Origin of the sequence: Vibrio sp. G-C-1 (assembly GCF_021728015.1) — a bacterium.
GTDB classification, from domain to species: Bacteria; Pseudomonadota; Gammaproteobacteria; order Enterobacterales; family Vibrionaceae; genus Vibrio; species Vibrio splendidus.
The window spans coordinates 1-57,671 of record NZ_JAKKCR010000003.1 but is presented as its reverse complement, the minus strand read 5'-3'; the positions used below and the strand labels follow the sequence as shown (position 1 = coordinate 57,671).

The 57,671-nt window shown below is 44.8% G+C and carries 42 protein-coding genes (1 of these 42 running past the window's edge); 29 read left to right on the top strand and 13 right to left on the bottom strand.

Features of this window, described 5'->3' with window-relative positions; all coding sequences use genetic code 11:
* Positions 1-632: the end of a GGDEF domain-containing protein gene (locus tag L3V36_RS05685; protein WP_017094635.1), read on the top strand. 949 nt of this gene lie to the left of the window's left edge; only the last 632 of its 1,581 coding nucleotides appear in the window; its start codon lies off the left edge, out of view; it ends in the stop codon at positions 630-632.
* Positions 633-695: 63 nt separating this feature from the next.
* Here the strand turns inward: L3V36_RS05685 and L3V36_RS05680 are convergent, their stop codons facing one another.
* Positions 696-1,598, bottom strand: a complete 903-nt coding sequence (locus L3V36_RS05680; RefSeq protein WP_017094636.1) for a DMT family transporter — start codon at positions 1,596-1,598, stop codon at positions 696-698.
* A gap of 250 nt (positions 1,599-1,848) precedes the next feature.
* On the opposite strand from L3V36_RS05680, the gene L3V36_RS05675 reads away from it, so the two are divergent.
* From L3V36_RS05675 to L3V36_RS05650, 6 genes are all read left to right on the top strand, one after another.
* The gene (locus tag L3V36_RS05675; protein WP_017064245.1) at positions 1,849-2,244 is read left to right on the top strand and encodes a DUF3302 domain-containing protein; all 396 of its coding nucleotides are present in this window, start codon (positions 1,849-1,851) and stop codon (positions 2,242-2,244) included.
* Positions 2,244-3,374, top strand: a complete 1,131-nt coding sequence (locus tag L3V36_RS05670; RefSeq protein ID WP_017092875.1) for an HlyD family secretion protein — start codon at positions 2,244-2,246, stop codon at positions 3,372-3,374. Before L3V36_RS05675 ends, L3V36_RS05670 begins: the two co-directional genes overlap by 1 nt.
* A 320-nt stretch (positions 3,375-3,694) precedes the next feature.
* A complete protein-coding gene (locus tag L3V36_RS05665) occupies positions 3,695-4,243 on the top strand; it encodes an ECF-type riboflavin transporter substrate-binding protein (protein ID WP_065682253.1) in 549 nt (182 codons plus the stop codon).
* 6 nt (positions 4,244-4,249) lie between these two features.
* A complete protein-coding gene (locus L3V36_RS05660) occupies positions 4,250-5,944 on the top strand; it encodes an ABC transporter ATP-binding protein (protein WP_208774620.1) in 1,695 nt (564 codons plus the stop codon).
* A complete protein-coding gene (locus tag L3V36_RS05655; protein ID WP_017086560.1) occupies positions 5,941-6,780 on the top strand; it encodes an energy-coupling factor transporter transmembrane component T in 840 nt (279 codons plus the stop codon). Before L3V36_RS05660 ends, L3V36_RS05655 begins: the two co-directional genes overlap by 4 nt.
* A 222-nt stretch (positions 6,781-7,002) precedes the next feature.
* Complete coding sequence (locus L3V36_RS05650) at positions 7,003-7,473, top strand: TetR/AcrR family transcriptional regulator (protein ID WP_017090325.1); 471 nt, start codon at positions 7,003-7,005, stop codon at positions 7,471-7,473.
* Positions 7,474-7,553: 80 nt separating this feature from the next.
* On the opposite strand, the gene glgB is transcribed toward L3V36_RS05650, so the two are convergent.
* The 3 genes from glgB to L3V36_RS05635 form a co-directional block, all read right to left on the bottom strand.
* Positions 7,554-9,734, bottom strand: coding sequence for a 1,4-alpha-glucan branching protein GlgB (gene glgB / locus L3V36_RS05645; RefSeq protein WP_102442352.1), 2,181 nt, complete (start codon positions 9,732-9,734; stop codon positions 7,554-7,556).
* Positions 9,735-9,909: 175 nt separating this feature from the next.
* Positions 9,910-12,090 (bottom strand): 4-alpha-glucanotransferase, encoded by a 2,181-nt coding sequence (gene malQ, locus L3V36_RS05640; protein ID WP_004732094.1) that lies wholly within the window; start codon positions 12,088-12,090, stop codon positions 9,910-9,912.
* Positions 12,091-12,278: 188 nt separating this feature from the next.
* A complete protein-coding gene (locus L3V36_RS05635) occupies positions 12,279-14,732 on the bottom strand; it encodes a glycogen/starch/alpha-glucan phosphorylase (RefSeq protein ID WP_017081831.1) in 2,454 nt (817 codons plus the stop codon).
* A 568-nt stretch (positions 14,733-15,300) separates the two neighbouring features.
* Between L3V36_RS05635 and malT the strand changes: the two genes are divergently transcribed.
* The 7 genes from malT to sstT all read left to right on the top strand — a co-directional run bounded on the left by malT (position 15,301) and on the right by sstT (position 24,513).
* A complete protein-coding gene (gene malT, locus L3V36_RS05630) occupies positions 15,301-18,009 on the top strand; it encodes an HTH-type transcriptional regulator MalT (protein ID WP_029405903.1) in 2,709 nt (902 codons plus the stop codon).
* Positions 18,010-18,589: 580 nt separating this feature from the next.
* Positions 18,590-19,510, top strand: coding sequence for a DUF368 domain-containing protein (locus tag L3V36_RS05625; RefSeq protein WP_004732100.1), 921 nt, complete (start codon positions 18,590-18,592; stop codon positions 19,508-19,510).
* Between the two features lie 203 nt (positions 19,511-19,713).
* Positions 19,714-20,154, top strand: coding sequence for a hypothetical protein (locus tag L3V36_RS05620; RefSeq protein ID WP_004732102.1), 441 nt, complete (start codon positions 19,714-19,716; stop codon positions 20,152-20,154).
* Positions 20,151-20,747 (top strand): SCO family protein, encoded by a 597-nt coding sequence (locus L3V36_RS05615; RefSeq protein ID WP_182796044.1) that lies wholly within the window; start codon positions 20,151-20,153, stop codon positions 20,745-20,747. Before L3V36_RS05620 ends, L3V36_RS05615 begins: the two co-directional genes overlap by 4 nt.
* Positions 20,748-20,829: 82 nt before the next feature.
* On the top strand, positions 20,830-21,288 hold the full coding sequence (locus L3V36_RS05610; protein ID WP_017061862.1) for a copper chaperone PCu(A)C: 459 nt from the start codon (positions 20,830-20,832) through the stop codon (positions 21,286-21,288).
* A 487-nt stretch (positions 21,289-21,775) separates the two neighbouring features.
* Entirely contained in the window at positions 21,776-22,840 is a 1,065-nt protein-coding gene (rsgA, locus tag L3V36_RS05605) for a ribosome small subunit-dependent GTPase A (RefSeq protein ID WP_102557264.1), read from the top strand.
* A gap of 458 nt (positions 22,841-23,298) precedes the next feature.
* Positions 23,299-24,513: a serine/threonine transporter SstT gene (sstT, locus tag L3V36_RS05600; protein ID WP_004732110.1), complete on the top strand. Its 1,215-nt coding sequence runs from the start codon at positions 23,299-23,301 to the stop codon at positions 24,511-24,513.
* Between the two features lie 184 nt (positions 24,514-24,697).
* Here the strand turns inward: sstT and L3V36_RS05595 are convergent, their stop codons facing one another.
* The 3 genes from L3V36_RS05595 to L3V36_RS05585 all read right to left on the bottom strand — a co-directional run bounded on the left by L3V36_RS05595 (position 24,698) and on the right by L3V36_RS05585 (position 28,744).
* Positions 24,698-25,942 (bottom strand): tetratricopeptide repeat protein, encoded by a 1,245-nt coding sequence (locus L3V36_RS05595; RefSeq protein WP_208774752.1) that lies wholly within the window; start codon positions 25,940-25,942, stop codon positions 24,698-24,700.
* Positions 25,943-26,258: 316 nt separating this feature from the next.
* On the bottom strand, positions 26,259-26,861 hold the full coding sequence (locus tag L3V36_RS05590; protein ID WP_108151820.1) for a response regulator: 603 nt from the start codon (positions 26,859-26,861) through the stop codon (positions 26,259-26,261).
* Positions 26,862-26,872: 11 nt separating this feature from the next.
* The gene (locus L3V36_RS05585; protein ID WP_208774618.1) at positions 26,873-28,744 is read right to left on the bottom strand and encodes a sensor histidine kinase; all 1,872 of its coding nucleotides are present in this window, start codon (positions 28,742-28,744) and stop codon (positions 26,873-26,875) included.
* Between the two features lie 257 nt (positions 28,745-29,001).
* Between L3V36_RS05585 and dsrO the strand changes: the two genes are divergently transcribed.
* From dsrO to L3V36_RS05560, 5 genes are all read left to right on the top strand, one after another.
* Positions 29,002-29,838: a sulfate reduction electron transfer complex DsrMKJOP subunit DsrO gene (gene dsrO, locus L3V36_RS05580; RefSeq protein WP_208774617.1), complete on the top strand. Its 837-nt coding sequence runs from the start codon at positions 29,002-29,004 to the stop codon at positions 29,836-29,838.
* The gene (gene nrfD, locus L3V36_RS05575) at positions 29,835-30,983 is read left to right on the top strand and encodes an NrfD/PsrC family molybdoenzyme membrane anchor subunit (RefSeq protein ID WP_208774615.1); all 1,149 of its coding nucleotides are present in this window, start codon (positions 29,835-29,837) and stop codon (positions 30,981-30,983) included. The genes dsrO and nrfD overlap by 4 nt, the downstream gene beginning before the upstream one ends.
* Positions 30,984-30,997: 14 nt before the next feature.
* A complete protein-coding gene (locus tag L3V36_RS05570) occupies positions 30,998-34,090 on the top strand; it encodes a tetrathionate reductase subunit A (RefSeq protein WP_208774613.1) in 3,093 nt (1,030 codons plus the stop codon).
* A 527-nt stretch (positions 34,091-34,617) separates the two neighbouring features.
* A complete protein-coding gene (locus L3V36_RS05565; RefSeq protein WP_017064226.1) occupies positions 34,618-35,259 on the top strand; it encodes a c-type cytochrome in 642 nt (213 codons plus the stop codon).
* Positions 35,260-35,268: 9 nt separating this feature from the next.
* Positions 35,269-36,330 carry a c-type cytochrome gene (locus tag L3V36_RS05560; RefSeq protein WP_017090337.1) on the top strand — a complete coding sequence of 354 codons (1,062 nt, stop codon included), beginning with the start codon at positions 35,269-35,271 and terminating at the stop codon, positions 36,328-36,330.
* Between the two features lie 142 nt (positions 36,331-36,472).
* On the opposite strand, the gene L3V36_RS05555 is transcribed toward L3V36_RS05560, so the two are convergent.
* Together L3V36_RS05555 and L3V36_RS05550 are read right to left on the bottom strand one after the other, a co-directional pair.
* On the bottom strand, positions 36,473-37,402 hold the full coding sequence (locus L3V36_RS05555) for a LysR family transcriptional regulator (RefSeq protein WP_017090338.1): 930 nt from the start codon (positions 37,400-37,402) through the stop codon (positions 36,473-36,475).
* A gap of 26 nt (positions 37,403-37,428) precedes the next feature.
* Positions 37,429-37,869 (bottom strand): Lrp/AsnC family transcriptional regulator, encoded by a 441-nt coding sequence (locus L3V36_RS05550; protein WP_017090339.1) that lies wholly within the window; start codon positions 37,867-37,869, stop codon positions 37,429-37,431.
* A 141-nt stretch (positions 37,870-38,010) separates the two neighbouring features.
* Here L3V36_RS05550 and L3V36_RS05545 point away from each other — a divergent pair, with 141 nt between their 5' ends.
* Positions 38,011-38,595, top strand: coding sequence for a LysE family translocator (locus L3V36_RS05545; protein WP_004732137.1), 585 nt, complete (start codon positions 38,011-38,013; stop codon positions 38,593-38,595).
* 52 nt (positions 38,596-38,647) lie between these two features.
* Here the strand turns inward: L3V36_RS05545 and L3V36_RS05540 are convergent, their stop codons facing one another.
* A complete protein-coding gene (locus L3V36_RS05540) occupies positions 38,648-39,037 on the bottom strand; it encodes a DUF1294 domain-containing protein (protein WP_102462175.1) in 390 nt (129 codons plus the stop codon).
* Between the two features lie 157 nt (positions 39,038-39,194).
* Between L3V36_RS05540 and L3V36_RS05535 the strand changes: the two genes are divergently transcribed.
* The gene (locus L3V36_RS05535) at positions 39,195-40,967 is read left to right on the top strand and encodes an alpha-amylase family protein (protein WP_208774612.1); all 1,773 of its coding nucleotides are present in this window, start codon (positions 39,195-39,197) and stop codon (positions 40,965-40,967) included.
* Positions 40,968-41,370: 403 nt separating this feature from the next.
* Positions 41,371-45,009, top strand: coding sequence for a pullulanase-type alpha-1,6-glucosidase (gene pulA / locus L3V36_RS05530; protein WP_208774750.1), 3,639 nt, complete (start codon positions 41,371-41,373; stop codon positions 45,007-45,009).
* Positions 45,010-45,622: 613 nt separating this feature from the next.
* Here the strand turns inward: pulA and L3V36_RS05525 are convergent.
* Together L3V36_RS05525 and lamB are read right to left on the bottom strand one after the other, a co-directional pair.
* On the bottom strand, positions 45,623-46,444 hold the full coding sequence (locus L3V36_RS05525) for a MalM family protein (RefSeq protein ID WP_017094802.1): 822 nt from the start codon (positions 46,442-46,444) through the stop codon (positions 45,623-45,625).
* Between the two features lie 165 nt (positions 46,445-46,609).
* Positions 46,610-47,893: a maltoporin LamB gene (gene lamB / locus L3V36_RS05520; RefSeq protein WP_017094803.1), complete on the bottom strand. Its 1,284-nt coding sequence runs from the start codon at positions 47,891-47,893 to the stop codon at positions 46,610-46,612.
* Between the two features lie 434 nt (positions 47,894-48,327).
* Between lamB and glgX the strand changes: the two genes are divergently transcribed.
* The 3 genes from glgX to L3V36_RS05505 all read left to right on the top strand — a co-directional run bounded on the left by glgX (position 48,328) and on the right by L3V36_RS05505 (position 53,148).
* A complete protein-coding gene (glgX, locus tag L3V36_RS05515) occupies positions 48,328-50,301 on the top strand; it encodes a glycogen debranching protein GlgX (protein WP_208774610.1) in 1,974 nt (657 codons plus the stop codon).
* Between the two features lie 253 nt (positions 50,302-50,554).
* Positions 50,555-52,297: a diguanylate cyclase gene (locus L3V36_RS05510; protein WP_102445446.1), complete on the top strand. Its 1,743-nt coding sequence runs from the start codon at positions 50,555-50,557 to the stop codon at positions 52,295-52,297.
* A gap of 128 nt (positions 52,298-52,425) precedes the next feature.
* Positions 52,426-53,148, top strand: a complete 723-nt coding sequence (locus tag L3V36_RS05505; protein ID WP_102448299.1) for a tRNA (adenine(22)-N(1))-methyltransferase TrmK — start codon at positions 52,426-52,428, stop codon at positions 53,146-53,148.
* A 151-nt stretch (positions 53,149-53,299) separates the two neighbouring features.
* Here L3V36_RS05505 and L3V36_RS05500 read toward each other — a convergent pair whose 3' ends face one another.
* Positions 53,300-54,244, bottom strand: coding sequence for an acyltransferase (locus L3V36_RS05500; protein ID WP_102448300.1), 945 nt, complete (start codon positions 54,242-54,244; stop codon positions 53,300-53,302).
* Between the two features lie 343 nt (positions 54,245-54,587).
* Between L3V36_RS05500 and L3V36_RS05495 the strand changes: the two genes are divergently transcribed.
* The 4 genes from L3V36_RS05495 (at position 54,588) to L3V36_RS05480 (ending at position 57,631) form a co-directional block, all read left to right on the top strand.
* Positions 54,588-55,391 (top strand): ferredoxin--NADP reductase, encoded by an 804-nt coding sequence (locus tag L3V36_RS05495; protein ID WP_004732167.1) that lies wholly within the window; start codon positions 54,588-54,590, stop codon positions 55,389-55,391.
* 65 nt (positions 55,392-55,456) lie between these two features.
* Entirely contained in the window at positions 55,457-55,789 is a 333-nt protein-coding gene (locus L3V36_RS05490) for a DUF1971 domain-containing protein (protein WP_009845875.1), read from the top strand.
* Between the two features lie 223 nt (positions 55,790-56,012).
* Entirely contained in the window at positions 56,013-57,005 is a 993-nt protein-coding gene (locus L3V36_RS05485; RefSeq protein ID WP_102462167.1) for a 2-hydroxyacid dehydrogenase, read from the top strand.
* A 116-nt stretch (positions 57,006-57,121) separates the two neighbouring features.
* Entirely contained in the window at positions 57,122-57,631 is a 510-nt protein-coding gene (locus L3V36_RS05480; RefSeq protein ID WP_102448518.1) for a helix-turn-helix domain-containing protein, read from the top strand.
* Positions 57,632-57,671 lie beyond the last annotated feature (40 nt).

Genomic DNA, 57,671 nt, shown 5'->3' with positions numbered 1-57,671 from the left:
AGCAGATCCCGATCAGCGAACTTGGTGCAAGCCAACTACGCCGCCTATCGCGTTTTGAGTTACAACTCAAACTCATTCTCTCTGAACAAGAAAATAGAGAACTCAAAGAGACGACTGAACAACACAAGAATACAGTTGCTCAACTACAACAAGATGTTTTCACCGACCCACTGACCGGGTTACACAACCGTCGATGGTTAGATGTGAAACTAAAAGACCTGCTGCTTCACGAAGCACCTTTCGCATTAATGGTTGTTGATATCGACCACTTTAAGTCTATCAATGATGAATTAAGCCACTTAGTGGGTGATAAAGCGATTGTCAGCGTTTCTCAAGAGTTACGTTCATACTTTAAGTTTAGAGGCGCGTCATGTGTCAGATTTGGCGGAGAAGAATTCCTCGTCATTCTTGAGAACACTGATCTTCCTAAAGCAGAAATGCACTCTGAAAATTATCGAGAGCGCATCTTCCAATTCGGTTGGCATGAGATACTTGGGGAGCGCGGTTTGACCGTAAGTATCGGTATCACTTTACATCGTGACGGAGAGAATACTCAGCGTACCTTCTATCGTGCCGATAAAGCGCTATACCGAGCTAAAGCCAACGGCCGTAATCAAGTGTGTACAGAGTAGTGGCATGTAGCTCTGTGACTCTATAGCTCTGTAGCTCTGTAGCTCTGTAGCCAAGCCTGCATCTTATTGATAAAAGAACAGAGATATTCCAGCAAGGGCAGCAAGCGTCCCTATGACGCTTTGCTTTGACACCTTCTCCCCTTTAATCGCATAAATCACCAAAATAAAGACCGGACTGGTCGCTATCAATGTTTGTGCAATCGCAGGGTTCGCATTCTTCAATGCAACTTGCTGAAGCCACAATGCCAAAAAGGTTCCGACAAATATCGCCCCTAACAACCAAAGCTTGTCGAGTTTAGTCATCGCCCATAAATCTCTTTTTATCGATGAATACGGCTTCTTTTCAAAAAAAGGGATAATCAGCATTACGGCAAACACACCTATCGTGAGACGAATCAGTGCACCTAATAATGGTGGGATATCACCCGCTACTAACGCGTAATGAGAAATCACCACACCGGATGCCTGACAAACACTCGCCACAAGCCCATAACCAATGCCACCCCACTGTGCTTTGTCATTCGATTCACCGCTCGCCGATTTTGATGGTTGGAAGACAACGAAGGTCACTGCTAGTGTTGTAATCACGACACCGAGCCAACTTTGCAACGTTAATGCGACACCAAGAAACATGAGTGCCAGCACACCAGAAAGAGGCGGTGCTAAAGATTCCAGTAACAGCGTCTTATTGGCACCGATTCTTTTCAACGCCGCAAAATAGGCGCTGTCTCCAATCGCAATACCAATCACACCTGAAATTGCCAATATCAGAAAATGGTTGGTGCTCAATTCAAATTCAGGCATCGGTATTAACGGCATGACCAACAGCATCATGCCAGAGGCTACTACACCCTTAACAATGTTCAATTGCATCGCAGAGAAGCGATGTCCAAATTGCCCATAGATCCATGTCGCACATGCCCACACAATTGCAGCGCCAATGGCCGCCAATTCACCTATATACATCCGTATTTATCCCTTGTGGTTATGCACGTCATTTAGAATCGTAGCTGTCATCATTTCAGCTGAAATACCAACTAGAAAGCCGAAATAGCCTCTTCAAACGCGATGAGATTTTATAAGATTCATCAATGCTTTTATTCGCATTAGAAGCGACAACACATTATTTTCAACTCGGTAAATCATTTTTATAACAATTACTTGGATGATAGCGTAGTATATTTATAACTAATATCTAACATTACAAGGATCTGTTATGTTTTTAGACTACTTTGCGCTCGGCTTACTTATTTTCGTAGCATTAGTAATCTTTTACGGCATCATCGTTATTCACGATATTCCCTATGAAATTGCGAAAGAACGCAATCACCCTCATCAAGATGCTATTCACGTCTCAGGCTGGGTTAGCCTATTCACCTTACATACTATTTGGCCATTTCTTTGGATTTGGGCAACATTATGGCGCAAAGATCGTGGTTGGGGCTTCGCTAAATTAGAAGAAGAACAACACGATATTCATCATCGCGTCGATATTCTCATCGATCAAGTGAGTACTCTTCAGGAAGAAATCGCACAGCTCAAGCAAGCAGGTGCTGAACAAAGCAGTCCAGAGAAAGAGACAAACAACGTTCAAGATCAGGAGGCTAAGTAATGGATTTACTGCTGATAATGACCTATGCGGCACTTTGTATCACCATTTTCAAGGTGTTCAATATACCGCTAAATAAATGGACAGTACCTACTGCCGTACTTGGAGGTGTGATCATAGTAGGTACCCTAATTCTACTAATGAACTACAACCATCCATTTACACAAATCGGTAACCAAGTTTACTCAACAACGCCAGTCGTTTCAGGCGTTAGGGGTAAAGTTATCGAAGTGCCAGTAGAAGCAAACAAACCTCTGAAGCAAGGGGATATTCTTTTCAAAATAGACCCAGTTCCATTCGAAGCTGAAGTCGCAAGGTTAGAAGCCAAGGTAAAAGAAGCAAGCCAAGGTGCTCTTGGAATGGAATCTGAAGTGGTTGAAGCAGAGGCTGCAAAAATCAAAGCCATCGCGGAAAGAGATAAAGCCCAACGTGAGTTTTCTCGTTACAAGCGTGGTTACGACAGTGGCGCTTTTACCGAGCAACAATTGGATACTCGCAGACAAGCTTACAAAGCATCGGAAGCGGCCGTGAAAGTTGCAGATGCAAACCTAGAACAAACAAAGATCGCCTTGGACTCTGAAATAGGTGGCGAGAATACAGCGGTTTTAAGCTTATTGGCTGAATTACGTAAAGCTCAGTTTGATTTAGAACAAACCGTGGTTCGAGCTCCCACTGACGGATACGTTACGCAACTAGCATTACGCCCGGGTGTAATGGCAGTTCCACTTCCTTTAGCTCCCGTGATGACGTTTGTTCACACAGAGGAGCAGTTCTATACCGCTGCATTTAGACAAAACTCGCTACAGCGCCTACAACCGGGTTACGAAGCTGAGTTCCTATTTAGAGCATTGCCAGGAAAAGTATTTAAAGGACGTATTGATGAAGTGATTCCAGCTATTGGTGAGAGCCAATTCCAAGCTAGAGGCGCGCTTCTAGGTACTGACGCATTGCGTACCAGTGGTCGTGTGTTTGTTAAATTGAGCATCACTGATGATCTGTCTGACTACCATTTACCTATGGGTACCGCGGTTGAAGTTGCCGTTTATTCTGACAGCTTCACTCACGTGTCTATCATGCGTAAGGTCCTTATTCGCATGAAGAGTTGGCAAAACTATCTATATCTCGACCACTAACTATATCTAGACCACTAAATGGTCATAGATATACGACGATCCCGCTTAACACATTGTTAAGACGAATGAAAAAGCCAGACCCGCTCTGGCTTTTTTGTTGCTTGATTAACCGTAAAATTGCGCTTTTTACACGATATTTAGGTGTTCAGATGGAATTTTAGACATCTAGACACTTACCTTCCCTTATGGAAGGGTTCTACTGTATAATGCGCGCCTTATTTTTTATATTTGCCCAAAAAACGTTCTCATTGAGACACATATTAATAATGGCGAATATTCGTTCTTTATCATGCTTTATCTTTCAGTATTCGAGGTTATCTATGAACTTTTCAGCTAAAACAGTGGTCGTTATCGCCATTGGCGCGGCACTGTACGGCATTGGTGGTTTACCTATGTTTGGTGTCCCAGTGTTTGCGAACACGACATTGAAACCAGCAATGGCAGTCTTAGCACTATTTTCTGTTTTGTTCGGCCCTATCGTTGGCTTCTTGGTTGGCTTTATTGGTCACTGGGTAACAGATTTATTTGCTGGTTGGGGCGTATGGTTAACTTGGGTACTAGGCTCAGGTATTGTAGGCATGGTTATCGGCTTGTTCCCTATGATGACTAAGAACCGTCTTCAACAAGGCGAACTGCCAATGAAAGATTTTGTATTGTTCGTGGTACTTGCCCTTGCAGGTAACGTTGTAGGCTACGGCTGTTCCGCGTTCCTAGACACTATCCTATACGCAGAACCGTTTACTAAAGTCTTCACTCAACTGTCTATCATCGCAGCGGGTAACACCGTTCTGATCGCTGTTGTGGGCTTCCTGATCCTAAAATCAGTCGCTAAACGCAACAGACAAAGCCGCAACCTGACTGAGGCATAAGCGATAATGACTATAGCATTTTCGAACTTCTCTTTTAGATATGAGTCGCTAGATAAACCGACGCTAAAAAATATCAATCTAAGGATAGAGAAAGGAGAGAAAATCGTCATTATTGGACCAAGTGGCAGTGGTAAATCTACCCTAGGTCAATGTCTCAATGGCCTAATACCTCATGCAATTAAAGGTGAGGTAACTGGCTCTTTAGAGATCAACGGCAAGAATATCTCTGAATTTTCGATGCACGACTATACCGAGCAGGTAGGCACAGTATTGCAAGATACTGACAGCCAATTTGTGGGTTTGAGTATCGGTGAAGATATCGCATTCGCATTAGAAAACCAGTTGATGTCGAACATTGACATGTACCCGTTAGTTAAGTCGACTGCAAAAATGGTTGACCTAGCGGACATGCTTGAGCGCTCTCCTCATGACCTATCTGGTGGTCAAAAACAGCGAGTATCGTTAGCGGGTATCTTAGTTGATGACGTTGATATCTTGCTGTTTGATGAGCCTCTGGCAAGCCTTGACCCTAAAACAGGTAAGGCAACCATTGAGATCATCGACCAACTGCATAAAGAAACCAACAAAACCATCGTGATTATCGAGCATCGCCTTGAGGATGTCCTGCATCGTGATATCGATCGTGTGATCTTAATGGAGCGCGGTGAAATCGTCGCGGATATGACTCCCGATGAAATTTTAGCGTCTAAGTTACTTGATACGCACGGTATTCGTGAGCCTCTTTACTTATCCGCGCTTAAAGCGGCGAAAGCCCCACTAACCTGCGAAGATAAGCTGTCAAACCTCAAAGCTTTGGATTACAAAAGGTTCCGCCCAGCAGTTCAAGCTTGGTTTGCTGACCGCCCTGCCCCAGCTGCAGAAAAGCAGTATCAGCCTTTACTCGAAGTTCATGGTCTGACTTATTCTTACGATGGCGAGAAGAACGCACTCGAAGATGTGAGCTTCAAGATTGGCAAAGGCGAGTTTGTTTCGATTCTGGGCAAGAACGGCTCGGGTAAATCTACCATCACCAAACTCATCATGGGTGTGATCGATGCCGATTCAGGATCTTCCTATCTAAATGGTGAAGACTTATCTGAGCTTTCTATCTTCGAAAGAAGCCAAAAGGTCGGTGTGGTAATGCAGAACCCAAATCATATGATCTCGCATCATATGATTTTTGACGAGATTGCTTTTGGTCTTCGTAACCGTGGCGTTTCAGAAGATAAGATCAAAGAAAAAGTTGAGAACGTTCTTGAGCTTTGTGGGCTGAGTAAATTCCGTCACTGGCCTATCGAAGCTTTGAGCTACGGTCAGAAAAAGCGTGTAACCATCGCTTCTATCTTAGTGTTGGAACCTGAACTCCTCATCTTGGATGAGCCGACAGCAGGTCAAGACTACCGTAACTACACATCCATGCTGGCATTCATCCAAAAGCTTAACCGCGATTTGGGTATTACTGTGGTGATCATCTCACACGACATGCATCTCGTTCTAGAGTACACCACACGTTCGATCGTAATCGCTGACAGCAAGCTTATTGCCAATGCAGCCATGACGGAAGTGTTTAGTCAGCCATCGCTTCTAGAGCGTGCAAACCTCTGTACCACCAGTATTTATGAACTCGCGACCATGATGAAAATCGACGATACCAATGCGTTTATGCAGTACTTCATCGACTACGAGAGAAGTTCTCTATGAACGCATCAAAAGTAAAATTCGGCATCAACTACATTGATACCAAATCCCCCCTGCACGCATTAAATGGCATCACGAAATTTGCACTCTTCTTAGCTTGGGTAACCGTGGTATTGACTACGTTCGACCTGAGATTGATTACGCTGCTTATTATGACTGGTTTATACCTATTAAAGCTCACCAATGTGCCTATACGCGTGTATAAGCCTTTGTTATTAGGTACGGCGAGTGTCTTAAGTCTAAATGCTTTATTCATGTTCCTGCTTGCTCCGCAGCAAGGCACTGAGCTCATCGGTAGCGAAACTGTATTACTGACATTACCGGGTAACTACTCGTTGAGCCAGGAGACTCTGTTTTACTTAGTCACGGTCACGCTCAAGTACATGAGTATGTTCCCGATAGCGTTAATATTCGTATTCACTACGCACCCGACTGAGTTTGCCGCGAGCCTCAACCGTATCGGCGTTCCGTACAAGATCGCCTATGCGGTAAGCTTGACGCTGCGTTACTTGCCAGAAGTTAAGAAGGACTTCATCAATATCATGCATGCTCAGCAAGCTCGTGGTGTAGAACTCTCGAAGAAAGCGCCCCTAATAACTCGAATCAAAAACGTGGCTAAGGTTCTAGGGCCGCTCATTTTCTCTAGCTTAGACCGCGCAGACGAGATTTCAAATGCAATGACGCTTCGCGGTTTTGGCCGACACAAGGCACGTACTTGGTATAGCTATGCGCCTTTGAAACGTATCGACTTTGTTTGTTTGAGTGTCATTGCTTTTATTGTGGTGTTGGCCATAGCGAAACGCATTCTTGAACCTGAATTGTTTTGGTATCCATTCTAAGTTTTCATTTACCACATACAAACAACGACTTAAAATTACACACCGCTCAATAGGGCGGTGTTTTTATGTGTGCCAAGATCTGATTAACAATTGAACCAATAACTCAATACTGACTATTTTTGACGATAAACTGACCGTTTACTTACGTCTTTGGTTTGAAATCTAATTTAGAAACTCTTAATATACATGTTTACAGAATGTTACACTCAATAGAGATTTGTAATGGCTCGAATTACTCAAGTACAGAAACTAGAAAATCAAAAGCACTACGACGAGATCGTACTAAACCTTTTTCTGGCTGAAGGACATGAAGCACTAACTTATGCAAGGATTGCTCAAGAAATTGGCATTAGTTTGACGACGCTTCAGGGCTATTATCCATCGACTCGCGCTATCCGATCAGCGTTACACCAACACATGCTATCAATTGTTATAGAGAATCTAGAGTTCTCGTCGGAAGAAGTATTCATTCAATCTTGGCAAAACGCTCTAGATAATGATCAATTTCGATTCGTGATCAAATTGATGTTTTTCCATGCCTCCCAGGTCAAGAGCCCTGAACAGTTTAACATCAGTTCAGATGGTCAATTCCGCGAGATAATGTTTAATAGCTTTGGGCTTGATTCCGTTCGAATCCTTGAGACTGTCGTAGGACGTTCAATGTTCTATCTCACGAACTTTAATCAGCATTAAACCAAGCGTTATAAATACAAAAATGGGAGCCTTTCGGCTCCCATTTTCTTTTTAGTTATCGCTTACTTCAACTTATAGACCTAATTTAGCTTGTAAAAAACGGTCGATAGCGGTGGTAAACGCAGCTCAATCGATGTGTCTAAGCCTTCGCTTTCTACTGATTCAACCTTAGCAACCGGCTTCACTTCAAAGCCACTGCCTGCATAATCCGCAGAGTCTGTATTCAATAACAAAGAGTACTGACCTTGTGCTGGAACACCTAAGCGGAAGTGCTCATGAGGAACGGGGGTAAAGTTTGAAACCACCAATACACGCTCGCCTGATTCACTGATACGCTCATGAGCTAAGATACTCGCTTCAGCTGAATCCTGTAGACGCCATTCGAAACCTCTAGGGTCGAAATCAAGATCATGCATTGCGGCTTCAGAACGGTACAGATTGTTCAAATCTTTCGTTAAGCGCTGAACACCTTGATGACGTTCATAATTTAGCAAGAACCATTGCAGTTGATCATCGTGGTTCCATTCCGCCGTCTGACCAAATTCAGCACCCATGAAGTTCAGCTTCTTACCCGGCTGCGCGTACATGTAACCCATGTAAGCACGTAGATTTGCCGTTTGCTGCCACTCATCACCAGGCATTTTTTCGTGAATAGATCCTTTACCATAAACCACCTCATCGTGAGATAGAGACAATACATAGTTCTCACTGTGTGCATAAACCAATGGGAAGGTAATTGTATCGTGGTGATATTTACGATTGATTGGATCTTCTTGGATGTAAGACAAACTATCGTGCATCCAACCCATGTTCCACTTAAATCCGAAGCCTAAACCACCCATAAAGGTTGGGGCTGAAACACCAGGGAAAGCCGTCGATTCTTCAGCAATCGTCATCGCATTCGGGAAGTGCTTGTAAACTTCTTCGTTCATCCACTTAAGGGTTGCGATGGCATCGTAGTTTTCGTTACCGCCGTCTGCGTTCGGAATCCATTGATCATGGCTACGCGAATAATCGAGGTACAACATCGAAGCAACCGCATCAACACGAATGCCGTCGATATGGAATTGTTCGAACCAGTACAGTGCGTTTGCAACCAAGAAACGACGCACATGCTCTTTGCCTAAATCATAAATGTACGAATTCCAATCTTGATGCCAACCACGACGTGGATCTGGATCATGGAACAAAGGTGTTCCATCAAAATTGGCTAAGCCGTGATCATCACTAGGGAAGTGCGCTGGAACCCAATCCAGAACAACACCTAAACCAGCTTGGTGACATTGATCGACGAAGAATTTGAAGTCATCAGGAGACCCAAAACGACTCGTTGGTGCGAACAAGCCTATTGGCTGATAGCCCCAAGAACCGTAAAACGGATGCTCTGAAACCGGCATCAACTCGACATGCGTGTAACCCAAGTCCGTTAAATATGGGATCAATTCAGCAGCAAGTTCACGGTAGTTTAAGAATTCCCCTTCAGCGTTACGCTTCCAAGAACCAGCGTGCAGTTCATAGAACGAAAGTGCTTCTTTACGCTTTTGCGTTACTGGGCGATTCTGCCACTGAGTATCTTGCCACTCGTAACGAGCGTGATCGTAAGTCACAGAAGAAAATGAAGGGTACTGCTCAGAGTAAAAACCCCATGGGTCAGCTTTGTGTGGTAAGCCTTCGCCATCAGGTCCTTTTAATTCAAACTTGTATTGAGCGCCTTCTTCCAGTTCAGGAATGAATAGGCCCCACATGCCATAATCTAAACGTTGCATTGGATGACGACGACCATCCCAAGCGTTGAAGTTACCCACTAAGCTTGCCGCTGTTGCATGCGGTGCATACACCAAGAAACGCGTACCTGAAATCGTCTGTCCATCACGCTCTAGCGTAATAAACTGAGCCCCCATGTGATGATACATATCTTTAGGTGTATGGAGATCTTCATAACTCGCGTACAGATCGTGGTACTGGTATGGATCATCGATGATCTGCTCGACTCCAGCCCAATCAACCGCGAGCTTGTAGTGAGTAAAACGTAAATCTCTCTCTTGCTTAAGAATGAAACCACTTTCACCCTCTCGCGCTAACTCAATACGAGGTTCCTTTCCAACAATCAACTCGACTTTATTTGCCCCAGGAATCCACACACGTAATGCACCTTGCTCAGAAGGTAGGTATGGCCCTAAAAACGCAAATGGGTCAGTGAAACAAGCCTGTGATAGTTGGGTATATATTTGTTTTTGCTTTGAAATCGAACTTAGTTCCAAAACGCTTCTCCCTAACCAAACATCCAAAAAATATAATACAAAAATGCCCGCTATTAGTGCGGGCAATATAACGACGGTTTATTCTACCAGATGAGCATTCATTATTGAGTGACCGAGGTTGTAGTTTCGTACGGCGTAAGCAAAAAACCACCTATTTTCAAGCCACTCAACGTCATTACTTAGCTGCTTTTTCTCGAACGTCAGTTAGCTTAGAAGCGATACGATTTACCCCTTCGTGAGCAAATATTTCGTCCAAGTTCATTGATAGTTTACGACGCCAGTTAGGGTATTCATCGACAGTGCCAGGGATGTTTACTGGCTTGTCCATCTCTAACCAATCTTCCAGTTGAACACTAAGAAGTGTCGAACCACCAGCCGCAACGTGCAGTTGAAGTGCTTCAGCAAGATAAGAGTCCATCGGTACTTGGCTTGCATCACGACCAACACCTTCAGGTAAGAAGCCATGCCATGCTACTGAATCTAAGATACCTTGTTTGCACTCCAGACGGTCGTCGAACAAGGTTTCTAGCTGTTCTGCATCTGGGTATAAACCAATCTCTTGACCCATTTTCAAGTCATCACAATGCCAGAAGCCGCGAAGCGTTGGCATATCATGAGTACAAAGTGCCGCCATCGATTGTGGTGCATAATGTTTCGGTGAGATAAAGCCACCGTCATCTTCTGATGTTTCGAAGAAGAATACTTTGTAAGAATGCACACCCGCATCCGCTAGGATATCGACGATTTCATCCGGCACCGTACCTAAGTCTTCACCGATAACGCTACATTGGTAACGGTGAGATTCAAGCGCCAGAATTGACAGCATGTCTTGTACTGGGTAATAGATGTACGCACCCTTGGTTGCGTTTTCACCTTTTGGAATCCACCACAAACGCAGTAGGCCTAATACGTGGTCAATACGAAGTGCACCACAGTGCTTCATATTGGCACGGAGTAGCTTGATGTATGCGTCGTAGCTCGTTTCTTGAAGCACTTCAGGATTAAGCGGTGGTAAACCCCAGTTTTGACCTAGAGGGCCAAGCACATCCGGTGGAGCACCGATGCTCGCATCCATCACTAGGTTGCCTTCATCGGCCCATGTTTCGCTGCCTGAATCCGCAACACCAACAGCTAGGTCACGGTACAAACCAACGGCCATGCCTTTCTCTTCAGCAAGAGATTGTGCATCGTTGATTTGGCAATCCGCTAACCACTGCAGGTACATGTAAAGATGAACATTCTCTAGGTTCTCTTTAATGTATTTCTGTGTCGCTGGGCTTTCGAATGTACGGTACTTCTCAGGGAATACAGGCCAGCCCCACATACCTGAATCTTCAGCATGTAACTCACCGTGCAGAGCATCAAACGCCGCTTGATGCATCAGGCTTTCACCGCCTTCTTCAACAAACGCTAAGAACGCTTGTGCACGATCGCTGTTCTTGTCTAGATGACGAGTCTTAAATTCTGCGAATAACAGAGGCAAGATGCTCATCTTAAGCTCAGACACTTCGGTGTAGTTTACCCAGTGCGCTTCACGAGCTTTTTGTAGACGCTGTTGGAATTCAGCGCTGCCTACCGTTTGTTGTGCTTCAGCACTTAATGCGAATTCAGGTACTGAGCTCACATCAATGTATAAGATGTTCAACCAACGACGTGACGACGGGCTGTATGGGCTCGCGCCTTCTGGGTTCGCTGGGAACAATGAGTGAATTGGGTTTAGGCCAACAAAATCACCACCACGAGAAGCGATATCAGCAACAAGCTGTTTAAGGTCGCCAAAATCACCAATACCCCAGTTGTGCTGAGTTCTTAGTGTGTACAGTTGAACACTTGGTCCCCAAAGCTTTTTACCTTGCTCGATTGGTGACTGCTTGAAACACGCTTTTGGCGTAATGATCAATGTCATCTCGTAAGGCTTCTTACGGCGCTTACGGCTCACAATCAGCTTGTGATAACCCCATGCCAAATCACTTGGCAATGCAAACACTAAAGGGCCACCCTCGGCACGCTCGTCACGAACGACTTGAGATTGAAGATAGCCTTCAAGTACCTCTCCTTGCTCGGTTTCTAAGCGCCAGCTGAACTCACTTTCACGAGCACTTACACCTAGATTAAGCGCCACTTCTACTGGCTCACCGTCACGCAAGACAAGAACTGGGTCTAGTACATCTTTTTTGTGTTTTCTTTCTGCAGATTTAAGCAGTGCATCATCGCTGCTTGTATCGTAGCCCAATGAAGCCAATAGAGACGTAATCGTCTCTTCTGATACTTGTGCTTCATCGCCCCACGCACTAACGTAACTGTCGGCAATGTTTGCCATTTCTGCGACTTGTTTTAATACGGTCTGTTCTTTCATCGCTCTCTCCGAAAACGTTCTGACGCTTTCTATTTTGTAGGGTTGTTAATTTAATTTTTTACTAATCAATTAGCTTGTGACAATCGGTTTGTAAGCAGCTTGTTTATAAACGACAAACCTTTAAGCCTTTCGTTTGCTCACAAGCTAATTGAGCCAAGGCAGAAACTGCCTTGGCTACTTTGGAAGTATTAACGGTTAACCGCTTCAAGTTTCCAGATGTTGTTCACGTAGTCGCGGATTGAGCGGTCTGATGTGAACTTACCAACCAATGCTGTGTTAAGAATTGCTTTCTTAGCCCAACCTGCTTGGTCTTTGTACTGCTTGCCCATGTCTTCATGTGCTTTCACATAAGATGCGAAATCAGCAAGACATAGGTACGGGTCGCCACCGTCTAGTAGGCTATCAAACGTTGCACGTAGAAGGCCTGGTTGACCTGGAGAGAACTCATCGCCAGTCAGTAGGTCCAGAGATGCTTTCAGCAGTGGGTCTGCATTGTAGTAATCGTATGGGTTGTAACCCTGAGCTTGCAATGCCACCACACCATCAACGTCTAGGCCAAAGATGTAGATGTTTTCATCGCCAACTTCTTCACGAATCTCAACGTTTGCACCATCCATCGTACCGATGGTTAGCGCGCCGTTTAGCGCCATCTTCATGTTGCCCGTACCCGATGCTTCTTTACCAGCCAGTGAGATTTGCTGAGAAACGTCTGCTGCAGGGATGATGATTTCAGCCATGCTTACACGGTAATCAGGGATGAATACCACTTTCAGCTTGTTGCCAATACGAGGGTCGTTGTTGATCTTCTCTGCAATCTTGTTAACTGCGAAGATGATCTCTTTCGCTAGGTGGTAACCCGGTGCTGCTTTCGCTGCGAAGAAACATACGCGTGGCTCACACTCGAAACCAGGTTCGTTAAGAATACGGTGGTACAGAGATAGAATGTGTAGCAAATCTAGGTGCTGACGCTTGTATTCGTGAAGACGCTTGATTTGCACGTCGAAGATAGCGTTCGTATCTAGCTCGATACCCATGTTCTCTTGAACCCAATCAGCAAGGCGCTGTTTGTTTTCTTTCTTAACAGCCATGAATTCTTTTTGGAATTTCGCGTCTGTTGCAAACTTAGCGATGCCTTCAAGCTGCTCTAGTTTTGCTGGCCACTCAGTGCCGATCTTGCCAGTAATTAGCGTAGATAGGCCTGGGTTACAGAACTTCAACCAACGACGTGGCGTGATGCCGTTCGTTACGTTAGTCAGTTTGCCAGGGAAGATTTCGTTGAACTCTGGGAACAAGTCTTTCTTAACCAGTTGAGAGTGAAGCGCAGCTACACCGTTTACTTTGTAAGAGCCAATCACACATAGGTTTGCCATGCGAACCATGCGGTGGAAACCTTCTTGGATGATAGAAAGCTTCGCTTGCTTCTCACCGTCACCAGGCCACATCTTACGAACTTCTTGCATGAAGCGGTGGTTGATTTCAAAAATGATTTCCATGTGACGTGGAAGAAGACGTTTGATCAAAGATTCAGACCAAGTCTCTAATGCTTCTGGAAGTAGTGTGTGGTTCGTGTATGCGAACGTATGAGCACTGATTTCCCAAGCTTGGTCCCAAGTTAAACCTTTTTCATCGATCAGGATGCGCATCAATTCAGGGATAGCGATCGTTGGGTGCGTATCGTTCAGTTGAATCGTTTCTTGCTTAGGCAAATCTTCTAGAGAGAAACCTGCTGCTTCGTGACGACGTAGAATATCGCGAACAGACGCTGCTGAGTGGAAGTACTGCTGCATTAGACGCAGTGTCTTACCTTTCTCGTGGTTGTCGTTCGGGTAAAGTACTTTAGTGATGTTACCTGCATCGATTAGCGAGTGTTGCGCTTCGAAGTAGTCACCGTTGTTAAAGCTTGCTAGTGAGAATGGTGCGATTGCCTGACATTCCCAAAGGCGCAGTGGGTAAACCGTGTTTGACTCGTAACCTACGATAGGTAGATCCCAAGGCATTGCTTTCACTTCCATACCCGGAACCCAAGTACGAACTTCTTTACCGTCGATGTATTCAACTTCTACATGACCGTAAAAACCAATGTGTTGTGCTAGTTCTGGACGAGCCACTTCCCATGGGTAACCTTCAACACCACGCCATGCGTCAGGTGCTTCTTGTTGACGACCATCTTGGAAAGACTGTTTGAATAGACCGTATTCGTAGTGAAGACCGTAGCCCACTGTTGGGTATTCTTGAGCGGCACAAGAATCCATGAAACAAGCGGCTAGACGACCAAGACCACCATTACCTAGTGATGGGTCGCGTTCTTCTTCTAGAAGATCAGTTAGGTTTTGACCTAGCTCTTCCATTGCATGAGTGATCTGTTCATACAGACCCATGCTGATTAGGTTATTACCTGTTAAACGACCAATCAAAAATTCTAATGAAAGGTAGTTAACGCTTTTCGCGTTCTTAATTTTTTCATCATTTTCAGTTTCTAACAGATCAAATGTTGTGAGTTCTGCTAGCGCACGCCCCATTGCTAGGTACCATGCGCGGCTATCTGCGTTTTCAATCGTTGTTGCGTAGGTTGCAGATAAATGCTTCTTAACGCTTTCTTGGAACGACACTTTATCGAAAGTTTTTTGCTGAGTTGGTTTCATTTCAGAAATCTCGCTTTTAATAGTTCTAATTCATCTGTGACATATCGTGCATGGTCACCATTAACTAAACATCCTCCCGCTAACGCGACAAACTAGGAGTAGATGGGAGGGCGTAGGGGGCGTACCGACATAGGGTTAGTGATCTGACTCTCATGTTCTGACTTCGAACAAAAACTTGGAGTGACTAAGATCACAAGCTCCCGTTCGATAACTTACCTTCGATTGATGTGACTTTTATTTAACCGGATTAAAGTCATTATCAAATTTGATATTCAGATCACGAAAATAATTTCGTCCTCTCATCTTTTGCATAGATTCACGTGTTGAAATGAAGGAAGTCACATTCACAAACCAACCCGCCATGTGAGCAAAGTCTCAAATAAAGGGCGTAGAAGCCTAAAAACATGCAGGAGTGCAAGGTTTCTGAGGAGGATCATAGTCGGTGCCGTTTTGCTTCACGTAATATGATTGAAGACTTAAGTAATTAGGCTGATGTCATTCGATTACACTCAACGATAGATTGAGGTAATCCAGAACATAAGCCACGGAATAGGTGAAAAACTTCGACATGTGGATCCCTTCGAAACTGACTCGTCCCGGCCGCTTACATAATGCAATCCTACGACCTAGGGTTCTCGATCTGCTCCAACACGCAGATTGCTATAAGCTTGTATTATTCCGCTCTCCAGCGGGGTACGGCAAAACCACAATGGCAGCACAATGGCTGGTAGATAAACCCAATGTGGGTTGGTACAGCATTGATGACAGTGACAACGATGCTTTTCGCTTTATCAACTACCTAATGCAATCACTCAATAAAGCAACTCAAAATGCCTGCCCTAATGCCCAAAAGCTGGCAGAAAAACGACAGTTTTCATCGTTGCATTCTTTGTTAAGTGAAGTGTTTGCTGAGATGTCTGAATTCCATCACGAATGTTTCCTTGTGTTGGATGACTATCACTTGGTCAACAATGACGACATCCACGAAGCAATGCGCTTCTTCCTTAAACACATGCCTGACAACCTGACGCTTGTTGTGACTAGCCGTGGGACACCACCACTTGGCACAGCAAACCTTCGTGTTCGTGATCTGATGATTGAAATTGGCAACGATTCACTGGCTTTTGATACTGAAGAGACGACGCGCTTCTTCAATCAACGTGTCGCCGATGGCGTAGATGACACCACCGCTGGCAGTATCTGTACTTATGTTGAGGGGTGGCCTTCGGCGTTACAGCTTATTGCCCTTCAAGCTCAACATCAAAAACGTACCCTTGCGCAATCTGCAGAATCGTTCTCTCACTTTAACCATGCTCACCTTTGGGATTACTTGGTTGAAGAAGTATTCGATCTACTGGATAAAGAAACCCGACAGTTCTTAATGCAGTGTTCAGTACTTGATCATTTCAATGACGAATTAGTCTGCGCGCTTACACAGCGTGAAGACGCACTGGGTATGATCGAATCACTCAACCGATTTGGCTTATTCATCTACCCGCTTGAAGGTGAAAAGAACTGGTATCGCTTCCATAACTTGTTTGGTGAATTTCTGGCGCACGAGCGTCAAGCTCGAATTCCGCAACAAGAAGCCGAGTTGCACCGAAGTGCCGCGAAAGCGTGGATCAAACAGAAAACGCCTCATCAAGCACTGCGACATGCACAACGTGCTGAAGATCCAGAGCTGATCATTCAAATTTTGACGGAACACGGTTGGCCGATGTTCAACCAGGGCGAACTTTCATCTCTAGAGATGGCGATCAAGCAACTGACTACCGATCAACTATACAGTGAGCCGAAGCTATCAATGCTGCGCGCTTGGCTGGCACAAAGTCAGCACCGTTATGATCAAGTGGGTACTTTGTTGGAAGAGGCTGAGACTCAATATCAAGCTCGAAACATTGAACTCGATACTCAGCAACAAGGCCAATACAACGCCTTGCGCGCCCAGGTTGCCATCAACAGCAATGAACCAGAAAAAGCGCTGGAACTCGCCGAGCTTTCGTTAAGTCAGTTGAACACCACCGTTTATCGTAGCCGCATTGTCGCAACCTCGGTTGTGGGCGAAGTGAATCACGTGATGGGAAACCTGAGCCGTGCGCTACCGATGATGCAGCAAACAGAGAAGCTTGCTCGCCAATATCAAGTTTATCATCAGGCTCTGTGGGCGATTCTGCAGCAAAGCGAAATCTTGATTGCTCAAGGTTATGTTCAAGCGGCATTTGAGCTACAAGACAGCGCATTCAAATTGATCGAAGAGCATCAGCTTCAATACGTTCCTCTGCATGAATTTTTGCTGCGTGTTAGAGCTCAGATCTTCTGGTGCTGGAACCGACTAGATGAAGCGGAAGAGTGTTGCTACAAGGGCTTAGATATCCTTGGTCACCACTCACCAAGTAAACACCTGCACAGTTACTCAATGCTGGCTCGTATTTCATTGAGCCGCGGCGAGATTGATAAAGCGTCGAAGTTTATCGACCAAATTCAACACCTGCTACGTCAATCAACTTACCACGTAGATTGGACCGCAAATGCTTCTTTGTCTTTGATTCTGTTCTGGCAAGTAAAAGGCAATAAAGAGGCAATCCGTGATTGGCTAAGCGTGGCGGTTCGACCTGAATCGGCGAGTAACCACTTCTGTCAGCTTCAATGGAGAAACATCGTACGTTCTCACATCATCCTCGAGCAGTATGAAGATGCGGAAGAAGCGCTGACTTTCCTTAAGAGTGAAGCGCAGCGTTCACATCTGATTACAGACACCAACCGAAACTTGATCGTTGAAGCGGTGTTGCGTACACAAATTAACGATGAAGACAGCGCACGCGTGCTACTTGAAGAAGCGCTTCATATGACCAACCAAACCGGTATGGTTGGTAACTTCTTGGTCGACGGTGGGACTATCGGGCATATCTTGGATAAATTGAGCAACAAGCCAGGCTTAGGTGACTTAGAACGCCATCGCGCTCAACAGATCATGAAAGATATCTCAACCACCCAACGCAGCCGCTCGGTTCACTTCGATGAAGACTTTGTTGAGAACTTGGTTAATCACCCGAATATTCCTGAACTTGTGCGCACTAGCCCACTCACCCAGCGTGAATGGCAGGTACTCGGTCTTATCTATTCAGGGTTCAGTAATGAGCAGATAGCTCAAGAGCTCGATGTAGCGGGGACCACGATCAAAACTCACATCCGTAACCTTTATCAAAAGCTCAACATTGCTAACCGCAAAGAAGCAATCAGCACGGCAGAGAACTTGCTGCAGTTGATGGGTTACTAAAACGGATTCGAGATTGATTCGAGATTGATTCGAGAAAAGCTTAAGCTAGTCACCAATGGTGGCTGGCTTTTTTTTCATCTGAAGTTTAGAGCTTAAAAATGTAGGAACTGGAAAAGAAAAAAGACAATCACCAAACGACAGGCAAAAAAATAGCCAACCGCAATAATCGCGATTGGCTCTATATATTTGTGAACAAATCATAAGTTCACTAACAACGTCAGTTGGCTAGGTGACCCTCGGCTTAAGAAGGGTCAATGTATATAATGCAGTTAGCGTGCCAACTTTAATTCGGCGTTTTATAAGCCCTGCATCGCATAAAAACCATGAATTTGTCATGCGAATTGCAAAGTGCATTTGCATAATGCAACCAAGATGCAATATTGATAAGAGATCAGTTTCATCTCTGTTCTTAATGACAAATTACTAAGTGGTTGTATTTTAAATGTAAGGCAAATGTTCACTTCAACTTATTGCCTTACAATTAAGAGAGTAATAAAAGCCCTTCCCCAATGGCATATTCATACTTTTTTTACACTAAAGTTTGTATACTGCACAAAATCACCCTCAACTCTATGAAGCAATGAACTACTTAAGTACTTTTTTCAAAGGCATGGCAATGGGCGCAGCAGACGTTGTTCCTGGCGTGTCGGGCGGAACCATCGCATTCATCACTGGTATCTACGATACGCTGCTAGAAAGCATTCGCAGGATTAACCCTAGCGTACTTGGCTTATGGAAACGCGAAGGCTTCAAAGCCGCGTTTAACCACATCAATGGTTTCTTCCTGATTTCACTGTTCGCAGGCGTATTCACGAGCATTGCGACATTTGCAAAACTGATTTCTTGGTTATTAGTCACCCACCCCGTTCCACTGTGGTCTTTCTTCTTTGGCCTGATCTTGGTGTCGGTTTTCCATATTCTTAAGCAAGTAGAGAAGCGCGATATGATTCGATTCGTGTTTTTGCTGCTTGGCGTTGCTTTCGCCTATAGCATTACCGTGCTTAAGCCGCTGCAAATGGAGCCTACCAGTATCAATATCCTCATTGCGGGTGCGATTGCGATCTGTGCGATGATTTTGCCGGGTATCTCGGGTAGCTTCATTCTGCTATTGATTGGTATGTATGGCCCGGTTCTTGGTGCGGTTAAAGAGTTTCAAATCGATGTGCTTGCGCTATTCCTTAGTGGCTGTGTGATTGGCCTACTGACTTTCTCGCACGTACTTTCTTGGTTACTGCGCTCATTCCGCGATTTCACATTAGTGTTCTTAACTGGTTTGATGATCGGTACGCTGCCTAAGATTTGGCCGTGGAAAGAAACCATCAGCTGGCGCACAAACTCAAAAGGTGAGCAAGTTCCTCTACTTCAAGAAAATCTGTCACCGTTTGATTTTGAAGCCGTAACCTCTCAGCCTTCTCAGCTGGTAATGGCGATTGTGATGATGTTGGCTGCTATTGCCTTGGTTTTAGGACTAGAGAAATTTGCAGAGCGCAACGCTGACTAATCATTCAGCCAACTTCTGGAAAGCGTTTAGAACGGATAATGCTTAGAAATACTAAGCTCACTTCTCGATTGAACAGACAAAAGCGAAGCCAATGGCTTCGCTTTTTTAGTTCTACCATACGCACAAAATTGCTTTTTGATACAAGCACGTATTGAGGGGTATGATAACATCGCCGCTATTATAAAATTAGATGAGAACACGACATGCACCCAGCATTAAAGGTGGTGGCTCTTGGCATTGCTCTCGTGGCAGGTTTTTATGGGCCGCAAGTATTTCAAAAATTTAAGTCGGTCATTGAGCACTCAACTGCCGAAGTCAACTTGGATGACTACTGCATGCTTTCAACCACATCGTGTGAGCAGGAATCCATTTCAATGTCGCTTGATCGCGAAACCGCGCAACCTCTTCTACCCACAAAGATAAAGGTCGTTTGGGAAGGTGCTGCATCTGAGACACTGATGTTATCGCTCACCGGTTTAGAGATGGAAATGGGATCAGCGCGTTTTCAATTGAAGAGCATTGGCAATAATACCTATGAAGGTGAAGTGATTTTACCTGTATGTACTTTAGATAAAATGACATGGGTCGGTGAACTCACTGATGGTGTCGATACTGTAAACCCTGCAATAAGGATGGCAAGATGAGTAGAAATTGGTCGTTAGCATTGGTTGTCGCTTTTGTACTTGGCTTTGGTGTCAAAAGCTATCTTGATGGGCAAAACGAAGTTCAAGAACAACACGCTGCAAAACAAGAGTTCTCCGCAACGACTCTTTTCGGCAAAGACAACCAACCAACGGAAATCTTTGACCAAACCGATGACAGAATTCGCATCGTTTACTTCGGTTTCACACGTTGCCCAGATGTATGCCCTACTTCTTTGGCTATGTTGGCCGGAGCACTTAACCAAGTTTCTGATGAAGCAAAAGCCAAGATTCGCCCAATGTTTGTTTCTCTCGATCCTGAACGTGATGCCGCTGAAGCCTCGTATGAATACGCGCAATACTTCCACCCGATGATGGAAGGACTAAGTGGTCCATTGGATATCACAACGACTCTGGCTCATAACTACGGCGTTATTTTCAGAAAGACCAAGCTTGAAGGTTCAGAGTTGGAATACACCCTAGACCACAGCTCATATTTTTATTTTTTAAAGCCCGACGGTACCTTGATTACCAAAGTGCCGCATACGTTGACGCCAGCGCCAATTGTTGAGGCTATCAACAAGCTGACGCAGTAAAACGTAAAAACAAAGAACTTACTCAATAAAGTTCAAAAAAGTCAGGTCCCAGACCAAAAACATAAAAATTAAGGACAACAACATGAAGTTAAAAGCACTTGCTCTAGCAGGCTTATTGCTCACCCCTTTTGCTCAGGCTAGTAGCGATATTATGGTTCATGACGCGTACGCTCGTGCAACACCGCCTTCAGCAGTGAACAGCGCGGTATTCACGACTCTGATGAACCACAGCGATAAAGATCGCGCTATTGTTTCTGCAACAACACCTGCAGCAGGTAAAGTAGAACTTCATGATGTAATCATGGATGGCGATGTTATGAAGATGCGCCAAGTTCAAGAGATCACAATCCCAGCGAATGGTGAAGCGGTACTTAAACCTGGTAGCCTACACATCATGTTGTTCGACCTAGCAAGCAGCCTAAAAGAAGGTGAGCAAATCGAGATGACACTGACTTTCGCCAATGGTGAAACGCAGACCTTCGATGCGCCGGTTAAGAAAGTAATGAGCGGCATGAAAAAGATGAATCACGATCATCATTAATCGTATTCACAATTGATAAAATAATTTAAGCCACGATGACTTCTCGCCAGCGTGGCTTTTTGTTAAACTGAGTTCGCTTTTTATCCAAAGCCTGAACACATAAATAACCCAAGGAGAATAGAAGATGATTGTAATGAACACACTAAAACTGGCAGTAAAAGTAACGCGTTAATTTGTTTGGTTAATCAAACTTAAACACCGATCTACCAACTTATCGTCTTCCATTGACGACCGCACACTTTTACCCGGTTTACTGTTGATCGTAAGTGATCAATATCTGCATGCCTGTAAAGCATGACTCAATCCGGGGTCCTATCTATTTGAATTCGACCCAAGCTCAAAACATTTTTGACGTCTCGACGCTTTTTAATCTCATCAATGCTTATTGATCTCATTAACAACCTGAGATCTCACAAGAAGTTAATGCTCTCATAAGACTTTAATGCACTGATAAGAAAAGAAAGCTCGCACGTCTGGGTAAATAGACATGAATTCACAAAACGCATTTTCTCATCCAATGTCGCTTCAACAGCTTGGATGGCAACCTGTATTCCAACAACAACTGACACTCGAAGACTATGACCATTCCGTCATTGCTCGCATTACCGCGCACCATCGCAGCGGTTATACGCTTGCGTCAGAACAAGGCGAAATCGTTCTACCCGTTCACCAAAAACAACCCGCGATGACGGTTGGTGACTGGGTGATGTTAAACTCTGATCTGCAATTCGACCGCTTACTTGAGCGTCAGTCTCTCTTCAGCCGTAAAGCAGCAGGCAGTCGTGTGGCAGAACAGTACATTTCAGCCAATATTGACACCGTATTTATCGTGGTTTCGTTAAATAACGACTTTAATCTAAGCCGCATCGAGCGCTATCTAGCACTCGCCAATGAAGCACAGGTTGAAGCGGTTATCGTACTTACCAAGAAAGACTTGTGTGACGACTACCAAGACAAAGTACAGCAAGTGCAAAGCCTAGATCCGATGCTGATGATCGAAGCCGTTAATAGCCTAGACCAAGACTCTACTCAAGTATTGTCACCTTGGTGTAAAACAGGCAAAACCGTCGCTTTGATGGGTTCGTCTGGTGTCGGTAAATCGACACTCGTGAACTCGCTACTTGGTGAAACTCAACAAGAAACGGGCGGTATTCGTGAAGACGACAGCAAAGGCCGTCATACAACCACGTCACGATCGCTCCACTTGCTAACGTCGGGCGGTTTATTGCTCGATACTCCTGGTATGCGAGAGTTACAACTCGCCGATTGTGCTGAAGGAGTAAGTGAAACTTTTTCTGATGTGGAAGAATTAGCGATGCATTGTCGCTTTTCTGATTGCAGCCATGAGTCAGAACCAGGATGCACAATACGCAAGGCCATTGAAAGCGGTGAGCTTTCTGAAAGACGATTCTCTAACTATGAGAAGCTACTCAGAGAGCAAGCAAGAAATGGAGCCTCACTGGCAGAGCAGAGAGCGAACAGTAAACAGCTTTCTAAAATGTACAAAACCGTGCAGTCAGAGAGCCGTAATATCAAGAAATCGTCTAAATAGCCGATTATTGGATTAGGTTTACAACACGTAAATAAGCCCTATGTCCCTATCGCGTATTAGCTCATTAATTCATGAGCTCTTTAACGCATTGGGCTGGGGCTTTTTGTATCAGCGGGGCTTCTTTATATCAACAGGTCTTCTTTATATCAACAGGAACCCAATGGGATCATTTCTGCACACAATGATCTTGCTAATCGACTCTGACGGCACCAGAACCAGAACATTGACCCGAATGAGTATTATCATGCAGATTTATATCTCAACAAGAGTACAAAAATTTAACATTTAGCTCTAAAAACACCACGTAGCGCAAACAATCACCCTAAAAGTAAACTATTCCTAGACACCCTCTTAGATCCCGCTAATATGACCGCCCATTCCACTAGTGTATAGTTGGATTTGGTACAACTTTATAAAAAAATACATCACTATAATAAATTAACAATTGCAGGTATTTTATGCAAAATCACAACATGCTCGCCCGCATCGCTCGTGGAAATCTCGTTCTACAGATCCTTGCTGGTATTGTTTTCGGTGTCGTTCTCGCCATGGTTTCTCCTTCAGCAGCTCAAGATGCAGGCCTATTAGGTAGTCTGTTTGTTGGTGCTCTGAAAGCTGTTGCCCCAATTTTAGTATTCATTCTTGTTGCAGCTTCTATCGCAAACCAAAAGAAAGGTCAGCATACTCATATGCGTCCAATCATTGTGCTTTACCTGATTGGTACGTTCTCTGCAGCACTGACTGCTGTAGTACTGAGCTTCATGTTCCCAACCACTTTGACACTGGTTGCTGGCGCTGAAGGTGCTAACCCTCCTCAAGGTATTGCAGAAGTTCTTCATACGCTTCTATTCAAGCTTGTAGATAACCCAGTTAGCGCACTAATGAACGCTAACTACATCGGTATTCTTGCTTGGGCAATCGGTCTTGGTCTTGCTCTGCACCACGCATCAGCAACAACAAAAGCGGTTTTCGAAGACCTTAGCCACAGTGTTTCACACATTGTTCGCTTCATTATTCGTCTTGCGCCATTTGGTATCTTCGGCCTTGTTTCGACTACATTCGCAACAACGGGCTTCGATGCACTAGCAAGCTACGGTCAACTGCTAGCGGTTCTACTAAGCTCAATGCTGATCATTGCTCTTGTCGTTAACCCACTGCTTGTCTTTGTAAAGACAAAACAGAACCCATACCCACTTGTACTGCAATGTATTCGTGAGTCTGGTGTAACGGCATTCTTCACTCGTTCAAGCGCTGCAAACATCCCAGTGAACATGAACCTTTGTAAGAAGCTAGAGCTAGATGAAGATACTTACTCTGTATCAATCCCTCTAGGCGCAACCATCAACATGGCGGGTGCTGCAATCACCATCACTGTGTTAACGCTTGCAGCTGTACACACAATGGGTATTGAGATTGATATCTTCACTGCGATTCTACTAAGCCTTGTTGCTGCAATTTCAGCATGTGGCGCATCAGGCGTTGCCGGTGGTTCACTGCTACTGATTCCTCTAGCTTGTGGCCTATTCGGTATCTCAAACGATGTAGCGATGCAGGTTGTAGCGGTTGGTTTCATCATTGGTGTGATTCAAGATTCGGCTGAAACAGCGCTTAACAGCTCAACTGACGTAGTGTTCACTGCGGCTGTATGTAAAGCTGAGCAAAACAAAGCTTAACAGCTCTTGGTATTAGGCTTTAACTCTAAGCTCTAAAAGCAAATAGCACACAAATAAAAAGGGAAGCATTCGCTTCCCTTTTTTGTTGTCTTGGTTTTCTAGATTACGGTTAGAAGCTATATAGATTTATAGCTTTATAGCTTTAGTCATTCTTGTCTAACTCATCAAAGCTAACCAACACGTTTTAGTGGTTGCTTTTCCAGCTTGGATCCACTGTTGCCTGACTGAAGTCTAGAGAGTTAGGGCTTGCTTCTTTGTTATGCGTTGCTTGATCGCTGGATGACCCTTGATTCGCAGCACCGCTATCATGGTTTGGCGTCGCCTGCTGGCTGTAATCGACGTTAGAACCTTGCTCACTCGACGCTTTGGTCTCTAAATGACTCCCATCGACGTTTAACTCCTCACCTTCTTCATCGGACGCTTCTTTAACCTTCTTAGGGACAGGGACATTGCGTTTGTAGAGCTTGTTGAGCGCCTTAATGATTGAGTGCTTAGTGATTGCTTCTTGTGTCAGCTTAGTCATTATCGGTTTAGTCAGAGCCTGTAAGCCCACGACAGCATCCACACCAAGTTCCCCGCCGACTTTATCCCTCAAATGCTTGGCTTCTGAGTAACCAAAATGAGCCGATAGAAATAGCCAAATATAAGCGATAGCGTTGCCGTGTTCACCATGGTCAATCCAAGCTTCACCTGCTCTAAACATGGCTTCTGCACTGTTCTTTTCTGCGGCCGTCTCAAACCAGTAAACAGCCTCACCATGGTTAGGCTCAACACCCACACCGTTCAAATAACTCATACCGAGCTTGATCTTGCCGTCTAAGCTATTCTTTTCCGCGGCCTTTTGGTACCACTCGACAGAGCTTTCGGCAGAGTAGTCTGGGTTTTCTTTATCTAGACACCAGTCACCGATGAACAGCATCGCTTCAGTATTACCACCAGCCGCAGACTCTTCAATATAGGTATAACCCTTAGGGATGTTCTTATCGGTTCCGCGACCAAAGACGAGCGCTTTGCCCATCTCAAATTTCGCAGACACGTCATTGTCCAATGCGGATATCGCAAGCTGCCAAAAGTTGGCTTTCTCTCTTAAAATCAGGTCTTCTTTACGCTTCATGCTTAGGCGCACAATGCCGTACATGCCATTGATATTATCGAGTTGCGCCGCTTTGTCGTACCAATACAGAGCTTCCTTAATATTGTTACGTTCAGCTTCTTTTGCCAAATACAGAATCGACGGAACATGCCCCGTTTCGGCTTTGAAGTGACGCTCTTTTTGCTCTTGTATGCGCGCTTTTTCAATCGCTTTTCGATAAGCGACAGCACGAGCCTTACGTTCTTGTTCCAAGCGCTGCTTTCTTAGCGATAAAGAGATCAGCCACACGGCGACAAGTATTAACGAAAGAGCCGTCGCACCAATTGCGATTCCCATTGTACTCATAAAATATTTTAACCTAACTCGGCTGATACTAGCCCCGATATCGGGAAAGCGATCAACCCATAGTGAATGTTTCTAATTACAGGGAAAAGCGCCGTTATTAAAACGTTCTGCCCTAAAATGAACTCAGTTCAGTATCTCAGGAATACATAGCGATAAAAAGTCTACTTAGACCTATCCTTATGCACTCCATAAATGGTGTGATCTTGCTTCAATAGAGTTCGATAATGAAGACCACCATTGAGCAAAATAATCTTAAAAAACGACAACGAAATTGATGAATACCTATAGCAATTTCATGTCGCTGTAGTTAGTTCAGTTGGCCGTATATGTAAGCCAGTTCAGCAACCGTTTTAGCAGAAAATTTCTTCATTAAACTCGCTCGGTGTACTTCTACCGTTCTCATCGCGATACACAATTCATCGGCAATTTTCTGGTTACGTTTGCCGTCGATAATCTGCTTAAGAATATCGATTTCTCGCTCAGTTAACGACGCATACGCTTGGCGATAAACATTCATGTGTAAATGCTTTTCAGAAGCATCCAAACCTTGTTTGATTGCCTCAGCTAACTCACTGCCTTTAACTGGCTTTTGAAAGAAGTTCACCGCACCGGCTTGCAATGCCTCGACCGCCATTGGTACATCACCGTGACCCGTCAGATAGATCACCGACAGTGGGCTCTGCGCCTTCACCATCAACTCATGAACTTGCTGCCCTCTCATTTCGGGCATTCTACTATCCAATACCACGCATCCTGGAACACTCAGATCCACTGCACCCAAAAAGCTCGGGCCATCTTCATAAGCTGTCACCTTGAAATCGTGCTCTTCCAATAAGAACACCAATGAGTCACGCATCGACTCATCGTCATCAACCACATAGACCGGCAACGTTTGATGAAGTTCAGGCATAACAAGATTCCTTATGAGTCATTTGAAATAAAGGAAGGCAGTGTCACCGCGACATGACAACCATGAGGAGTCAGTGAAGTGATGCTCATTTTGCCACTGTGGTCTTCAATCACATCTTGGCAAATCGCAAGCCCTAACCCCAAGCCGTTTTCTTTGCTACTCACAAAGGCTTGAGTGACTTGTTGCTCGGTAAAATCTAAACCGGTGCCGTTATCGATAACCGACAGTATCATTTTATCCGGTTGATACTCGGTAATCACTTTAATTGTCGATGGTTCGTTGTTTTTGTTACCAATATCAGACGTAGCGCTTTGTTCGCGATGCATCTGAGCATTACACGCGTCCGTCGCATTGTTGATCAAATTTACAACCACCTGCTGCAATCCGACAGAGTCAACATGTAGCGTGATAGGTTTACCCACGACATAACGTTCAATGGTTATCTTGTGTTTCTCTAATCGAAATTGCAGTAGCTCGATGGTATCTGTAAGAAGCACTTCTATATCAGTTTGAGATTTATCTGATGAGCGTTTTTTGATCATGTTTCTTAAGCGCTGGATGATCGCATCAGCACGGTCCACTTGAGACTGGATCTTCTCAAATACAGGCTCTATGTCAGTCAGCGGTTTGTTCTTCGAAATCCGCAGTAAACCACCTTCGCTATAATTCCGAATAGCTGCCAAAGGCTGATTAATCTCGTGTGCCAAGCTACTTCCCAGTTCACCAACTACCGCGATACGTTGTGAGTGCTCTAGCTGTTCACTCTTACTTTTCAGCTTGTACAGCGTCGCTTCTAGTTGCTTTTTGCTGCGACTGAATTTGTATTCTAGCCAGAAGTGGTAAGCATTCAGAGACACCACGAGAATAAAGAACGCCCATGCCCACTGTTGATTGTACTTGAGCCAGATTAACGCTTCTTTCCACCAAGGTTGTTGCAGTGGATGCATGTCGAGTTGTTGATATAGCTTATCGATCGACAGCAGGCTTGTCGGTGACGTCCAGCCCGATGCATTCGCTGCAATGGCTGGCGCACTGCTTTTTGGCATAGCAAATAACACCTGACTCATTTGTTTCGCCAGTGCCGAAGACGCTCGCTCTGTTTTGGCAAACGACCAGTTAGGGTACAAAGGTGTAGACACCTGACATCGGAACCCTTCTGGTGCTTGATTCTCGATAACACGATATTGACCCGCCACCAGCAAACCTTCGCTGATCATGCTCTCGACCAAACACGCAGGCACCACCGCAGCTTCAATGTGCCCTTCACGCAGTTGATACAAGCTAGCATCAATAGGGAAACCTAAGAACTGAGTATTAGAGAAAAAGTGATTGGGGTTGAGCCCTTGTTGCATCACTTGGTAACGCATAGTGAGGTAACCACCAAAAGCATTTTCAGAGACTGCCGCAATCGGCTTACCGCTAAGTTGTTCGAGAGAGATATAAGGCGACATTCTTCTCACCACCAAGGCGGAACCAATGCTGCGTGTATTACTGGTGCCTTGAGCTTCAAAGTTATGACTGGTCATGGTTGCCATCCAAGAAAGCGCATACTGGCGTCCTAATCGAACCGCCTGACCGGGGTTGGTGATAACAAAATCAACAGTCACATCTTTTACCGCTTCGGCCATCTCTTCCAAGTTGAAAGGCTTAAGAACAAAGTGTTTTCCGGGAATGCGCTCCGACAACCAATCCATTGTCGGCTGCCAACGCTGCTGTGCGGAATGCTTGCCTCGAGTCGCCAACACGCCAACTTCTATGATTTGCTCAGACTCAACAGTGCTTGTCGTTGCAATCTCTTGCTCCGATTGAGCCGCTAAACACGCGCCTGCGATTAGGCTCAACCAACAAAGGCCAACGATTGTCATTAGGTTTCTGACTGTCACTGAAATCTCTTTCTCCAAACGGACTGTTTATTCAATTTATTCTCGATTCATTTTATGTCAGCGGCGTGTTTCGCGCTTAGCTCATGCTTGAGCGCCCTAAATAAGCCCCTAAAACAAAGCATAACAGCTAGATAGCGAAAACCACATTTGTTCTAGATCAACTTTGATCTGGGTATGTGGAAATCCACAATACCCCGCGTACGCCCAAAATCTGACAATGAGCCCAACAGATCGAATACCCATTTATAGGTACCTCCATGGACTCATTGAAAAGACGGTTTCTCAGCCAATTCGGCAAGGTTTCCGCTGGTGCTGCGCTCATTCCCATTGCCGGAATCAACACCGCAGTCGCAAGCACAGCCATTCGCAATAACAACCAACCTGACCGCAAAGGCGAAATAGGCAAACGCTACGCCATGGCGATTGATTTACGTAAGTGCGTTGGCTGTCAGGCGTGCACTGTTGGCTGTAGCGTTGAAAACCAAGCACCAATTGGCCAGTTCCGAACCACCGTAAAACAGTATGAAGTCTCCCTTGATGATGGTTCGACGGCTCAACAAGACTTGAAATCATTCATGTTACCTCGCCTCTGTAATCACTGTGACAACGCTCCCTGCATCAAGGTTTGTCCTGTTCAAGCGACCTTCCAGCGTGAAGATGGGATAGTGATGGTCGACAACGAACGCTGCGTAGCCTGTGCTTATTGTGTTCAAGCTTGCCCTTACGATGCTCGCTTCATTAATAACTACACCCTTACCGCTGACAAATGTACTTTCTGTGCACACCGCCTTGAAGACGGCTTACTGCCTGCTTGTGTAGAAACCTGTGTCGGTGGCGCGCGTGTCATTGGCGACCTTAAAGATCCAAACAGCGAGATCAACCGTCTGCTCAATGAAAACCAAGACGACATCAAGGTGCTTAAGCCAGAGCAGAATACCAACCCCCATGTTTTCTATATCGGCATGAACGAGCGATTCGTTAGCCACATTGAAGGCCAACCTGCGATTTATGATCCAGCCGCCATAGATAACTCATCCTCTAGCCAACAAGAATTGGCAATCGCGACACAAAGCAAAAAAGGAGAGACAGCATGAATATCACTGAGGTGTTAGTCCCCGCTCAAGAGATCGCTTGGCTACCGTGGGCGGTTCAATATTTCTTCTACATAGGTTCGGCTTACGCGGCCGCTATTTTGTTTTTGATTGCACTGATATTTAAGAACTCAACCAGCCACCAATTTCGTTCTGCCCTTGTGCTTGTGATGGCCATCGGTGCGATTGTTGGGCCATTAGCGCTTACTGGTGACTTGCATCAACCCGGACGTGCGTGGCATTTCTATGCTCACATCACACCTTGGTCATGGATGTCATTGGGCTCTCTGTTTCTACCTTTGTTCTCTGGTCTGGCTGTCGCAACCGCATGGGTTTACCTGCGTGATGACATCGCACAACTGAAAGAGAGTGAAAACCCACTTCTAAAACGTTTGGCTTGGCTGACGCTAGGTCAATGGCAAATATCATCAAAGCTGATGATTGCGCTCGCTGCTGTGACGGCTATTTCGGGCCTAAGCATCGCGCTTTACACAGGCGCAGAGATTGCGATTTTGGCGAGCCGACCGCTTTGGCATCAACCGGCTTCTCCGCTGCTTTGGTTTACGACCGCATTCTTTGCTGCTACGGGATTAACGTTGTTGATTTGGGCTCTACTGCCTTCAAACAAGCCAAGCTTAAAACCAACAGACCTCGCTCTAGTACAAAGAACCATTACCTTAACGGGTGGCCTTGCCATCATTCTTACGTCGATTTGGGCATCTAACCATGGTCACTTCAGCCTGTATGAGAACGACGCTTGGGGCATCAATTTAGGCATCATGACCACCAGCATTTTGCTGTGCATGATCTTGGTTCTACCACTGCAACGCCTATCGCAAAGTAAGCTAGGAATTATCTGTGTTGCGCTTGCGACCATAGTTTCTGCATGGGCGGTACGTTGGGTCACCATGATGGAAGTTCAAACCATTCCACGTTTCGATGTTGGCCCATTCCCTTATGAACTGCCGATGGGTAGCGCAGGATTACTCGGCATTGTTGGTATGTGTGGTCTTTGGTTAGCACTTGCGTTGTTCGCCTCTGAAATCGTGTCTGCTGGATCGACAAGAACAACTGGCTCTGCACCAAAGACAACATCGAAGCCAAACCAAAATACACCTTCACCACTTAACCGCTCACATAGCTTGTAGTCTGAGGAATCATCATGGATAACAAACGTCGTCAATTTTTGAAAACAGGCCTTGCTGCCGGTGGTGTTGGAGCTTTTGCCGCAGGTTATGCGACAACCACAAAGCACATGGTTCACGGTGCTACCGATGGCACCGCAGGTAAGAAAACCAATCACATCCATCACGGTAATTCGTTAGAGACGGAATACAGTGTCGATGAGCAAGGTAAGATCTCGCCGAATCCAAACCAACGCGTGGCACCCTCAATGTGTTTTGGTTGTTGGACACTGTGTGGCTTGCGTGTACGTATCGATAATCGCAATGACGAGATCTTACGTATCTCGGGCAACCCGTATCACCCACTATCAAGTGACCAACAGATCCCATTCAAAACACCGGTAAAAGACGCCTACATTGGCTTGTCTGGTGAATCAGGTATCAATAATCGCTCGACAGCCTGCGCCCGTGGTAATGGCATGTTAGAGATTCAAAACAGCCCATACCGAATCAGTCAACCGTTAAAACGTGTTGGTAAACGAGGTGAAGGTAAGTGGGAACCGATCAGCTACGAGCAACTTATCTCTGAGATCACCGAAGGTGGTGACTTGTTCGGTGAAGGCGAAGTTGAAGGTTTGCGATCGATTCGCGACATCGAAACACCACTTGATCCGAACAATCCGGAATACGGACCAAAAGCCAACCAACTGCTTGTGACCAATGCCGGAAATGAAGGCCGTGACGATATCTTGAAGCGCTTTGCATTTAACAGCTACGGCACACGCAACTTTGGTCATCACGGCTCTTACTGTGGCTACGCATTCCGCGCAGGTTCAGGCGCGATCATGAATGATTTAGACAAGTTCTCGCACTTAAAACCAGACTTCAACAACGCAGAGTTCATTCTTTTCATCGGTATGTCTCCGGCTCAAGCGGGTAACCCGTTCAAGCGTCAAGCAAGACAACTGGCTGAAGCTCGTACTAATGGAAAACTGAGCTACACCATTGTGACTCCAAGCCTTCCAGCAGGATCATCAAGCCTTGCGGCGGGCGATCGTAACAACTGGCTACCGATCAAACCGGGCACTGATTCAGCATTAGTCCTGGGCATGATCCAATGGATCATCGAAAACCAGCGCTACAATCACGATTTCTTGTCTCGCCCAAGCGCACAAGCGATGCAAAAAGCAGGCACCACGCATTGGTGTAATGCTTCACACCTTGTGATCAGTGACGAAACACACCCACAAAATGGACGTATGCTCCGTGCATCGGATATTGGATTGCTAGAAACAGGCGAACCGATGTCTGACGATGACGGATTTATTGCCCTAGATGTGACAACGTCACTCATATCATCGCATATTCAGGTGAATGAAGCGGCTCTGTTCGTTGATCAAGACGTAGAAATCGATGGTCAAACCGTTCGTGTTAAGTCTTCTCTACAAAGATTGAAGGAAGAAGCCTTCAAATATGACCTTGCTTACTACAGTGAGCAGTGCGACATCCCTGAAGATCAAATTATTGCGCTGGCGAAACGCTTCACCAGCTACGGTACAAAAGCAGTCGTCGATACTCACGGTGGCAACATGCACACCAACGGCTTCTACAACTCATTTTCTATTCTGATGCTGAACGCGCTGATCGGTAACATCAACGCAAAAGGCGGGGCGATGGCGAAAGCGGGCGGCTACCCAACTTCGGTTGCTGGCCCACGTTACGACTTTACCAAGTTCAAGGGTAAGACTAAGCCTCAAGGTGTGTTCTTGTCTCGCAGCAAATTCCCGTATCAAAAGACCAGCGAATACAAACGTCGTGTTGCGGCCGGTGAATCACCTTACCCAACACGCGCTCCGTGGTACCCAATCTCTGCGCCGCTGTTAACCGAGCATTTATCAGCTGCGATTGATGGCTACCCATATCGCGCAAAAGCGTGGATCAACCACATGGCGAACCCACTTTATGGTGTTCCGGGTTTAGACAACTTGCTGGGTGAAAAGCTTAAGGATCCAAAACAGCTTGGCTTGATCATCTCTATCGATGCCTTCATCAATGAAACCACAGCATTATCGGATTACCTCGTGCCAGACACAGTGACCTACGAAAGCTGGGGCATGGCAACACCTTGGCATGGCGTCGCGACTAAAGCGATCACCGCTCGCTGGCCGATTGTTGAGCCTAAAACCTCACGCACTCAAGACGGACGTGCCATCAACCTAGAGAACTTCTTTATTGATCTAGCAAAAACACTGGGATTAGGTGGCTTCGGAGACAACGTAATCAAAGACCATCAAGGCAACTGGCACGGTATTCATAGCGCTGAAGATTTCTACCTGCGCTCGGCTGCTAACTTGGCGTTCGTAAAAGGTGGTGTGCCGAATGTAGACGCCGAAGATATCGTTTGGTCTGGTCTAGAGCGCCTTATACCTGTAATGAACAAAACGCTTAAGCCAGAAGAGATGCTCAAAGTAGCGTATATCTTTGCTCGTGGCGGTCGTTTTGAAGACGCCACCAATGCCTACACCAATGAAACCATGAAGTACAAATGGACCAAACCACTGGCTATTTGGAATGAAAAGCTCGGTACCTCTCGCAACACCATCAGTGGTGAGCAGTACATGGGTTGCCCGACATGGTATCCACAAAAACTTGCAGACGGCACACCTTTGGCAGAGCAGTTCCCGACCAAAGAGTGGCCATTTACTCTGACCAACTTTAAGTCCAACATTCACAGTGCGGTGTCTAACTTGTCACCACGCTTGGAATCCATCAAGGGGGTAAATCCGGTTTACATCCACCCGCAAGATGCTTCTTCTGCCGGTATCAAAACCGGTGACGTGTTTGCTATTGAAACGCCGAGCTCAACCACACATGCGTTGGCGATGGTGATTGATGGCATCAAACCGGGAACATTAGGCTTTGAACACGGCTTTGGTCATAAAGAGCTCGGTGAGCGTGCCCACTGGATCGGTGACACACAACAACCAGTAAAAATGAAGTCGAACGATGGCGTTAACATCAATGATATTGGCTTGATTGATCCGACGAGAGAAGGCAAAGGCGTGATGTTGGATTGGGTTGTGGGCGCAGCAGCCAGACAAGCGCTTCCGGCTAAGATCTACAAGGTCTAGCTTAAACTCAGTAAGCTATAACTTAGGCACAGAGTCAAAACACTTCCTTATCTGATCTGCAGATGAGAACACAACAGGGCAACTTCGTCATTCGAGATTGCTCTGCTTTTTCGTCCCCTTGATCTAAAAAAACACCCTATTTGGATAAAACATCCAATCTACATAAAGTACCCAATCTAGATAAAGCATCCGCTCTAGATAGAGTAATCAGCCCAAAGCCATTAGGTAATCTTCATTTCACCACAACTTTTTTAGCCCGCATCCATAAAGCAGCTATGCTTATACAATCGGTGCCATAAAAGAGCCTTAACAAGCAGTTATACCGAGGCGAACATGGCAGTTCCCTTGCATTTCATAAACGGCAGTTGGATCAACCTATAGAAGTTCACATCAATACCATTATGGTGATTGAGGTTATTAATGTGAGACTCACCTCAAGTTCCAAGTGAATTAATGTGGAAATCCACAATAGCGCGAACAACCAATTATGTCGAAAATGCGTGCATTACAACCAATAGCGACGCCTCATGACTAAGCTGACAATTAAAACTCAAACTCTAACGCTTTGCATCGCTGCTCTAGGAAGCCTTTCTTTATCCGCTTTTGCACAAGCAGCACCCAATCCAATGCCAGAAGCCGCAGAAACTTGTAGTGGCTGCCATCAAGCCGACGGTAAAGGCATGCCCAACATTGCCCCTATGCTTGCAGGGCTCAATGCTGACTATCTAGAACATCAACTGGTTCTGTTCTCAAGTGGTGAACGTCAAAGCGCGATCATGAAGGGAATGGCTGACGGTGTATCTGATCCCGCTGTTCGTCGTGAGGTCGCAGAATACTTTGCATCACTGCCTTCATACGAATTTACCGATTTAGAGCAGCGCGGCTCACAGGCTGATATCGATAACCCCTATCGTAAACTTGTATTCCAAGGCGATTGGGATAGAAACATTCCAGCCTGTGCAACCTGTCATGGGCCAAGCGGTATGGGCGTAGACAAATTCCCGCGCCTAGCAAGCCAGCATGCCGACTACATTCAAACTCAGCTCAACGCTTGGAAAAATGGCACTCGTAAGGGTGATGATTTGAACATGATGGGCAACATCGCCGGTAAGTTGACCGACGATGAGATCAAAAACCTGTCTTACTACTTCGCCTCTTTCCGATACTAAAGGGCTCGCATGAAAACATTACTTTTAATTACCGCAACCCTTGCCTCTGGAATCGCTTATGCCGAAGCTGAGTTGCCCGATCGCCAAACCGAACTGCCAGCCGTTGAGAAGCCTCAAGATAACAAATATCTGGTGCCACGAGACTTGGTTGATATCCCTGCTGGGGAATTTGGCGACAAAGTAAAATTGGGTTATTCGCTGTTTGTCGATTCACAACAGATGCGTGGTACGTTCGTAGGCAATGAACAAAACTGTGTAAACTGTCACATGCAAGCGGGCATGAAGCCTAACGCAGCACCTCTTTGGGGTGCGTACATGGCCTACCCTGCGTATCGTTCCAAGAACGACAAAGTAAACAGCTACGCAGAGCGTATCCAAGGTTGCTTCACCTACTCAATGAATGGTCTGCCACCGGCTGAGGGTTCAAAAGAGATGGTCGCACTAACGGCTTATTCATACTGGCTGGCGATGGGCGGCATCTTAGACAAGAACGGCATGCAAGATACACCCGTTCCTGAGATCAGCGATGCTGACTTACAAGTCGGTGGTAAAGCGGAAAGCTTCCCTCTCCCTGAAGAGCTGTTAAGCAAATACCCAATCGATGACCGCAGTAAACTGGCCGGCCGTGGCTACCCTAAGATTGCAAACCCTGAACAAGAGCCATCGATAGCGCGTGGCGAAAAGGTTTACCAAACCAGCTGCCAAACCTGCCATGGTCAAAATGGTGAAGGCATTAAAGGGGCTGATGGCCGCTCATACCTACCACCTCTTTGGGGCGAGAATTCGTTCAACTGGGGCGCAGGTATGCACCGTGTAAATACAGCAGCTTACTTCATCTACGAAAACATGCCGCTTGGAAAGAGCCAACAGCTTTCAATTCAGGATGCATGGGATGTAGCCGCATTTGTGAACAGTCATGAACGCCCACAAGACCCACGATACAAGGGTGATGTTGCAGGTAATGCCAAGCGTTACCACAACCACCAAGGTTATTATGGTAAAGAAGTCGACGGTGATGTGCTGGGTTCCAAAGCCTACCCAAGTGGTAAAGAAGTGATTCATGAGCATTGATAGACATTAGTGCACAAGAGCCATTCACGTCAGCTATAGCTAAGCTTTACATTGTAAATCAGCTATAGCCAGAGGAATAAAAAGGAGCCAGATCGTTCGACGTTCTGGCTCCTTTTTTATGTTTGAACGATTAGAGATCCAGCTAGTCTTGCTGCATCTTCTCCCAAATCGTCGGAGAGCCGATATAGTCTTGAACCGTGGTAATGAACTCTTTGACCAGTTTGGTCTGTTTACGGTGCGGATACACAGCGTAGATTGCAGTATCAATCGTAGAGATCGGATAATCCGGAAGCAAAGTCACCAAGCCAAGCTCTTTCATTGAGGCATACAGGTTTGATTGATCAAGGAAGCCATAACCTAGACCATCTTTCACACAAGACACCATGGTACGAACATCACTCACCTTATAGTTACCGCGAATCGTCAGGCTTTGGAAAGTGTTGCCATGCGGCTCTTCACTGATACGTAAATGATCGACCGTCATATCGCCATTGGTATAAATCACAGCAGGTAGAGCGAGCAAATCTTGTGGCGTTTTCGGTTCACCGTGCTGCTTCACAAAGTCGTTCGAGGCGACCAACATAAAGTTACTGTCGGCAATCTTCTTGGCAATCAAATTCGATTCAACGAGCTTACTGAAGCGAAACGCGATATCAAACTGCCCTGCAATGATGTTGGCGATCTTGTCGTCCAGTGACAGCACAATCTGAACATCCGGATACTTTCTCATGAATTGAGTGATGATAGGTTGAAGATATTGCTGACCAAAATAGATCGGTGAGGTAATTCGTAGCACACCTTTGGGTTCAGACTGGTATGAATCTGCAATGCCTTGAATCTGATTGATGGTGTCTTTCAACACATAGGTTTGTGCGAGAATATCTTCCCCTGCCGACGTCAACGAAAACGAGCGTGTCGAACGGTTAAGCAGCTGAACACCTAAATCTTGCTCGAGCTTTTTGATCTGTTTAGAGAGCGATGAATTGTCCATATCATGCAAGGTTGCCGCTTTGGTAAACGACCCTTGTTGAACCACATCTAAGAACAATAACAACTGATTGGTATTTGGCACTACGCCTCTCCTGAAATAAAACTCGACTAGCGTTCGTCTTTAGGGGTATCCATCACAACCATAGTCGTAATAGATTGCACCTGAGCACATTCCCCAAGCACATCGGCATGAAACTTCTTATAGCCCGGTAGATCTTTGGTTTCTACCCTTAGCAAGTACTCGTTGGCACCGGTAATGTTGTGGCACTCCACTACCTCTTTTTCCATACTGACATGCTGTTCAAACTCCAGCTGAGCCGCTTTGCTGTGGCTTGATAAACCAATCGAAACATAAGCAATAAAACCGACCCCCATCAGCCCATTATCCAGAACCGCTCGGTAACCTTGAATGACCCCTTTGCGCTCGAGATCCTGTACTCGCCTTAAGGTCGCAGAAGCCGACAAGCCAATCCGTTCTGAAAGCTCAATGTTGGAGATTCTGCCGTCCAATTTAAGCTCTTGCAATATCCTTTCGTCAAATCTATCCATAACTACTTATTATTGTGCATTAAGTGATAATAGATGAAATAAAAGCACATAATTGCCTCATTTTCCACCTACTATGTTTCTCAACACGTGGAAGTCATGACCGGTCAGTCACTTCGTTCATTTTTTTGCTGGAGAACCATAATGCCTTTAGAACAACTTAGCGCACTTGCCTTATTTGCGTTTGTCTCGACCTTCACGCCGGGTCCAAATAACATCATGCTCATGACATCAGGAGCAAATGTTGGCTTCGCCCGCACTATTCCGCACATGCTTGGTATTGCTCTGGGGTTTGCAGCCATGTTACTGCTGGTTGGTTTCGGCTTGATGGGCGTTTTCAACGCATACCCTGTGACGCACCAAATCTTGAAATACCTAAGCCTTGCTTACCTCGTGTACCTTGCGATTAAGATAGCATTGAGCGGCAAAGCCAAAAGCAGCGAGGCTTATAAGCCAATGACCTTCATCGGCGCAGCAAGTTTTCAATGGGTAAACCCTAAAGGTTGGTCAATGGCGCTGACTGCATTCTCAGTGTATAGCAGCGGCAGTTCATGGTGGGAGCTTGCGATCATCGCAGGTATCTTCACGCTAGCGAACTTACCGTCAGTCACATTCTGGACGGCAGCAGGCAAACAACTGCAACACTGGTTAACAACACCAGTACGCATCAAGAGCTTCAACTACGGTATGGCAGGCTTACTTCTAGCCTCAACGATTCCGATGTTGTAACCAGATAGCTTCTCTATGATGGTTAGTAAGTGATTACTAGCCATCAATATCATTACAAGTATCCAATAACCTCGCTAAGCCAACGCCCAAATGTTGCCTGCCCGCTTGGGGTTAACGTCCACGCAAACGCCGCTACATTAATTACCACTGTCAGCCAATAGATAGATCTGAACGGCTGCTTCTGCGTTTTATGACGCAACTTCTCTTGAGCTATCAACGCCCCTAACCAGCCACCAGCAATAGAAAAAGTATGCAGGGTTTTCTCTGGCACACGCCAATTGCCATTGATCGCTGCTCGCTTGTCCTTCGCATACACAAAAAACGTCACCACACCGATAACCAAATACCACACCAACAGCGCTTTAGAACTTTCCGCAAACAACACAGATACCGCTACCAGAACAAGATAAGTGATAACGATTTGAATAGATGAAGACAACATCAACTCCTTTTGGGTAACAGCTCACATACTGTAGCAATTACGCCCTGTAGATTTTGATAAGGATGAGTAAGGCATATTGTAATTCGGTTAGCCTGCAAAGAATAAACAAGCCCATTCATCCCTACATAACATGATGGAAGTTAAAGGAATTATAAATATGTACAACCAAAAGTACGCCATCTACCAAGTTTTTACGCGTTTATTTGGTAATAAGAACACCCAACATGTTCCATGGGGCACAATCGAACAAAATGGCGTCGGTAAGTTCAGTGATTTTACCGATAAAGCGCTGTCTGAAATTCAAAAGCTCGGAATGACTCATATTTGGTATACCGGAGTGCCACATCACTCCGTCATCAATGATTACAAGCACATCGGGATTTCAGACGATCACCCAAGCGTGGTAAAAGGCCGAGCAGGCTCCCCTTATGCAGTTAAAGATTACTACTCCGTCAATCCGGACCTCGCCAATAATCCTGACCATCGGTTAGAAGAGTTTGAGGCATTGATAAAAAGAAGCCACGACAACGGTTTAAAAGTGATCATCGATATCGTACCGAATCACGTTGCGCGTCATTATCAAGGCTTAAACAACCCACAAGGCGTCAGTGACTTCGGCGCTCAAGATGACACTACACTGGAATACCACAGAGACAATAACTTCTACTACATCCCCAACAGCACCTTTGAACTGCCAGATATAGAGCCAGCCTTTACCCCGCTTGGTGGTGAACAGCACCCTAACCTAAGCTCCCCGTTTATAGAGACGCCCGCCAAATGGACGGGTAACGGCTCTCGTTTAGCCAAGCCTAGTTTCGATGATTGGTATGAAACGGCGAAAATCAATTATGGCGTGCGACCAGACGGTTCAAAAGACTTCCCTGAACTACCGAGTGACTATGCCCAGCGAGATTACCGAGAGCATCATCATTTCTGGGAATCGGCTGCTGTGCCTAGCTCTTGGGTGAAATTCCGAGACATCGCCTTGTTCTGGTTAGACAAAGGCGTTGATGGGTTCCGGTACGACATGGCTGAAATGGTGCCTGTCGAGTTTTGGAGCTACCTTAATTCATCTATAAAGATAAAAAACCAAAATGCCTTTTTAATGGCTGAGGTGTACCAACCGGACTTATATCGCGACTATATCCACTTAGGAAAAATGGACTACCTGTACGATAAGGTTGATCTTTATGACGGTCTAAAAGACATCATGCAAGGCAAGGCTTCAACGGCTATCATCCCCGAAATCCAACATCAGATGATGGATATTGAACACCACATGCTGCACTTCTTAGACAATCACGATGAGCAACGCATCGCTTCTCCCGAGTTTGTTGGCAATCCAAATATCGCGAAACCTGCAATGCTAGTCAGTGCGTTATTGAGCAGTTCACCAACCATGATCTATTTTGGACAAGAACTTGGTGAACCTGGAGCGGAAAACGCAGGGTTTGGACAGCCCTCTCGTACCTCTATATTCGATTACGTCGGAGTCCCACAACACCAAAAATGGATGAATCATGGTGCATTCGATGGCGGATTATTAGACGACAACGAAAAGCAGCTACGTCACTTCTATCAAAAAGTAATGAACTTTTCGCTTGAGCACTCTTCAATGACTGGTGAATATCGAGACTTACACCAGAGCAATAACTTGAGTGATTCCGTTTACGCATTTCTGCGCTATGACGACCAAGAGGTGACAATAGTTACTGCGAATTTCAGCCAACATGTCACAGAGAATATTCACCTAACCGTTCCAAATGGTCTTATACGAACGCTCACAATCGCTGATGACAGTTACTTGTTAGATGAACATATTGAAGGTATTCAACGACAAAATTTCACCGTTGAAAAGGGCCTTGGTACTTTTAATATCGAATTAAAGCCGCTCGCATCTTTGGTTTGGGTATTATCGTTAGATGAATAACCTATCTATCAATATTAGTTGCCGAACAATTATTACCTTTCTAATTGATAATTAACTTAATTTCCAAGTTTAATTAACAGCCTCTCAATTCGATACCTTCCTCACATTAATAAGGATGAGCTCTCATCCTTATTATCTACTCCTAGCTTCTACGCCTTAGGTTATTAATATCGAACATATGAGCTATTGATCCAATTAATTTAACTTAAACCAAATACAAAGCGTGATATTGACACTAGGTTTCCCATTTTTACGTATTAAAAATAACTTTACATATAGCCATCACAAATAGTTGGCCATCATTCGGACTAGGATATTCATCTTCATAAAAAGTGAAATATGGATATCAAACGTGAACAACATAAATATTAATAAGAACATCACCCTACAACGCACCTTCAACATTACTAAAAAGAGAAGCTTCAAACGATCAACGCTAGCCAAAGCGATTCTGCCTCTCTTCACTGCCACCCTTATCGCAGGCTGTGGTAGCGATAACGACAGCGACACGGATGCTGGCAACAGTGGCTTATACAAAGCAGGCGAAAACGAAGTCGTTGTGTATTACAAACGTGATGTTGCAGCTGCAAGCGCTTCTGGCTCGACTTACGAAGGCTGGGGGCTTCACCTATGGAATGGCGAAGGTTGCACTAGTACAGATCTAATCGGTATGGGACTAAGCGAAAGCGGTACCAACTGGGAAGCACCTTATGAGCCTGACGGTATCAGTGATACCTACGGTGCTTACTACGTATTGAAAGTCAATCCTGATGCTTCTGACCCACACAAATGCATGAATTTCATCTTACATAATGGCGACGAAAAAGGGTTTGGTAGTGCAAATTCGAAAATCAATCTAATCACGCTTGGCGATTCACAAGGCGTATTTGGTTTTCATGGCAGCAGTGAGTTGTACTACGACCCAATTTCAGAACGCCCAGTCAATATCGATGGTCAAAAAGCGCATTGGTTGAACGCAGATACTATCGCTTGGGAAGCAGCTGGTAATGCCGATTCTGTGAAATTGTTCTACGCACTAGATAACAGCATCACCATGAACGACAAAGAGATCTTGGGAGGCACTGCCGTTGATCTAGCCAAAGATGGCGAGCTATCCTCTGAATTGAAAGAGCGTTTCCGTCATCTAGCTAGCCTACCTGCTTTATCGATCGATGTTGACGACAACACGCTACGCACCATTTTGAAATCTCAGATAATTCTTGTTGCCTACAATGCCAATGGCGACGTTACCTCTTCAACAGAGGTTCAAAAACCAGGTGTACTTGATGCTGTCTTTGCTGACGAAGACACTGGTAATGCGATGAGTGAAGCATTAGGCGCTATTGTTGAAGGCAGTACGGCTACGTTTAAGCTTTGGGCACCAACAGCACAAGATGTAGAACTGGTCCTATACAGCGAAGATCTGCAAAATTCACAAGTGTTCCCAATGACAGAAAGCACTGAGACGGGGATTTGGGCGACTGACGCGGTACCTAACGCTGTCAACAGTTACTATCGCTACCAAGTGAAGGTTTACCATCCAACCACAGGTAACATTGAAACTCGCCTAGTAACCGACCCTTACTCACTCAGTTTGTCGAAAAACTCGGCATACTCTCAAGTTATCGACCTTAATGATTCAGCATTAATGCCTGAAGGTTGGGCTGGATATGAACGCCCAACGGTAGAAAAAGACGAAGACCACGTACTTTACGAATCCCACCTTCGTGACTTCAGCTTCAGCGATAAGCTCGGCACAAAGAGCCTAAACGGCAAGTACCTCGCTCTCACAGAAGCAGATCGTGAGTCGGTCAAACACCTACAAGCTCTGCAAGATGCAGGTTTAACGACGCTGCATATCTTACCAGCATTTGATATCGCTACCGTTGATGAAGATGAAGCGAGCCGTGTCGATATTACTGACACCGTTGGTAAGCTATGTGATGTAAAACCTACCGCTGCGTTGTGTGGAAGCGAAGACGAAAACAAAGTCATCGAAGATGTACTCGATAATTATGATCCTTCAACAGGCGACGCCCAAGCCCTAATGAACGACCTGCGCATGCTTGATAGCTTCAACTGGGGCTACGACCCATTTCATTACACGGTTCCAGAGGGAAGTTACGCGACCGATCCTAATGGTTCTAAGCGTATTCTAGAGTTCCGTCAAATGGTGAAAGCAACGCACGACATGGATCTTAAGCTGATCATGGACGTGGTATACAACCACACCAATGCGTCTGGCGTGAACGATAAGTCTGTCCTAGATAAAATTGTCCCTGGGTACTACCACCGTCTTAACGTAAACACAGGTGGCGTCGAAAATTCAACCTGTTGTGACAACACCGCGACCGAAAACCTGATGATGGGTAAATTGATGGTCGACTCTCTTAAGGTGTGGGCTGACGACTATAAAGTAGATGGTTTCCGTTTTGACTTAATGGGCCACCAGCCAAAAGACGTAATGGTCGAAGCATTGGAAGAAGTGCGCAAAATCGACCCGAACACTCTGTTCTACGGTGAAGGTTGGGATTTTGGCGAAGTAGCGGATAACGCACGCTTCGATCAAGCGAATCAAATCAACATGGCAGGTACAGAAATAGGCACCTTCTCTGACCGTCTGCGTGATGCAGTGCGAGGCGGAAGTCCGTTTGATGGCGGCGTCGATTCAGAAGGAAATCACCCACTTCGCTTTAACCAAGGCTTCGGTAACGCAGCCATTGCCAACGAAGAAACCAAAGTCGATCAAGATTCAATCAATGGCCGTTTGCACAACCAAGATCTTGTCCGTTTAGGTATGGCGGGTAACTTAGCGGAATACGTATTGCTTGATTACAAAGGCGATACCAAGCTGGGAAAAAACGTTGATTACAACGGCGCACCTGCTGGCTACACCAAGATGCCTTCAGAAAACATTTCTTACGTTTCAAAACACGATAACCAAACGCTTTGGGATAACAATGCTTACAAGATCGCTGCTGGTACTAGCTCTGCAGAACGTGCTCGTATGCAGTCTGTATCGCTTTCTACCGTGATGTTAGGGCAAGGCATACCGTTCATCCATATGGGTTCTGAACTGTTACGATCTAAGTCTATGCAGCGCGACTCTTACGACTCTGGTGATTGGTACAACCGCGTCATGTTTGATGGAACTGACAATAACTGGAATGTTGGCTTACCACGTGAAGACAAAGATGGTGCCAACTGGGATCTGATCAAAACCATCATTGCTGACAGCACCGCTAAACCAGACGCAGACGACATTGAGCTGACTAAGCAGCAATTCCTAGAACTACTAAAAATTCGTAGCTCAAGTGAACTGTTCCGCTTAGACACAGCAGACGAAGTCATGAAGCGTGTCGACTTCCGTAACGTTGGCAAAGATCAAGTCGAAGGCTTAATCGTGATGTCTATCGATGATGGTATATCTACAGGCGAAGATCTTGACCCTGCCAACGATGCGATTGTCGCGGTTGTAAACTCAACCAATAAACCTCAATCGTTCAAAATCACAGGAGCAACCGGCTTTGCACTCCACACCGTTCAACAAAATTCTGAAGATGACATTGTAAAAGGAGCAAGCTTCGCCGCTGAAACCTTCACAGTACCTGCATTAACCACCGCTGTATTTGTACAGGCTCAAGGCGATGCACAAGGTGTCGGTCTGCCAGTTGATAACTCTGATAAAGATGTGTCTAGCATTCCTCCATATGGTCAAACAACGGTTTATGTTCGTGGTGACATGAATGGATGGGGCGCAACTGATTATTGGGCGATGAGATTTGTTGCTAATGGGGTTTACTCTGTAACGGGTACTTTGGAAGCGGGAGACTATGGCTTCAAGTTTGCAGATGCAGATTGGAAAACACCTAACTTTGGTTGTGATTCAGTTGAACTTGCTGATGGTTCAATCGACCTAGGTACTGATGGTAACTGCCAATTGAGCGTAACTGAAGCTGGCAACTACACATTCACTCTGAATGCGATTCATGAATTAGATGACAATGTCGAAAAAGCGGTCGTTTCGGTAACCAAGAATTAAACCTTAAACCTTAAACCTTAAACCTTAAACCTTATGATTCTAATAAACAGATAATAAAACCAGCGAAAGCTAGCCTTTGGGAGACGTCAGTCTCCCTTTTTTTTGCTCAATAAACCCCTATCCCAATGCACCACACCATTGCTTTGCTTCTCATCGATAAATACTCAGTGTTAAGTGATAAACGAGCCTTCTTAGTTCTTAGTTCTTAGTTCTTAGTTCTTAGTTCTTAGTTCTTAGTTCTTAGTAGAAAGGATGACAGCTTTATCGTGAACTGTTGATTTAATCAAAGTAAAAAGTCATGAATCTAATTTAAGGTCAGTAGTTGGAATAGCTACTAATCTAAAGAGTTCGTATTCAGCTGTTTGAGAAGAGTAAAATAGACGAGAGTGTTTTAATTGGCAGTTAGTCAATCAAAGCCATAAATGACCAATAACGTCCATTTATATTAGCCATTAATTATTATGTGTAAGTAAGTGGTTATTTAAAACCCAAGTGTTCAGTGAGTATAAATCTTCCTTTTCACTTATCACTTATCACTTATCACAAACAATAAAAAAGGCCCCTAACTAGGAGCCCTTCTTTTCATATCATTCAGTATGTACAAACCGTTTGATTACTTTTTATTGACGGCTTTTACAAATACTTCTTGCGCACCTTCAATACCTAATGCTTTTGCTTCATCTAATAAGCTTAGAGCTTTCGGAATATTATCTTCACTTACTGCCGTTTGAATTGCATTGTGGTAGTAAGTTTGCGTCTCTGGTTGAATGGTATCAAGCTTAGCTGCTGGTTGAACCTTAGAGTCACTGCTTGAACCAAACGAGAAGAAGCTCGCTCTATCGATAGCCACTTCTATTTTGCCGACATTACCGTTTGGAACTGGGATATCTTTCACCTCTGGTAAATAATTACCACGGCCTTCCGCATCTAAACGAGCTGGATGGATCACATCAGTAAAACCACCAATCTCTTGCTGATCAGTATAAACAACTAAGAAAACCGACTCAGAGGTACGTGGAGGGAAAAATTCTTTTTCAGCAACGAGTCGATTGCCTAAATGCATTCTTGGCTTCTTATATTCGAAGTCTTCTTTGCCGTAACTTTCTAGCACGTTACCATTTTTGTCGTAGATCACCGCACGTGGAACAAATGCAATATCATCAATCAGGCTGGAGATTTTTAATGAATACTCACCGCGATTTGCTGGAAGTTCTACCGCTACCACAGGGCTATTGATGGACTGGTAGTTCAAGTATTGGCTTTTGGGCGTAACATCAAAAATTACAGAACTCGGTAACTTCATTGTTGCAAACTGAAGTCCAGCAATAGAATTTACTTGTTCAGCTTGTGCAACTTGCACTTGCTCGACTACTTGCGCAGATTGACAACCGGCCAACGCAACACAGCCACTCAACATTAGAGCTTTAAAATACATAACCCTTCCTTTTTGTTATTTTTTTAAGAAATTTACTAACTTTAATTACCACAAAGAGAACTATTCATCTAGGGAACGATCAACTTAATCGTACATTCCTTAAAAAAATAGCCGACGCAAGCCGGCTATGAATTAGGACAGTTTAGGATTTGTTAAGCTAAGTGTTTACCACCAAGCTTCTACTTGGATACCAGCTACGTATTCAGTATCTTCGTTTGTACCAAATGCGTTGTCATTTTCAGTATCTAGGATGTAAGAACCGTAAACACGAATTTCAGGACGAGCCCAGAAGCTGTCACCCATAGCCCAAGCTTGAGCTACTGTAAATTTAGCGTTACCAAAGTCTTCGACACCATTACCAGCACCGTTAATTTTCTCACCCGCGTTGTAGCCAGCTTCGAATACTGTACGCATAGTGTCGTTCCACTTGTACATTGGACGAGCAACTATAGAGTATTGGTCGATATCTTGCTTAGAAGCACCAATGTCAGAACCAGCTAAGTATGCTAATTGGTGACCCATTTCCCATGATTCGCCTAGGTTCATTACACCCCAGTTGATCAAACGATAACCTGTTGCGTCATTTTGGTCGCCTGAACGGTCGTAGTACGAACCAGCACCCCAGAAGTTGGCAGCTTGAACACCGTAGCCGTTAGTACCGTACTGTAATACAGTTTGGTTAAAGCCATTATCCATACCTTGGTGGATAATACCTGTAACTAGTAGACCGTCATCACCTTTAACTGATTGACCATCAGTTGAAGTAGCGAAGTTGTACGCCATCGCAACTTCTAGAGAAGCGTCAGACCAAAGGCCAATGTTAGCTAAACGAACATCAGCAATGTAGCCAGTTACGTCTTCAGATTCTTTACCAACGACACCCCAAGTAGGAGCATCACCTGGGTTAGCACCAGGTACCCAGCCGTACTTGTCCGTATCAGATGTTTGAGAACCATTATCTTGAATCAATGCAACAGATAATTTCTGGTCGCCAATTGATAGGTTCTCAACACCGCCACCAGTACCAGAAGTGTTCAAGAAGTAAAAGTCAGTAATGTGGATGTCTTTACGTTGGTAGTATGTTTTACCAGCCCAAATAGTCGCTTCTTTATCAGAAGTAATTAGACCTTTTGCTTTAACAGCAAATTGTGCAACGTTAAAGTCAGCATCTTCCCAACCATTCTCACCTGGAGCACCAGATGCAATCATCGATTCAATACGCCAAGTTTGCTCACCTGTTTTTAGGTCTTCAGCAAAACCAAACTCAGAGTAGTTGTCATTTTCGTTACCTAGACGACCAATACCGTTTTTATTAACAGATACGTCACCAGAACCACTTGCACTGATACCAGTACCAGCACGCATGTAACCATTAAAATCTACAGCGAACGCAGAGCCAGCAGCTAATGTAGTTGCCACTGCAGCAGCAATCAAACTTACTTTTTTCATTCTTAACTCCATTAAGGACGATTTATTTTAGGTTTTTATATTTTTGCTCTCTTGCGACAACCAAAGGCAGTAATGGCGGACGTAAGATAGAGAGGTTTAGGGTTGCCCCTGATTCGTTTCAACGGAGTCAATATTAAGAGGGGATGACAAGTTTGACTTCCTCCACCCCTAAGTTAATTAAGGGGGACTAGAGGGGAGTAGAAAATATACAGAACGGTGTTTTAAAGAGGTAGATCACTTAATCTAGGAGGAGTAGACAGCACACAGATCTAATTATTCGATATAAGTGCGATCTAGTTCAAATATATAATTTGAACTTCATCGATGAATTATTTTTTTAACCGTAATTAATCTGTGAAGTTGCTTGACCTTATTGTGACAAAGCTTTTTACTTATAGTTCACTGATGTCGATAAACGAACAAGAAATCAAGCAATGACTAGAACGCTCGCTCGCCCTTATCCACTAGGCGCAACGCTAGGTAACACTGGCTGCAACTTCTCAATTTATTCTCCTGACTGTAAATCCCTTTCCCTCGCTCTCTTTGACGAGAACGATGAGTTCACCACTTATAAATTGGAAAATGAATACGCTGATATTCGATATGTGTTCATCGACGGAATAAAAGCAGGACAAAAATACGGCTTCATTGCTGAAACTGAAAATGGTCCAATCTTACTTTCAGACCCTTACGCTAAAGCAATCAGCGAACCGCTCGATTACGCCACGCCATATACCAATGAAAAAAGCTTTTCGATGGCGAAATGTGTTGTTATTGATGACACTTTCGACTGGCAAGATGTAGACAAGCCGCGTATTAGCCGAGAAGAGACCGTTCTTTTCGAAACCCATGTAAAAGGCCTATCTAAGCTTCACCCTGAAGTCGCGCCCCATACTAGAGGCCGTTACTTAGGGTTAGTTAGCCCTGAAATGCTCGCGTTCTACAAACAGCAAAATATCAACTCCCTACAACTTTTACCTATTGCTGCGTGCATGCATGAGCCTCACCTATTAGATATGGGGAAAGTGAACTATTGGGGTTACAACCCATACTTATTCATGGTGCCGGATCCACGCTACGCCGAAAAGGACGCCGTGAATGAGCTCAAAACTGCGATTCGCGAACTGCACCGTAATGGCATCGAGGTCATTCTAGACGTCGTGTACAACCACACAGCAGAAGGCGGCGAAGGTGGAACTACCTTCAACCTAAAAGCACTGGATAGTCGCTACTACATTAAACATGGTTGTCATTATGCGAACTTTACTGGTTGCGGTAATACGGTCGACCTAACCCACCAGCCAGCACTCAACTTAGTGATGGATACGCTTCGCTATTGGGTTAGTGAGTTTAAAGTTGATGGCTTCCGCTTTGATTTAGCAGCAACGCTAGGCCGTGAAGGCGATAATTACAATCCTGAGGCCGCTTTCTTCAAAGCCGTTGCTCAAGATCCGATACTTAAAGAAACAAAGTTGATTGCAGAACCTTGGGACATTGGCCCGAATGGCTACCAAGTCGGTAATTTTCCGTTAGGTTGGAATGAGTGTAACGACAAGCTCAGAGACATTACACGCAGCTTCTGGCGCGGTGATCAAGGTTATCTGAAAGAGTTTGCAACTCGCTTGATGGGATCGCGTGACATCTACAGTGCTGCTCATTGGCCGTACAAATTGACCGTCAACTACATCACTTACCATGACGGCTTCACCATGCAGGACCTTGTTTCTTACAAGCATAAGCACAACGAAGAGAATGGTGAGAACAACCGTGATGGACACGGCGACAATCGCTCTGAAAACTATGGCGTTGAAGGCGAAACCGAGAACCTCTTGGTCGTCGCAACACGTGAAAAACAGAAGCGTAACTTCATGGCAAGCCTGCTGTTCGCCTTTGGTATTCCGCATATTTTGACGGCTGATGTGCTATCTCATACTCAAAAGGGTAACAACAACGCTTACTGCCAAGACGGCGTAACCAGCTGGCTGAACTGGGAAGATTCAGAGCGTAAGACTTACTTCAAGACTTGGCTGTCTGAGATGATCTCCGCACGTCAGCAATACATGGTGCCGTTTATTAAGGCATTCAGTGGCGAAAAGCGTAACTCTAACCGCATCTTCTGGAGCCGTGTCGATGGCACTCTCATGGAACATGATGATTGGAACCGTTTAAGCTCGGTTGCGTTGCATTTAGGTATTGGTAAAAATGGTGACGAGTTGATTTATCTGATCAACCAAACCAACGCACCAGCGCGTTTTTCTTTACCTAGTGACCGTGAGCAAAACTGGGTGACTATCTGCGATACTAACCTACGAAATGTAAAACCAGGTCATGCTGAAGGTGAAATGCTGTTATCTCCAGCTTCAATGGCGATTCTGCACTATTCGCCAGACAAGACTGATTTAAGTTAAGCTAAAAGCTAAGCCAGATTAATAAATCACCAGAAACCATAAGAGCCAGTTATATTTATGACTGGCTTTTTTGTTAGCCGAATATCACAAAAATCATTCATTTATATGGAATCATTTGCATTGATGTGATTACGAAAACTGTTTAGTATGGCCGTACTATAAAAATGAATCTATAACGTCTTTGGATATCATGGCTTTACCTAAAACATTAATTCGGCTTTTTAAACCATACATTATTTTATTAACTGGAGGGATGCTCTATCTTGCTGTGGCTCAGCTTGAAAAAGTAGAAACAGCAGCAACCGAACAATCATCATCAAATATTCGAATCGCAAGCTCCACGATTCGTTCCAACATCGAAGCCACATTTGGCAAGCTCTATTTTTTAGAAACCAGTCTAGGCTTACCTCAAACGGCTCCAATCGGTGATCGAAAATTCAGAGAACTGAGTGATAACATTCTAAAAAGAACACCTAACTTCTCCGATATTGTTCGATACCAACCTCAAACCCAACAATATATATCAAGTCGTGGCTTACCTCTTTCCAACGAACAAGTTGGCTCCATCAAATGGAACCCAATAGACAGTGTTGTGGAGGATTTTTATATCTCTTCTATTTATCAAAAGCCCGATGGTCGTTGGGTGTTCGCGGTGAAACATACAGCAGAAAGATTGAACGAAGAGATATGGATTGAGTTTGATCTATTGCACACAACCCAAGGGTTAAGAGACTTAAAAACGCTTAATCACGGCTATGTGTTTGTGGTTGATCGAGCAACAGAACGACTTGTCTTTCACCCTAATCCGAAACGTATCGGCTCTAAATCTATCAGCTACCACGCTGGAATAAGCCACCAACTCTCGCAAGGCGAAACCGTCGGTAAACACGAATACTACTATCAAGATAACTTCAAAATATCGGTATTCGATGCTGACAACAGCTTGAACTGGGTGTTCATCGCAGGTACTGATCGTCACGATATCCTAACCAGCTCATATCAATTCACATTAACAGGTGTCGTACTTGGTTCTCTGATTCTTTTGTGGGTTGGGGCAAACTATTTGTCTTATCGCTTGAACGTATCTTTATCTCAACTGAATAAGGTCGATGACCTCGTAAGCTTTAAGCGAGAGTTGAAATCCATACTGGATAGCTTTACTTACCAAAAAGGCATTCAATTCTGTCTCTATCAGCCTGAAAACCACGCATTCAGTACCATCGACTATCACGGAAACAAATCAACGGTACATTGTGACAAAGCCCTTGCAGAACGATTTACACCAGACACCATGGCTTATCGAAGTGGTAAGTACGCCGATCCACTGGCATGTAAACTCAAAATACACCAACGTCACTACTGCATTCCTTTGCACTCTCGCAAACAGTTGGTCGCAGTACTTTATGTGAACGCGAACTTACCGATCAGCCAGAGTATTCTGCGTATGATCAGAGATTACACCGAGGTCTCGCTGTCTAACTTACTGCTCCACCATCAATTGAGCAGTAAAGACCTGATGACTCAACTGGACAACAAAAGCAGTTTCAATATCGCACTGGAAAACTACGCCGACGAGCCAGATACCTATGTTGCTCTGCTCGACATCGATAACTTTGATCACGTTAATCGCGCCTATGGTGAAGCGGTCGGTGACAAAATGATCAAGCTGACTGCAGAAGCGATACGCTCATACTTCCCTAAACCTAAAGGGCTTTGTCTAGCACGTATTGGAGTCAAGGAGTTCGCTGTATTGTTCAAAGCAAATGATGTGAAGGATGCCAAATTCCAGCTGGACCAATGTCGAATTGGAGTTAGTGAGCAAGCCGTTGCCACGCCAGATATCACGTTATCATTAGGTGTCAGCGTCGGATTCTCACAAATAGAAGGTGAAACAGATTCGGCTTTAGCGCTTGCCGAACAGGCGAAACTCATCGCTCAACAGCTCGGAAAGAACCGAGTGCAAGGACATATAAGGGCTGTCGCGCAAGCTTCATAACACGCCGCAGATTCGTATGTGCACACAAAGCACCTAGGATTCACACCCTAGGTGCTTTTGTTTTTATGGAAAGCCATTACAATGCGCCTTCGACACGACAATATTCCCTTTCTAACGACACGAATCTTATGAAGCTAAGTAACCGACTGCAAACTCTCCACTCCCTTGTCAGCAATGACTACCAGCACATTTGGGACTGTTGCTGTGATCATGGCTTTTTGGGTGTTCAACTGTTGTCGGATAATAAAGCGCCTCAGATTCATTTTGTCGATATTGTCCCGTCTCTGATGAATGAACTAGAAGACAAGCTAACTCGTTACTTTCCCCAAGATAATTCAGACCAACAAACGGTTACCAGCCAATGGCAAGTTTACTGCATGGATGTCGCCGCTATTCCGTTCCAGAAACATACTGGTAAACACCTGGTTATTATTGCAGGCGTCGGTGGCGATCTCACTCAGAAGCTCGTCGACGACATTCATCGCCAACATCCAGACAAAGATATCGATTTTTTGCTTTGCCCAGTCCATCAGCAGTTCGAGCTAAGAAGCCATTTAAAAGCGCTCAAGTTCGGTCTTATTGATGAAGTGCTGATCGAAGAAAACCGTCGTTACTACGAAATTTTATTGGTCAGCAATAACCAAGGCGAAGCTGAAAAGAACCAAGCTGTTAGTGATATATCAAACGTGGGTGACAAGATCTGGGCGCCGAGTTGCGAACAGCAGTTACAGATATCTCAGCAATACAAAGCCAAAACATTGCAGCACTACTTACGCATCCATCAAGGGCAAGAGAAGCAAGGCAAACCGAGCCAAGTGAAGCACATCATCAATGCTTACCAAGCGATTTAGCTTTGCACTCTCTTTGAGTATCTTCACTTTAAAAAGTTAAGAACATAGTAAGCACTAACTTCACTGTTCAAGCCGATGAAACCGATTCAATAAAAAAGCCGACAGTTCAGTGAACTATCGGCTTTTTTGATGCTATTTGTTTGGTTTGATCTTACTGCTCTTGCTTCTTATGAACCGTATCAAGCCCATCAATCGTTTCAACCTCACAGAGCGTATCAAGAGCATAAACCGTATCGAGATACTCGTCTTTCTCTTTCCACGTGTTATTCAACCAACTGTGGAAACGGCGCTTAAACGCTTTGTCTTCAAAGTAATTGCCGTTCACGTTCTCATCCATCGGATGCAATTTAATACGCACGACCACCTTTTTCATCTTACCTTTTAGCATGTCTTCAAACGGAGAAGTCTGATTCTCTGGATAAGCTAAAGTAACATCGACGATACCATCTAAGATTGGGCCCATCGCAGACAGAGCAAACGCCACACCGCCGGTTTTTGGCTTGAGTAGATGTCGATACGGTGTTTTCGCTGTCGCCAGCTTCTCGTGATTTGCACGTGTCCCTTCGACAAAATTGACCAATGTTGTTGGTGCCCATTTAAACTTAGTGCATGCCTTGTTGATTGCGTCGAAGTCATCATTACGACGCTCAGGGTTACGAATCAAAAACTCACGCGAGTGACGTCTCATAAACGGCATATCCAAGCCCCAGCAGGCCAATCCAACAAAAGGAACATACAACAGTTCGTGCTTGAGGAAGAACTTAGTCATCGGCATCTTGTCTTTCAAGATAGAAGACAAAATCACGATATCCGCCCAGCTCAGGTGATTCGACATCATCAGATACCACTGCTTGGTCGAGATATCTTCCCCTCCTTCGACTTGCCACTCGATATCGTTATTCACATTCAACATCCAAAGGTTAAGCGAAGCCCAACACCAAAATGTGAAGTTCGCTAAACGAGTACATGACTTTTGAACAATAGAGATTGGAAGAATCAGTTTGATGAGGCCAAAGAAGCTCACGGTAAACGCAGTCATTGCGGTATTGATAGTCACGAACAATACGTTCAAGACCATACGAAGATTATCAAGCATAAAACACGGCTATATTGAGATCGAAAGCCGACATTATACTCATCTGTAAAATATTCTCTTTAGTAATTGGTTGAATACCCTGGGGGTCAAACCACTATATCAATTTTGGTCTGTGTCCATAGAGCAACTCATCGTTCTTAATCACAAGGAATCACATCAAAAAACAATAAAGATGTCATTTAGACACAGTAAATACAAAGTCTATTTGACATCATTCAAGTTCATTTTCACCGAATTGTCAGTATTGATAAGCATTCTCATTAATGGCATGGTACATGCAACTCCAAAGTGTAAATAGTTGAGTATCCTTAATGAGATAACTTCTCTAAGTAAAGGTGATGATATGACAGATATTCCTCATGGTTTGGTAACTGGCAAAGTCTTACATAAAACACAGTGGACAGATCAACTGTTCTCGCTCCAAGTCAGTGCTCCCGTCTCTCCCTATCAGGCGGGTCAGTTCACGAAACTTGGCTTGCTTAACAGAGAGGATGAGTTCGTAAGGCGAGCCTATTCAATGGTGAATGCGCCAGAGCACGAACAAGGTCACCAACACCTGGAGTTTTTGATTATTAAGGATCAGAACGGTCAGCTTTCACCTCAACTTCATGAGTTGAAGGTAGGTGATGACATCTTCGTCGGCAAAGACCCAAGTGGCTTTATGACCTTAGATGAGATCCCAGAGATCGCCGACGATCTATGGATGCTTTCAACCGGAACCGCGGTTGGGCCTTTTATCTCAATGCTCGAAAGCATGCAGATACAGCAGCAAAACGGCTCAGATGTCGAAAAAGTAATGTCATTCAAAAACCTTGTACTGGTTCATGCCGTAAGAACAGAGCAAGACCTGACTTATCGAGACCGTATCGCTCAACTCGTTAATCACTTCCAAGGGAAACTACAATATGTGCCAATTATTTCTAGAGAATCAGTCACCGGAACTTTGCGCGGACGAATCCCAAGCTTGTTACTTGGAGGCGACCTTGAGCAAACCACGTCTGTCGCTTTCAATCAAACCCGCAGTTTTTTCTACCTTTGTGGCAATCCGCAAATGGTTCGCGACACAAGTGAAGCACTAACCAGCTTAGGTTTCGAGAAGCACTTACGCCGAAAACCCGGCCAATTCAGCAGTGAAAACTACTGGTAATCACAGTCACCAATTCCATCAAAGCTAAAGCTTATATTCAAAATACAGACAGATAAGAGGTTTATATGAGTCATTTACGTATTCCGTCACACTGGAAAATTCAACGTTCAACGCCATTTTTCACCAAAGACAACATACCGGCTGCGCTTCTCAATCATCACAATACCGCTGAAGGCGTATTCGGCCAGATTTGTGTAATGGAAGGCACGGTCACCTTCTACGGTTTTGCCGATGCGGAAGCGACAGAACCAGAAAGTGTTATCACAATCGAAGCTGGGCAATTTGCCACAAGCCCACCTCAATATTGGCATCGAGTAGAGCTGAGTGACGACGCGCAATTCAACATTAACTTCTGGTCAGAAAAAGAGACCAAGAAGATGTTCAACACCCGAAAGTAAGATCCATTCAATATTGATGAACTTATAAGCAAGCTACTTCGTAGTGTGATTTCCGATGTTCAAAAAGTGATGATAGAAGATCAAATAACCATAGTAATTACAGTGACTAATGGTGATAGACAAGACAAAAAAACTCTAGCACACTGGACAAAGTTATTAGTTTTAATCCCGTTTCAGATAATGAATAAGTGGATTATTTATATTTTAGGTAAGAGAGGAAGCCATGCTCAACATTGCTTTTTTTAGCTCAAAATCATACGACGAAAAATCATTTGAACTTGCAAAAGGCGAACTCAACGCCGAGTTCCATTTTCACGATTTTCGACTCACTACAACAACAGCAAAAATGGCGCACGACAACGAAGTCGTTTGTGCGTTTGTAAACGATGACCTATCGCGAGATGTGCTAGAGATTCTAGCAAAAGGCGGCACTAAGCTGATTGCGATGCGCTGCGCGGGCTTTGATAAAGTCGACTTAGACGCAGCCAAAGAGTTTGGTCTGCAAGTGGTTCGCGTTCCTGCTTATTCACCAGAATCGGTAGCAGAACACACGGTCGGCATGATGATGTGTTTGAACCGTAAACTACACAAGGCATACCAACGTACTCGTGATGCGAACTTCTCTCTTGAGGGACTAGTTGGCTTCAACTTCCACGGTAAAACCGTTGGTGTAATTGGTTCAGGAAAGATTGGCTTAGCGACGATGCGTATTCTGAAAGGTTTAGGCATGAACATCTTGTGCTACGACCCGTACCCGAACCCATTGGCAAAAGAGCTGGGTGCTAAATACGTAGAACTCGACGAGCTTTACCAAGAATCTGACGTGATTTCTTTGCATTGCCCAATGAGTAAAGAGAACTACCATCTGTTGGATGCAACGGCATTTGGCAAAATGAAAGATGGCGTAATGATCGTCAACACCAGTCGTGGTGAACTGCTGGATTCAACTGCTGCAATTGAAGCACTCAAACAAAGCAAAATCGGCGCGCTTGGTCTTGATGTTTACGACAATGAGAAAGAGTTGTTCTTCCAAGACAAATCTAACGACGTGATTGTCGATGACGTATTCCGTCGCCTATCCGCTTGTCACAACGTATTGTTCACTGGTCACCAAGCCTTCTTGACTAAAGATGCTTTGTTCAACATCGCCAATACAACGCTCACCAGTGTTGATGCCTTCTTTACTGAGAACACCAGCGGCAACGAACTCGTTTAATAGCAGATTGAGTTAATAGCAGACTGAGTTAGTAATAGACTCAATCTAGAAATAGAAAGCCACGCTAATTTGAACTGACCCCCAATAGTTGGACACCAATTATTGGGGGTCTTTTTATGTCCAAATATAGCCGAGAGCTAAAATGTATCATTGCTAAGCAATACTTAGATGGCACGTCATCTCTCTACTTAGCAAAACAATATTCAATTTCTTCAAGACAGATACGGTATTGGGCTCAAGTCTTTACCATCCATGGTACTCATTCATTTTTATCAACTAAGCATGCCGCGACTGCTCAAACAAAACGAAAAGCATTGAATTTAATGTGGACGAATGAATGGTCTCTCACGCACACTAGCGCTGTATTAAACCTCTCATCCCCTGGGATACTCTCTGTCTGGCTCAAAAGATTTAATGAGCTCGGTATCAAAGGGCTCAAAATGCGCCAGAAAGGAAGACCCTCAATGAAACAACAACCTCAACGTACCACTAAGCCTGATAATGAAATGACGCTTGAGGAGCTAAAAGAGGAGTTGGTCTACTTACGAACCGAGAATGCCGTTCTAAAAAAGTTGGAAGAGTTGGAGCAGGAAAAAAACCGTCGAACAAAGAAAAAGCGGTCATAGCTCTAACTCTTAAAGGCAAGTACCCGTTAAAGCACTTACT

Excerpts from the sequence above, each read along its gene's own strand:
- L3V36_RS05680 (WP_017094636.1), bottom strand. The coding sequence starts at position 1,598 with ATGTATATAGGTGAATTGGCGGCCATTGGCGCTGCAATTGTGTGGGCA.
- L3V36_RS05675 (WP_017064245.1), top strand. The coding sequence starts at position 1,849 with ATGTTTTTAGACTACTTTGCGCTCGGCTTACTTATTTTCGTAGCATTA.
- L3V36_RS05670 (WP_017092875.1), top strand. The coding sequence starts at position 2,244 with ATGGATTTACTGCTGATAATGACCTATGCGGCACTTTGTATCACCATT.
- L3V36_RS05665 (WP_065682253.1), top strand. The coding sequence starts at position 3,695 with ATGAACTTTTCAGCTAAAACAGTGGTCGTTATCGCCATTGGCGCGGCA.
- L3V36_RS05660 (WP_208774620.1), top strand. The coding sequence starts at position 4,250 with ATGACTATAGCATTTTCGAACTTCTCTTTTAGATATGAGTCGCTAGAT.
- L3V36_RS05655 (WP_017086560.1), top strand. The coding sequence starts at position 5,941 with ATGAACGCATCAAAAGTAAAATTCGGCATCAACTACATTGATACCAAA.
- L3V36_RS05650 (WP_017090325.1), top strand. The coding sequence starts at position 7,003 with ATGGCTCGAATTACTCAAGTACAGAAACTAGAAAATCAAAAGCACTAC.
- malQ (WP_004732094.1), bottom strand. The coding sequence starts at position 12,090 with ATGAAAGAACAGACCGTATTAAAACAAGTCGCAGAAATGGCAAACATT.
- L3V36_RS05635 (WP_017081831.1), bottom strand. The coding sequence starts at position 14,732 with ATGAAACCAACTCAGCAAAAAACTTTCGATAAAGTGTCGTTCCAAGAA.
- malT (WP_029405903.1), top strand. The coding sequence starts at position 15,301 with ATGTGGATCCCTTCGAAACTGACTCGTCCCGGCCGCTTACATAATGCA.
- L3V36_RS05625 (WP_004732100.1), top strand. The coding sequence starts at position 18,590 with ATGAACTACTTAAGTACTTTTTTCAAAGGCATGGCAATGGGCGCAGCA.
- L3V36_RS05620 (WP_004732102.1), top strand. The coding sequence starts at position 19,714 with ATGCACCCAGCATTAAAGGTGGTGGCTCTTGGCATTGCTCTCGTGGCA.
- L3V36_RS05615 (WP_182796044.1), top strand. The coding sequence starts at position 20,151 with ATGAGTAGAAATTGGTCGTTAGCATTGGTTGTCGCTTTTGTACTTGGC.
- L3V36_RS05610 (WP_017061862.1), top strand. The coding sequence starts at position 20,830 with ATGAAGTTAAAAGCACTTGCTCTAGCAGGCTTATTGCTCACCCCTTTT.
- rsgA (WP_102557264.1), top strand. The coding sequence starts at position 21,776 with ATGAATTCACAAAACGCATTTTCTCATCCAATGTCGCTTCAACAGCTT.
- sstT (WP_004732110.1), top strand. The coding sequence starts at position 23,299 with ATGCAAAATCACAACATGCTCGCCCGCATCGCTCGTGGAAATCTCGTT.
- L3V36_RS05595 (WP_208774752.1), bottom strand. The coding sequence starts at position 25,942 with ATGGGAATCGCAATTGGTGCGACGGCTCTTTCGTTAATACTTGTCGCC.
- L3V36_RS05590 (WP_108151820.1), bottom strand. The coding sequence starts at position 26,861 with ATGCCTGAACTTCATCAAACGTTGCCGGTCTATGTGGTTGATGACGAT.
- dsrO (WP_208774617.1), top strand. The coding sequence starts at position 29,002 with ATGGACTCATTGAAAAGACGGTTTCTCAGCCAATTCGGCAAGGTTTCC.
- nrfD (WP_208774615.1), top strand. The coding sequence starts at position 29,835 with ATGAATATCACTGAGGTGTTAGTCCCCGCTCAAGAGATCGCTTGGCTA.
- L3V36_RS05570 (WP_208774613.1), top strand. The coding sequence starts at position 30,998 with ATGGATAACAAACGTCGTCAATTTTTGAAAACAGGCCTTGCTGCCGGT.
- L3V36_RS05565 (WP_017064226.1), top strand. The coding sequence starts at position 34,618 with ATGACTAAGCTGACAATTAAAACTCAAACTCTAACGCTTTGCATCGCT.
- L3V36_RS05560 (WP_017090337.1), top strand. The coding sequence starts at position 35,269 with ATGAAAACATTACTTTTAATTACCGCAACCCTTGCCTCTGGAATCGCT.
- L3V36_RS05550 (WP_017090339.1), bottom strand. The coding sequence starts at position 37,869 with ATGGATAGATTTGACGAAAGGATATTGCAAGAGCTTAAATTGGACGGC.
- L3V36_RS05545 (WP_004732137.1), top strand. The coding sequence starts at position 38,011 with ATGCCTTTAGAACAACTTAGCGCACTTGCCTTATTTGCGTTTGTCTCG.
- L3V36_RS05540 (WP_102462175.1), bottom strand. The coding sequence starts at position 39,037 with ATGTTGTCTTCATCTATTCAAATCGTTATCACTTATCTTGTTCTGGTA.
- L3V36_RS05535 (WP_208774612.1), top strand. The coding sequence starts at position 39,195 with ATGTACAACCAAAAGTACGCCATCTACCAAGTTTTTACGCGTTTATTT.
- L3V36_RS05525 (WP_017094802.1), bottom strand. The coding sequence starts at position 46,444 with ATGTATTTTAAAGCTCTAATGTTGAGTGGCTGTGTTGCGTTGGCCGGT.
- lamB (WP_017094803.1), bottom strand. The coding sequence starts at position 47,893 with ATGAAAAAAGTAAGTTTGATTGCTGCTGCAGTGGCAACTACATTAGCT.
- glgX (WP_208774610.1), top strand. The coding sequence starts at position 48,328 with ATGACTAGAACGCTCGCTCGCCCTTATCCACTAGGCGCAACGCTAGGT.
- L3V36_RS05510 (WP_102445446.1), top strand. The coding sequence starts at position 50,555 with ATGCTCTATCTTGCTGTGGCTCAGCTTGAAAAAGTAGAAACAGCAGCA.
- L3V36_RS05505 (WP_102448299.1), top strand. The coding sequence starts at position 52,426 with ATGAAGCTAAGTAACCGACTGCAAACTCTCCACTCCCTTGTCAGCAAT.
- L3V36_RS05500 (WP_102448300.1), bottom strand. The coding sequence starts at position 54,244 with ATGCTTGATAATCTTCGTATGGTCTTGAACGTATTGTTCGTGACTATC.
- L3V36_RS05495 (WP_004732167.1), top strand. The coding sequence starts at position 54,588 with ATGACAGATATTCCTCATGGTTTGGTAACTGGCAAAGTCTTACATAAA.
- L3V36_RS05490 (WP_009845875.1), top strand. The coding sequence starts at position 55,457 with ATGAGTCATTTACGTATTCCGTCACACTGGAAAATTCAACGTTCAACG.
- L3V36_RS05485 (WP_102462167.1), top strand. The coding sequence starts at position 56,013 with ATGCTCAACATTGCTTTTTTTAGCTCAAAATCATACGACGAAAAATCA.
- L3V36_RS05480 (WP_102448518.1), top strand. The coding sequence starts at position 57,122 with ATGTCCAAATATAGCCGAGAGCTAAAATGTATCATTGCTAAGCAATAC.